Raw genomic sequence first — 57387 nt, 5'->3', positions numbered from 1 at the left:
TTTGCCATATCATTCAAAACCGCCGTTTTCACTGCGATCATGAATCTCCGAAAATCCTCCCCCTGTAAAAAATATAAAACTCTCTGTTGACATTATCCACACCTTATGCAACAATAGTTATGTAACATATGTTACCTTACAAACTTTACATAGAGAGGTTCGTACATGCCGCCCAAAGCCAAAATATCGAAAGAAATGATTTTGAATACGGTTCTGGATATCACAAGAGAATCCGGATTTGAAACGGTCAATGCCAGAAGCATTGCAAATAAACTGCAGTGTTCCACCCGGCCAATTTTTACCTGTTATGAAAACATGGAGGAATTAAAAAAAGAATTTCTTACATTCGCATATGAATATTACAAACAGTACGTGATACATTATCAAACTTCCGCCCATACCCCCTTCTGCTTATTACTTCCTCTTTCATATCTGGAATTTGCCGACAGGGAGCCGCATCTGTTTAAACTGCTGTTTGTAAATGATATGGATCTGATGATGACCGATGCAGAGGACTTTTACAGGGAAAGTGACAATGAAAGAAATGCAGAACGTTTCTCCGCGTCCATGGGATTGGAACCGGAAAACGGGAAAGTCATATTTCTGGATCTATTTCTCTATACCCACGGCATCGCCGTTCTGACCGTGACGAAAAAAACAGCTCTAAACAGAGAAACCGCTGAAAAAATGCTCAGAAATGTATTGTCTGCTTTTATAAAACAGGAAAAGCCGGATTGGGAATTTCCTGACGAAAGGGGTGCCGTATGAAAACAAATCCATACCTGACTGACTTTTACAAGCATTACGACGAGGACAGCCGGCTGATATCAAAACACGGCTCTGTTGAGTTTCTCACCACAATGCATTATATCGAAAAATATATAAAACCCTGCCACCGGGTACTGGAGATTGGTGCCGGAACCGGCCGGTACTCCCATGCATTGGCGCGTCAGGGATACACGGTAGATGCCGTGGAACTGGTTGCGCACAATATAGAGGTTTTCCGCAAAAACACCCGGGAGGAGGAACGCATATCCATCACCCATGGAAACGCCATGGATTTATCCGCCTTCCCCAACGATACCTATGACATTACGCTGCTTCTCGGCCCTCTGTACCACCTGTACAGCAGGGAGGATAAACTGCAGACACTGCGCGAAGCCATCCGTGTGACGAAAAAAGGAGGCGTGATCTTTGCCGCTTATGTGATATCTGACGGCTGTCTCCTGGATGAAGGATTCCACCGGGGCAATATCAATGTTGCGGAATATATAGAAGGGGGCCAGCTTGACCCCCATACATTTGCCGCCATATCCAAACCGAAAGATTTGTTTGAACTTGTAAGAAAGGAAAACATTGATGACCTGATGTGTGAACTTCCCGTAACCCGGCTGCATTACGTGGCAGCAGACGGTTTCGCCCTGTGTATGCGCGAAGCAGTGGACGCAATGGATGACCGTGCATTTGCGCTTTATCTGAAATACCACTTTGCCACCTGTGAACGGGAGGATCTGGCAGGTATCACAAGTCATGCGCTTGATATATTCCAAAAATAGACATCTATTCTGTCAAATCAGGTCCTTCTTCTCCGCCCCGCATACGGAAAGAAATGCAAACAGCAGGGAAATCAGTGTCAGAATTACCGGAAACACAGCATTGTCCGCCAGCGTAAAGTCGCCTACATTTGCCTGCGTCAGAAAGATCAGCAGAAATGAAGTGACGATCACTGCCTTGGAGGATTTCATAGCCAGGCCTGTGAACAGGGCGATAAAACTCATGCTGACAATAACGGCTGATTTCAGAAGCAGTTGGATATAAAACCCCAGACTCCCCATATGATAATCCAGTATAAACGATGACGCCATGAACCTGGAACCTATTAAAATAGTGCCGTAAAGCAGTAATTTTGTAAGCACCAGCGCTGTAAAATTAAAGATCCACACAGCCGCCATCTGCGAAGCAATAATCTTCTGGCGCTTAATGGGATAAGAAAACATAAGGTTCATGGTCTTATTCTTATAAGCACTGACAATAAAAGTGGACAGCATCACACTGGTAAATACAAGGAATACCATACTGGTAAACAGCTCCACCGACGCGGAGATCACTTCATTTCCGGGTGCCGCATCCGGCACCCCCGTGTCGGGATCATTGGCAATACCGAGAAAAGCCAGGGCAAACATAAAAATCCCCAACAGCACTGCTGCTGCCACAGCACCCCACAAATATTTCTTAATGTTATTTTTTCTATATTCCAGTTTTATTAATTTCCACATATCCATATTCCTCACTCCCCATCTGCCGTCAGCTTCAAAAAATAATCCTCCAGAGTCTCCATCTGTTTTCCAATAGAGATCACTTCCACTCCATTGTCATGCATGACCCTGGTGATCTCCTGTGTGGTGACACGGCTGTCATAAATACGGATTCTGTGTCCGTCCATGATCTTGAAGTTATCCAGTTCCAGTTTATCGGCCAGCACATAGGATGCCCGTTTGTTATCATTGACCTCCAGATAGATATAAGAAGTATTCATCTCCGCAACCTCTTTCATTGGCACTTCCTTCACCAGCTTACCATGGTCAATGACGCCAATAGTGTCTGCAATGCTTTCAATTTCTGATAGAATATGGGTGGATATCATAACCGTGATATGGTATTCTGCGCAGAGCATTTTAAGCAGATCGCGGATCTGTTTCATTCCTGCCGGGTCCAGGCCGTTGGTCGGCTCATCCAGAACCAGAAGTTCCGGTTTCGTGAGGATAGTCCTGGCGATTCCCAGACGCTGCTTCATGCCCAGAGAATAGCTTTTGACCGGCTTGCTCCCTGCTTCTGTTAAATGCAGCAGTTCAAGGGCATTTTCAATGCTCCCCGGATTGTGGTATCCCATGTATTCACAGTGCAGTACCAGGTTGTCATACCCGCTCATGGTTTCATAAAAAGTTGGAAATTCTATGATACTTCCCATCCGTTTCAGCACTCCATAGGATGTGGGTGTAAGTTTTTCCCCGAAGATTTCGATTTCTCCCTCTGTAGGCTTCCACAGATTAGTGATCATTTTCATAACCGTTGTCTTGCCTGCCCCATTCGGTCCCAGAAATCCGTAAATCTCTCCCTTTTTTATATGGATGTTCACATCCCGGACCAGTTCCTTCTTTCCTATAGATTTTGTCACGTGGTTCGTCTGAAGAATATATGTCATTTCTCTTCTCTCCTTCCCTTGATACTTCTTATTATAGAGAGCCCGATTTGCAAAACTCTTGCATAATTCTTACGAATTTCTTTCGCGGGATGCTAAAATGTCATTTTCCTCAGTTTTACGGTAAAGGTTGTGCTGACATCCGGTTCACTCACAAGTGTAATGTCCCCTCCCATCTTCACAGCCAGATTCCTGGCAATGGTCAGGCCCAGGCCGTTCCCCTGGATTTCCCGGTTTCTGGAGTCCTCCATGGTGAAAAGCCGCTCAAACACGGTACCGGCAAAGGCTTTCTCGATTCCCTTTCCTCTGTCCGTCACATGGATCAAGGCAAATACCCCTTCGGTACGAACAGCTATGCCCAGATACTTTCCGTCAGAACCATACCGCACGGCATTGGAAATCAGATTAAAAAGTATACGCTGAAGCGCCTCCTCATTGCCCTCAACAAACACCGGTTCCTCCGGGATCTCGATCTCCACCTGAAATTCCTTCTGGGTGAGCAGCTCATAAAAATCCAACACATTTTCCCTGCAGCACTCACTCAGATTCACACGTCCCATCTCTACTTGTGTGTCCCCGGATTCCAGCTTGGCAAGTGTGAAAAACTGGTTGATCAGCTCCATAACTTTCCGGGCCTTCTGTTCCACCTTCGCAACCATCTTGTCCTTCCCCTCCGCTTCCAGGCGCATGATTTCCAGATACCCCAGGATAACGGTCATAGGTGTCCTGATGTCATGGGAAATGTTGGAGAGCATATTTTTCGCAGAGATCTCGGACCGCCTGAAATCTGCCTGGATTCTCTGCCTGTCATCCAGAAGACGGTTGATCTGTGAGGACAGATGAATGAGAGCTTTATCATCCGTAAAGACCATAACCTTTTCGTCACTTTTTTCGTCCAGTATCTGCTCCAATGTATCTCCCATATCCCCGATTTTCTTCTGTATTCCCTTCCGAAATACGAACCGCTGGTACAGGACCACAAAAGACAGCACTGCAATAACTGCAGCCAGAAAAAATATGATCGTATCCTGACTCATTTGATCTCTCCTAACTTATAACCGATTCCCCAAACGGTTACGATATATTTCGGTGTACGGGGATTATCCTCAATTTTAGTCCTCAGTCTGCTCATGTGGACGTTTACTGCGTTCTCGTCCCCACAATAGGCATCATTCCAGATAAGGGAATAGATCTGGGCCTTAGTGTATACCTTTTTCGGATTCTGCAGAAGCAGCTTCAAAATGCCGAACTCTTTTGCGGTCAGTTCCACGCTCCTGCCGTTTTTCAGCACAGTGTAATCATCGGGATTCAGTACCAGCTCCCCATATGCGATGCTGCTGTTATTGTCTTCTGATCTGCCCAGGGCCGCTGCTGCATACTGGTTGGACCTGCGCAGATTGGCTTTAATGCGGGCCAGTGCCTCAGTCACGGAAAATGGCTTCGTGATATAATCATCCGCGCCAAGGCCCAGCCCAAGAGTTTTGTCAGAATCGCTGTCTTTTGCCGAGATAATAATAACCGGAACCACACTTTTTCTTCTGATTCGCTGCAATACCTCTATACCGCTGATTTTAGGTATCATCAGATCAAGCAGCACAAGATCATAAGACACAGATTCAAACATACTGCAGGCTTCTGCCCCGTCATGGGCTGTATCAGCCTCAAAATTTTCCGTTAATAAAAAATCCTTCAGCATTTCACTGATTTCCGGATCATCTTCTACGATCAACAGTTTCATATATCTTCTCCTTCTTCTGCGGATACCGGTACCGTATGAACTACCATAGAAAAAGAAACTGCTGATACATAGAATTTCCTGTATTCTATGAGTCAACAGCTTCTCCATTTTCATTTTCTGCCAGTGTTATATTCATCCGCCAATTTGTCCGGGAAACAAATGTTAAGCCTTATCAGCCTTTCCTCCTTCGCCAAGACGGCCGGAGAAATCTGCGCTTACCTTGTTGACAAGTATTCGGTTCTTTTATTTATTATAGCATGGCAGCAGATATTTGAACACCGTTTTCGGCCCCCCTTCTTTATAATTTTAAGATTCGTTTGCTGCCTGAATACGTTGTCATGAAATAAACCGCATATATAACAATCGAAAGTCCTGCTGCAAAAAAGATATTCTGAAATGCTTCTCCTTTTGTCAGATATGGAATATTTCTATATGCTCCTGCCATAGTAAATGCCGCGTTGAGGGCCGCCAGGCTAAAGGGCAGACCAAAGTACACTTTCATCTGGGTCATAAGGGATTTTCTCATCAGCTTCTCTCCTGCGCCCATTTTAAACAGAAGAGCATAACGCTTTTCATTTTCCGCTGACTGGGTAAGCTGCTGCAGCGCCAGCACGGCTCCGGCGGTCACCAGAAATATAATACCCAGATAAATTCCCACATAGGAAGAGGTCAACTGGTCTGACATGATCTCCACATTGATGTCTTTCTGACTTATATAGATAAAGTTCTTCGCCTTATTCAGATCCGCGGTTGCCTCCTCATATGCGATATTCGCATTTCCCTTAAACATGCCATTATTTACTTTCAAATACGGTGTACCTGTTTCAGCCGTCTTCTGCGGCACCACCAGAGTCCCTATATCGCCGAAGATATTACTGTTGTACAGTGTTGTTTCATATATGCCGCCTTCCTTCAGGGTAAGCTCTTTGCCTCCTATCTTAAGCGGCTCCTTCTGCTTCCCGGCATATTCTGACAGGAGGTCTTTCGCATCCGGTTCATTGTAGGTAAATGCATATTCATTTTCTCCTAAAGTGATCGGCTCCAGCTTAAGCAGTTCTCTTACCTTATTGTAATCATCAGCACCTAGCAGCAAAACAGGAGGATCCTCAAAATTTCTTCTTACTTTTGTATTCTCTGTACAGATGGCAAACAGGCTGCTTTCTGTCAGGTTTTCCTGTTCATACATGGTCAGATCCGCAGAACTTTCCAGATACTGCGGAAGTGCTGCCCCCTGCTGCTCCAGCTTCTCCAAAACAGACATCCCGTTCATCTCATCATCCGTGGAATCCCCAAAGTAATAGTACTCAACACTGATGTCATAAGGCGCTGTCTTATCCTTTTTGATGATGGCACTCTGCCCCAGCCCCATGCCTATCCCCATAACGGAAACAGACAAATACATAAGGATACTGACAACTGCAATGGATATCCCGGCTGTTTTTATACGGCTTCCAAGCTGGTTCACGTCAAAGATATGCAGCTTTCTGTAGTAAAACCCCTTTCTCTTCTTCATGATATCTGCGGCAATGCCGGCTGCTGATATAAAAAACAGGACTGTGCCGGCTGCCGCCAGGGCAGCACCTGCTGTCAGGGCTTCCAGAAATTTTGTTTCTGACAGGCAGAATATGAGCAGAAAGGCCGAGACAAAAAGCAGAATGGAGAGGATTCCCAAAAGCACATCTCTTTTCTTTGACTCCGGCACTTCCTCATTCTTTCTGTCCGCATAGAGCAGATCGATCAGCTCCATCTTCTTTAATTCCCGAACATTGAAAAAATGGACAAACGCAAAGGTCAGGCCAAAGAAAATGACAGCAGCCACAGCCGCACCGAAAGAAAATATAAAACTGTAACTGCCTAGCCCCGCCCCTGAGATTCTGGCAGTAATCATGGACAGCACCTGAGATGTGCCGATTCCCAGCAGAAGTCCGGATAGAAGAGCCGCACTGCCAATCTTCATGGTCTCTTTCATCAATAGCCTGCCCACATCTCTTCTGTCCATTCCCAAAGTAAAGTAGACACCAAACTCCTTTTTCCTTCGCTTCATCAAAAAACGGTTGGCATAGGAAACCAGAAATCCAATGATCATACAGGACACAACGGAAACCGCTGCGATCGCCCCCTGGGATGCTGCCAGATAATTGAAAGTGTCCGGGATTCCCAGAATCTCAAACTGATCTTTGATGGAGTTGAAGGTGTAAAAAAGACATACGGCAAAGGTAAGGGTAAAAAAATAGATAAAGTAATCCTTTGCACTTTTCTTCACATTTTTAGCTGCCAGCTCTTTAAATACTTTTTTTGATATTCTTTTCTTAGAACGCATGACCCTTGTCACCTCCCAGCAGGGAAACTACCTGCATAATCTTGTCAAAAAACGCTCTCCTGGAATCAGCCCCCCGGACCAGCTCATTGAATATCCTGCCGTCCTTCATAAAGAGAATGCGTTTGCAGTGGCTTGCTGTAAAAGCATCATGGGTGACCATCAGGATCGTGGCATGTCTTTCTTCATTTAAAAGTCCCAGGCTGTCCAGAAACATGCCTGCGGATCTTGAATCCAGTGCGCCTGTGGGTTCATCTGCCAGGATCAGGGAGGGGTTGGTAACAATGGCTCTGGCACAGGCAACTCTCTGCTGCTGCCCTCCCGACATCTCATAGGGATACTTCTCCAGAATCTCTCCGATCCCCAGTTCCTGGGCAATTTTGTTGATCTTACCGTCTATTTTCTTCGGATGTTCACCCAAGATTGCCAGGGCAAGCGCAATATTGTCACGGCCTGTCAGTGTGTCCAGCAGATTAAAGCTCTGGAAAATAAATCCCAGCTCCTCTCTGCGGAATCTGGCAAGGGCGGTTTCCTTCATATCCGTGACGTCCTTTCCATTTACATAAATATGGCCTGCTGTTGCATGGTCAACGGTTGATATACAGTTTAATAGAGTGGTTTTGCCGCTGCCGGAGGCACCCATGATTCCCAGGTATTCTCCTTCCTGTACCTCAAAGCTGATATGATTCACTGCCTTTGTAAGACTGCCTTTATTTTTATAAAATTTTTCAAGATTATCTACTTTTAAAATTGTTTTCATTTCTTCCTGTCTCCTTTCCTGTTCCCTTCTTTATGCACACAGTGTACCATTATTTTTCTGCCGGTAAAACGTGTTTTCATAACATTAAAATTACATTTTTGTAATATAAGAGCACAGTCAAAAAAGCTTCCCAATTCCCTTACTCAGGTATTGAGAAGCTTTTTTTTAATTGAAAGATCAGTTTTGTCCCTTCCCCCTGCTTTGACCGGATCGCCAGAGGAATGTCCATCTTGTCACAGAGTTTTTTACAGAGATACAGCCCCATTCCGGTGGACTTCTGGACCACCCTTCCATTTTCTCCGGTGAATCCTTTTTGAAATACACGGGACAGATCACATGCCGGGATACCGATTCCGTTGTCTTCCACGGTAAATTCCACCATATCCCCCGCTGTCTCTTCGGCTCTGAAAAAAATGCAGGATTTTTTGCTGCTGTCACTGTATTTTACCGCGTTTGTGACGATCTGGCCCAGAATGAAGACCATCCATTTTGTATCGGTGAGGATTTCGTGATCCAGATTCTCCAGTCTGGGGAGTATCCCTGCTGCCACCATCATTTTCGTGTTCTTTCGGATCACTTCCATCACCATATGTTTCAGACTGGCAGGCTGAATGATGTAATCAGACTCCAGACTGCCGCTTTTTGTATAGTATAGCATCTGCTCCACATAGGACTCTATTTTTTCCACCTCTTCCTCCAGGCTGGACGTCAGAGGCCCTCTGTGGTTGTCTATGATCAGGTGTTCCACCGCGATCGGCGTTTTTATTTCATGTGCCCAGGTCTGCACATAGTTTTTGTATTCCATCATCTCAAGCTGCTGGTCCGCGATCACATCGTTTAAGTATTTGCCGTTCCTCTTAATGATCCTGTATAAAAGTCTGCCGTCATAAAAATCAGGCTCCTCTATGATCTCAGACAGATAGGATTTCTCCTCCAGTTCCTGCCAGGTACTTTCCAGATGGTCATAATACTGCTTCTTTCTGAAACAGTCATAACAGGCTGTACAGAAAAGGCCAAGAAAATACAGAACCGCCACAACAGCAATCACCAATTTATCCGTACCCATGATCCAGAGAAACTGGGCCGCTAAAAAGCAGGTTAGAAATCCTGCGCTGATGGCAAACCATTTATCCCTGACATACTCTGAGAATTTCATACCATGTACCCCTGTCCCCGTTTTGTGACCAGGTAATGATCCAGGCCCAAATCAGCCAGTTTCTTTCTGAGGCGGTTGATATTCACATTGAGGGTGCTGTCCTCCACAAATTCTTCCATTGCCCACAGACTGCAGATCAAATCTGTGCGGGAAATAATACTCCCTGCATGTTCCATCAGCATTTTCAAAATGCCCATCTCATTTTTTGTCAGATCCGCCTCTCTGCCCTGGAAAGAGATTCTGCTTTTCATAAGGTCAAGGGACAGGCCGTTGTGGGTCAGGACCATGGATGGTTTCCTTCCGTAAGCCCTATGCAGCACGGTAGCGATATGGGCCAGAAGCACATGCATATTGTAGGGTTTGGTGACAAAATCATCAGCCCCCGCGTGGAGACTCATAAGCTCATCCATATCACTGTCTGAGCTGGTGACAACGATCACAGGCACATCTGTCTGTTTTCTTACCTCCTGGCAGATATAAAATCCGTCCTGTACCGGCAGATTCAAATCCAGCAGCACCAGGTCAGGTGCTTCCCGGAGTATCTGTCCTGCCACATCTTCGAACTGCTCAAGCAGAATACAAGCATACCCCTTTTTCTCCAGGGCACTGCAAAGCTCTTCCCTTATTTTCCTGTCATCCTCCACAATCAGTATTTTTTCCATTTTGTGCCTCCCATGCATGGCCTGCCGGTCTCCGGCTGCAGAATAGGACCTATGTTCTATCGCTTCTTATAAGCCATATTCCTTTAACAGTTCTTCCTGATACGCCGAGTCCTGAACTGCCCTCAGCATATCCTCTTTCCTGTCATCCAGAAGCAGCCGGCGGTTCAGTTCGTTGATACGGTTAATACCTTCACACCGTCCTTCTTCTCGACCTTCTTCCCGTCCTTCTTCTCGACCTTCTTCTCGACCTTCCTCCCGCAGGGTTCTGTTATGCTGTTTTCTATTATAGGTTGTCAGCAACACATTCATCACCTCCGCCCGATTCTGACTCAGGATATCTGCCAGAATATCCTGTTCGATACAAAACTGTACTGCCTGGTCAACGGCAATTTCCAAAGAGAATCCCTGATTCAGCTTATCACGCACTGCCTGAATAAAATATGCATAATCTGACAAACGTTTGCATTTATCCATAATTTCCTGATTATGCCCTTTATTGATATTCAGCACCACAGCCCTGCACTCCAGTGCGGGAGCCTCACCGGTCGTATCGTCAAAAGCATCAGACAGCAAAAGCTCTGATCTATCCGGCACATCCCGGGTTCCGTTATAAAAGATAATATACCTTGGAACAGGAAGGCTTATACGGGTGGAAGAATAGATATCCAGATCCTGCTTTTCAATATATCCCCGAAGCATATCCGCAAAGTATAACAACCCCCTCAAAGGCATATTCGGATTCCAGGTGCTCTGATGTTCATACAGGTTCAAATCACATCCGATCAAAAAAGCCACATCGTTTTTCATTCCCAGATAAATCACATCTTTCAGTGTCATAACAATCAACGCATTGGCGTCTGTATATTCCGTTCCATTCACCGCATTATACAGTGAAAGCAGCTCTTCCCTGTCATGAAAAATCATGCGGAAAAGCCGGTCCTTATATTGCCGGTAAACATGGATCCTGCGGAAAACCGTCTGTATCCCACGTACTAATTTTAATTTCATTTATCCTCCTTCATTGTAACATACACCTGCCAAATGGTACAAGAAAGATTTCAGCCCATAGGCATCACCTGCTTCTTTTCAATTATTTTTCAAGTGGAACTTTTGCAGAACTGCAAAGAACTTTCATTGGCATAGACTGCCATCAGAATAAAAACAGTATAACACAAAGCCTCTCTTATGTCTACACATAAAAACAGCAGCAGAACCATTTTCATGACTCCGCTGCTGCCGACTCAAACGAATCCCTTTTTATCACCGCATGATGATATAAGCCGTATATCCCCCATAGAGTACCAGAAGCAGTACTGCTTCTTTTCTGCTGATCTCTTCTCCCTTTTTTGCCAGGAAAAAAAGAAGGATGCTCATAACCAGCAGCACGGCTCCGTCATAGATGGACTCCATACTTATAGTCATCGGGGAGATTGCTGCTGACGCACCAAGGATCAGCAGAATATTAAATATATTGGACCCTATGACATTGCCCATAGCCAGATCATTCTCCCCCTTTGTGGAGGCAACCACAGAAGTTACAAGCTCCGGAAGGGAGGTACCGATCGCCACGATGGTCAGACCAATGAGTGTCTGGCTCATGCCGAAGGCTGCGGCAATCTCACTTGCGCTGTCAACCACCAGCTCTCCGCCTATGATAATCATGGCAATACCCAGAACCGCATATACAACACTCCTTACAGGACTGAGCTTTTTGCCGATATTCTCCTCCTCAGGCCGGATGGTGCGGGTCTTCAGTGCTGACTTGATCTGCATATACAGAAATCCCGCGAACAACAGAAGCAGAACCAGCCCCTCCAGGCGTCCGATCTGCAGAACTCCCTTTCCTCCGCCAATGGAAAACATGCAGAATAAAAGCAGCAGCCCTGTGACCAGAATAGAAAAGGGCATCTCCTTTTTCAGCAGGCCGCCCTGTATTTTCATGGGGAGGACCACACCGCACACGCCGATCACGGCCAGGCTGTTGAACAGGTTGGAACCAATGACATTACTGATGGCAATATCATTATTTCCTGACAGGGATGCCATGATACTGACCGATGCCTCCGGCGCGCTGGTGCCGAATGCTACAATCGTCAGACCGATGATAATGGACGGAACCCGCAGCGTCTTCGCTATGGAAGAACAGCCGTCCACAAATAAATCCGCTCCCTTTACCAGAAAGACAAAGCCGAGCAGCAGCCAAAGATACATCATATTATTTCCCTCTCTTTTTAAGTTGTAAAATTATGACACAAATTTCCATCATTTCCTATAATATGATGAATACCGCCTCCAGTCAAGTCTAAAGAAGGGGATGTTCCGCTCTGGCCTTCAGGCGTTCCCAGCGTCTGTCCACCTCTGTCTGGATTTCTTCTGCTACCCGGCTGTAGGATTCCTCCGCCAGATGACGTGTCCTGCCCATAAGCTGCAGCCAGTCTGTGACCGGAATCTTCTTCTTCCGTTTCTCCGGGTCGTAGTTCAGTGTGGTAATGCCGTTCTCTATCTCATAGAGGGGGAAATAACAGCAGTTCACAGCAGCTTCAATAACCCTTCTCTCCGTGTTCGGTTTATCTCCCCAGTTCAGAGGACAGGCGGACAGTGTCTTTATATATGCTGTGCCGAAACGGGACGCATACTCCCTGGCCTTTGCCGCTTTTTTGATAAAGTCTGCCGGATTGGATTCTGCTGCCGTAGCTGCGTAAGGCAGATTGGCGGCAGCCATGATCATGGGCATATCCTTGTGGAAAAATGTCTTTCCGTACTGCTCTTTTCCAATATGGGATGTGGAACTTTTGGCGCCTTTGGGTGTTGAATAGGACAACTGGTATCCGGTATTCATATACCCCCCGTTGTCATACTCGAAAATGATCAGATGATCATTTCTGAGAGCAGTTCCAAGTGCTGACCCCATGCCGATATCCATACCGCCGTCACCGCTGACCATAACAAAGGTGATCTCCTCATCCGGCAGTTCTCCCCGCTTCCGCCTCTGCCGGAAAGCCTCCACAACTCCTGCCAGCGTGGCGGCGCCGTTCTGGAACAGATTGTGGATATAGGGAACACGGAAAGCGGTCTTTGGATAAGAGGTTGTGACTACCATACCGCAGCCTGTCTGAAACAAAAGCACCACATTTCCCTCAATGCCCTTTAAGAGCAGATTTACATTGACCGGAATACCGCAGCCGGGGCAGGCTCCGTGTCCGGGAGCCAGACGTTTCGGCATGGCTGTGCTCTCGTTAACTCTTCCTCCCGTCACTTTTATGGTTCCATTCTCCTCCATCCGGCTGTATATATATCCCGGTGATGCATCCTCTTTGCTGATCGGGGCAAAATACTGCTGCACCTGCAGATCTTCCTCTCCGGGATAGACCCCCAGGTAATCAAAAGCTGCTGCCTGTCCGTCCAGACACTGCCGGAAGAGCTCCAGGGCGTCCTGCACATAGAAATCCCTTCCGCCCAGCCCGTAAACGCGGCTTAAAACCCTGGCTTTACTGTTGTGGTCCTTCAGAGCTGCCTTCAGCTCCAGTGTCATGTTGCCTCCTCCGGCACCGTAGCTGTCCTGCCGGTCTGCTACCAGCACAGTCACTGCGCTTCTGCACAGCTCATACAGTTCCTTCGCAGGGAAAGGCCGCAGGGCGTGAAGGGTCACAACACCCGCCCGTATGCCCTCTTCCCGCATTCGGTCAGCCGCTGTTTTTGCTGTATGATAAGAAGAACCCAGCAGAAATAAGATCACCTCCGCATCCTCATTCCTGTAGCCTTCCGCCAGCGGGTACTTTCTCCCTGACAGGGCTTCATAATCCTCCAGCACCTGGGGAATCACCCTGCGGGCCTGTTCCATAGCAAGGTGGAGCTGGTATTTATTGTTGAGCGTATCCGGTTCATTCATATAGGAGCCAATGGACACCGGATGTTCCAAATCCAGCACGGAGTATTCGGCATCGTAAGCACCGATAAAATCCCCCACGGTTTTGTCATCCTCAAACACGTAGCATTTTTTCTTCTGGTGGCTGGTAAAGAATCCGTCAAAGGCCACGATCACCGGCAGCCTGACTTTCTCGGCAATTTTAAGGGCACACAGATTCATGTCATAGACTGCCTGCGGAGTATCCGCAAATAAAATGATCCAGCCTGTGTTCAGCGTATACATAATATCACTGTGGTCCCCTTTGATGGACAAGGGGCCTGAGACAGTCCTGCAGGCCACATTGAGTACCATGGGAAAACGGGTACCCGACTGTACCGGAAGCTGTTCCAGCGCGTACAGCAGCCCATTGGCACTGGTGGCATTAAAAACCCTTGCCCCTGCTGCTGACGCGCCGTAGCAGATACCTGCTGCACTGTGCTCTCCCTCCGCTGCGATCAGGGAAATATCATGTTCTCCTTCTGCCTTCATCAAATCCAGGAATTCCGCAATCTGCGTGGACGGGGTGATGGGATAATAGCCCATTACATGGTAATTGATCTGTTTTGCCGCATAAGCCGCCAGTTCATTTCCGCTTTCAAATAATATTTTCTGTCTCTCCATCAAACCAGCCCTCCATCCATTCTCCGCTCTTCCAGATAAGAATCGCTTGTCACCCAGGAATTTGCCCCTGCATCCTCAAATTCCAGATGATCCACGATCAGATCCTTGTTTCTGACAAACCATTTTTTATCCGGGTGTTCTCTCTCACCCCCCTGTACCAGAGCGTTGACAGGGCATACATCCACACACCGCAGGCATCCCTTGCAGTGATGATAGTCAAGACCTTTGTTGACCATTGCCTCTCTGCCCTTGTATTCCCCCTTCACGAACTGAAAGACCATATCAGGGCATGTGGAATCGCACAGGCCGCAGTTGATACATCTGTCCTGGATGAACAGGGGAATGTATCCTTCCCTGGACGCGGAGAGATCATTGGATACCGTACTCCCATAGCGGGTGTTTACGCCTCCGTACGGAGCATTTTTATAGCCCCACCGGTTCTGTACCTCTGTGTAGGGAACCTTTTCATATCTGCCGTCAGGAGAAAAATGTACCTCCTCCGCCGACTCATATCCCCGTTTCACACCCTCCAGATTCCGCTCCAGAAGTGCGGGATACTTCTTTCCCACCGTGTCTCTTACCAGATCATACACCCGTTCCGGCGGTATGAATCCGGCGGCTTTTACAATGGCTCCAAGCATCACCATGTTTACCCGGCTTTTGCTCTCCATGGCGATTTTCAGGGCATCCACTGCATAGACACTGCCTGCGTAAAGCTTCAGATTATCCCTGAGCGTTTCCGGTGACTCCGGGGAATTGATTACAACTTTCGTCTCCTCCAGAACACCGGCTGTGACCGGCAGTTTCCCCGCGAGGGCTTCGTGAAAGAGGCCCAGGATATAGGGCTTTTCCACCGGACTGCTGATGCGGATTTCCCTGTCCGGCGCACACCAGCGGATGAATGCCTTTACCGGTGACCCTCTCTTCTCAGAACCATAGCTGGAAAAACTGGATGCATTGAGCCCCAGATACGATGCCCCCAATTCTCCCAAAAGCTTTCCGCACAGGTTTGCACCGAGGCCGCCTATACTCTCCAGGCGAATCTCATAGCATCCCTCTTCGTTGACAATGGGCAGATTTATTTTTTCATCCATTTGCATTCTCTCCTTCTTCTCAGTTACCACTTATTATCCATAAAATCACAAAAGTTATACCAAAAGAATGCACGGACCATGTCAAAGGAAACACATAAACATCACGTTCTGTGGGAATGACTATAAGGCATCCGGTCCATCGCGGAGCAATTTTTAATGGCCGGATGCGTAACAGTTCGGCTTGTCCGAACTATTACAGACAAGGAGGTAATAAATTATGAATGAACCGCATTTTTACAGCAGAGAAGGATGCAGCACACTGATCGAAGTCATCTGTGCAGATCCAAAAGCCAGCTTTTCCTGCTGCGGAGAAGAGCTGACGGAATTAACGGCCAACACATCCGAAGGAGCCTCAGAAAAGCATCTTCCGGTTGTGGAGCAGAACGGAAATACGGTCACCGTAAATGTCGGAAGTATTGCCCATCCCATGACAGAGGAACACAGCATCGGCTTTATCTGTCTGGAAACGGAAAAGGGCCTGCAGAGAGTCCGTTTAAAGTCAGACGGTGATCCCAAAGCCTGCTTTGCCCTCACAGAGGGGGACAAACCCGTGGCAGCCTACGCATACTGTAATCTGCACGGATTTTGGAAAACAGAGATCCATTAGAGCGCATCTTAAAAAAGCTCCGGTCCAAAGGGTGTAAAACCTTTTGAACCGGAGCTTTTTTGAAAAATGTTTTCAACAGGCCGTGCATCACTGTCTGCAGGAGTTGCGGCTTAAACCACTTCATCTAAAAACACACCCCGGATAGGACGGATAAACACGGCTTCTGCCGGAATCTTCCCGGGCACACGGTATCCGAAAAGCCAGGCCGTCAGATCCCGGATGTGGATTTTTATGATTCCGGAGGTGTCTTTTCCGTCTTCTGCCGCAGACATACGTTCAAGAAAAGATGCAGTCCGGTCAAGGGTCCAGCGAAACACTCCCTGATTCTCCGCTAACAGCTCATCCGTTATTTCCAGACAGAAGACCAGACGTTCTGCAGGCGCTTCCTCCGCCAGGCGGATCACCTTCACAAAATCAGGCAGGCTCACGATCCTTGCCATAACAGCGGGTCTGGCCCTGCCCTTTTCCCGTAACAGGGGAGGTTCTGCCAGCAGAAGGCGCTGCTCCTGCCCGTCAAGGCCCCATGTCCCCAAAAAACCGGCGGTTTTCCCCTTCTCCTGAATCTCCTCCAAAGTTCCGTTCTCACTTTCCATCTCTTTTACAAGACGCCTCATATATTCCGCATCACGTCTGGTGAAAACTTCATACCTCTTTCCAAGCCACCGTTCCATCCATCTGCCTGCGCTCTCCATAAGTTCCTCTGATGCACCACCGGTGATCTGCCGCACTGCCAGTGTGCTGTCCTGAATCCGCATTGCCGGCAGTTCCCATTCAGGCTGGTCAAAAATAAAAGTAAAACCAAAAGGAAGATAAATCTCTTTTGCCGCGGGCATGAGAAAGGAAAAGGGCATCCCCTCTGCTCTCATATCCGCCAGCGCCCGCTCCATAAGCCTGCGCATATATCCTCTTCGCCGCCCAGCCTCTGCTGTGGCAACGCCTACGATATAATCGCATTTCCACAGCCTGTCCCCTGCATAGACCTCATAGGGATTTCTGTGGAGCATGGAGAGGATTCTGCCGTTTTCCTCAAGAACCAGAATCCGGTTGTCCTTTGTCTTTTCTTCCATATAATAATCCACAAAAGATGCCGAATCCTCCGGGAATGCCTCCTCCCAGAGACTCCTGCACCTTTTTTTCTCAGAACTGTCCAGATACCGCACTTCCATGCCGCACCTCACACTTCTGCCTTGAAATCAATCTGTCTGACTTCATATTTTCTGGCAAATCCCACGGGATTGTAAGACATCTTCGCCTTTCTCAGCCCTTCGATGCCCAGGTCATCCTCGCGGTTTATAAGCTCTGCCTCCGGAAATTCAGCCAGAAGAAACTGCTGGTTAATGAACTGGTACAGTCCGCGTATCTCAGGGTTGGCCTTCTCTATATGAATCACTGCCATATTCTCCAGCGGATTATAGCTGCCAATGGTGAACGCTTCCAATTTGCCGTCAATATAGACACCACCCATGCGGACCTGGAGATTGGAGCAGTTCTTCAGGATCTCGTGTATACCTTCCACCTCGTAGTCCAGGTGCTCTTCCACTTCCTCACCCTTCTGCTCTCTCCAGTGGTCCAGGAATTTCCACACATCCCCTCTGTCGGAACAGCAGAGACGGCGGTATTCATACCTGCCCTCATATGCCCTCTTAAATCCGTTGAGATGATTTTTTTTCTTATGCAGCTTCTTTCCGGACAAGCTCCTCATAGCATCCCCATCATACAGATAATCCTTCAAATCCTCCTGCTCAGTCACAAGAAATCTGTCTTTCTGCTCCATAAGCCCAAGAGCCATCACTGCCTCCTCATCGGCAAGATGGATGTATAAAGGTTTCTTCAGCACTGTATTAAAATACTCCACGATCTCACCAAAGTAATGTTCCAGATCTTCCTGACTGCAGATCGGCATAGCTGTCCCTGTAATGCCGTCGTTCTCCATCAGCCACTGGATCGCCCTGCCGTCACTGACTGCAAAACGGACACCGTAAAGTTTGCTCCAGATGAAGCTGTCCAGAAACACGCTGTCACACGTTTTATTCGGCCGCCTGCAAAAAAGAGGGGTGAGTCTGTCTATATCTTCTGCTTCTACCGGTTTAAAATGTAAATCCATTCTGTCCTCCATATCTGAAAATCATAGTATCTGTCCAACAGGCCTGCGCACTTACTGCACTGACCATATATGTTTATCTATAACATTTTTTTCAGATTATATACTACATTCAGAAATATGAAAAGAGACTTCGTCACATTTTAATCGTAATGCACCTCCACCGGCATGCCTTTTTCTGCTGATTCCATAATAGCCAAAATGGCGATGGCGGTTCTTCTGGCATCCTCCATGGAGACACGGAACTCTCTGCCGTCCACCAGGCGATCAATAAAATCGCGGATACTTTCATAGGAAAGTCCCTTGCAGCGGTCAAAGACCCGGTTGGATACCAGGATATCCGGCGTGCTGGCTTTCTCCTCCGTCACCTCCTGGATCAGGTTATGACTGGACAAATCCATATTGATCATGCCTTTTGTGCAGAGAACGCTGAATTTGTAATCATTCACATTAGTATTTCCATTGGGGGTGATCCATCCGTTTTCCATATGGGCGATGCCGCCGTGCTCAAACTCTATGGTGGTCAGGTAGATATCATCGGTATCCACGCCCATTTCCTCCAGGATTCCTTTCCGCTTCACAGCGTAGACACGTTTTACCTCATCCTGAAAGATCCAGCGCAGAGTGTCAAGGCTGTGGCTGCCCAGAAACCAGAGGATTGAGGACCTGGAAGCCCAGGAAAGCATATCGGTCGCCACCCATTTTACATCGCTGTGGCGGATATAGCCTGTGTAAGGTGTTCCCAGTTTTCCCGACTCCACCTCCTGCTTGGCTGTGTTGAAGGGAGGATTCCACCGGTTGTGCAGGTCCACCATGCAGCGCACATGGTTCTCCCGCACGGCCTTGCAGATTCTCTCAATGTCCTCCCTGGTGGTTGCCAGTGGTTTTTCGATCAAAATATCCTTGCCCGCATTTGCCATTGCCACCGCAATGTCCGCATGGGCAAAGTCCGGCGTCACAATGGCTACCGCGTCCACATCCGGGTCTGCTGCCAGACTGTGATAGTCTGTGTACACCTTCCCGATCCCGTATTTATCCGCGATCTCTCTGGCGCGCTCCTCCCTGCTGTCACAGATAGCTACGGGATCAGCGCAGATATGCTCCGCATAGATAGATGCGTGTGTCTGTCCCCAGGTGCCTGCCCCCACAATACCCATTCTGATTTTCTTCAACTCCATAAAAATTCCCTCCTGTAAAAACGATTCTCTCTTACTGCCAGATTGTCTGCAGCTCCTCCAAAAGTGCCTTTACCTCCAGCGGCTTCACCAGATATCCCGTCATTCCCGCCTCATAGGCCTGCGCCTTGTCCTCATCAAACGCATTTGCCGTCATGGCCAGAATCGGGACCATTCCCCCTTTGTGTTTTTCCAGATCCCGTATTCTTCTGCAAGCCTCCAGACCGTTCATGACCGGCATACGGATATCCATCAGTACCGCTGAATAATACCCTTTCGGTGCCTTTTCAAATGCCGCTACAGCCTCAGCACCGTTTTCGGCTGTATCTGTCTGTATTCCGTGCATCTCCAGAAGAGACTGGGCGATCTCCCGGTTCAGGTCATTGTCTTCCACCAGAAGAACGCGGCGGTCCCCAAAATCCTGTTTTTCCATCTCTGCTTCCCTGCTCACCCCGCACGCTGTCCCCAGCCTGGAGAACGTATCAAAAATAGTGGAACGGAAAAGTGGCTTTGCGATAAAGAAATTGGCCCCTGCCTGTCTGGCCTCCTCCTCTATGCTGCTCCAGTCGTATGCAGATATGATGATGATCATGGTCTCTGTCCCGGTCAGTGCCCGGATGCGGCGTGTTGTCTCAACACCGTCCATATCCGGCATCCTCCAGTCAATCATGGCCACATCTATGGTCCTTCCCTCTGAAACGGCATCGCTGACCTGCTTTACAGCCTCACGGCCGGAAGTCACCCAGATGGAGTGGGCGCCTATCTCCTCCAGAATGGCGGATGTCTGCTCACACACCAGCTCATCGTCATCCACCACCAGAACCTCCACATCTTTCATAAGCTCTCTGGTCTTCCGTCTGTACTCTTCCTCCTCATCGTCCTCCACCAGACCGAGAGGAAGGCATACCGTAAATCTGCTTCCCTCGCCCTTACGGCTCTCCGCCCGGATACTGCCGCCCATAAGCTGAACCAGATTATAGACAATGGAAAGCCCAAGGCCGCTGCCCACATTGTTTCTGGCGCTCTCTGAACTCTCCTGCTCAAAGGGCTGGAAAATGCGCTTCATAAATTCCTCCGACATGCCAATGCCGTTATCCTCAACCATAAGGCATACATAGGCATGTCCATTGGTACGTTTTTCCTCCCGGGTACACACAAGGATCTTTCCCCCTGCCGGTGTGAACTTCAGGGCATTGGACAGCAGGTTCATAAGTATCTGTTTGATCCTCAGGGCATCCCCCACATAGTAATGTTCAATGGGTTCGATCTGCCGGGCCTCAAAATCTATCATTGCCTCCACAGCCTGGGGATAGATAATGGAGGAGATTTCTTCGTACAGCTCAGCGAAATTAAATTTTCTGCTGTTGATCTCCATTTTTCCGGTCTCTATCCTGGACATATCCAGAATATCGTTGATCAGGGACAGCAGATATCTGGATGAAGCGTCAATTTTCCGGAAACAATCCTGGACTCTGGGTGTTTCCTCAATTTTCATCTGTCCGATGGTGCTCATGCCGATAATGGCGTTCATGGGAGTTCTGATATCATGGCTCATTCTGGACAGGAAGTCCGATTTGGCGCTGTTTGCCGCTTTGGCTGCTGCCAGTGCATCACGTAAGAGCTGCTCCTGTCTGGCCTGCTCTGCTCTCTGGCTGTCAAGCACCTTCACCAGCTCTATGGCCAGTACATCTGTCCCTACAGGATTGTCCACGCAGATAAGCTGTATGGATATCCAGTGGTATTTTCCGTCGTGGCCCTTTTCCTGCATTTCCATGTAAAGCTCCCGCTCGCCGTTTTTAAACCGTTTCAGAACGGATTCCCTTCCGGAAAATTTCTCAAAATCTTCTCTGTAAGAGGGATAGATATCCTCCAGCGTCCGTTTCTGCATCTCTTCATAATTCCCGGTCCTGGCAAACGGGCAGTACTGTTCCTCAATAAAACAGTTGTAAGTATTCTTGGTCAGGTTAACACTCATGATCAGAGGATATGCCGTGCAGGTAGCTGCCCGCAGGGACTGGTTTTCAATTCTCTGCTCCAGCTCCTGCGCTGCCTGCAGAAGATGCATCCGCGTAATATCCGTAAAGATAGCCTGCACAACATCCACGCCGTCCGCATTGACCAGACGTTCCATGATCACACTGATCCACATAGGCGCCCCGTCTTTTCTTCTTGCCTGTCTTGTGTAGGTCACAGTACCGCCGCCCACACGCAGGCTGAGTATCTTCTTTTCTATTTTTTTCCTCTCGTCTTCCAGAACCATCAGAAGCGGACTATAGTATTTTTCTCTGTACTCCTCCTCAGATTCATAGCCGTAAGATTCCCAGACTCTCCGGTTGACATTGACGATGCGGTACGGCGGCTCCGGTTCAAACTGCAGAATACCGCAGGGTATGGAATCATAAAGCTGCATGAGAAAACGTGTCTGCCGGGCAGCTTCTCTTCCCGCCAGTTCAGCCTGGAGTTCTCTCTCCTTCTTCTCTGATATATCCGCGATGAAGCAGTAGATCACTTCCTCCCCGTCCTCATCCCACACACGTTTCCCCATGTCCGATGCCCAGAACCAGCTTCCGTCCTTTTTCATGACACGATATTCCACATAATAGAGATCACTCTTTGCCAGACTTTCTTCTGCCAGCCTCCTCATACCGCTGTAATCTTCCGGCAGTATAAAGCCCCTGCAGCAGTTTTTAGTACACTCGCTGAATTCCTCAGGCCCCACATAGCCCATGAGACTGCACAAATTATCACTGATCCACTTGGCAGAATACACCTCATCCCTGCGGCAGATCATCATTCCGCCGGGAAGCTGAGACAGCATGAGCTCTATCTGTCTGTCCTTATCCGCCAGCTTTTCTTCCAGCTTTCTGTAAGCATCCCTGCCCGCCTGAACCGGAAACAGCTCTCCCTCCTGGATATCTGAAAAATCCACGGAATTATGGATATGAACCGTCTTCAGCTCATCCCCCACTAACCGGAAGATAAATGTAATCCTCTGATGCGTCTTAAAATACAGCCCGGTATCCTCTCCCGGCTGAATCCAGCTGTCCCCCTCACAGAGAAAGCAATCCCCGGAAAGCGCCCTTGTCACATACCGCTCCCCGTACATATGACAGCGCGCCAGATCTTCCCTGCCCTCCAGAAAACAGGCTGCCACAGCCTCCTTCCCCTCTGCCCGCTGCTGCGGCCCGGCCCCCAGCCAGACAATATCGTCATCAAACGTAGATATCAGAAACTCCACATCCGACTCACAAAAATATCTTCTCAAAATCAGCGAGGCAAACCCCTCTACTCTCTCCTGCATCTCATCATACATACGATTATCTCCTTACAAACCGTCACCCCGGCCGTTCCAATTTCCCTAATGATACTATTGTATCATTTAATCCGGCAGGATTCCATAAAAAATCCCTCCCATCCTCCATATTTAAGAAACTCAAAAAAATCCCTCCTCTTCTCATCTCACTTACCGCCCTATAAAACCAGGTGAAAGGGGTACGGCAGAAGGCGGCTGGCAGAGGGGCCCAAAAAAGAGGCCCCTCCGGTCCCCCAGAGTAAGCCTCTTCCCTCTATTTTTCAAACAAAAATCTCTCCGGCAGCTCCACCTTAAAATCCACCGCCAAATCCCTGAAATTCTCCGCAGTGATCGTCTGCAGCTTATCCGGCCTCATAGACAGCATCTTCACCAGAATCTCCGCCGACTTTTCAACTGTATGCATCAGCCCAAAAGTCAGATCAAAATCCTCCCCTGAGCAAAACATCCCATGGTGCGCCCAAACAGCCACATCATACTTTTTCATCAGTTCGCTGGTAGCAACCGCAATCTCTCTTCCGCCCGGTACCATCCAGCCCACAACGCCGATTCCATCTGGGAATACCACAGGACACTCGGTTGCCATTTCCCACAGCTCCCTGGTAAACACTTCATCCTTCAACGGCAGAACAAATGTAAGTGCGATCACATTTGTAGTATGCGCATGGTAGATCACCCTGTGCTTCCCGCCGGTCGCCTGCATCTTTACCTCATGATTCATCAGATGGGACGGCAGTTCACTGGTAGGTCTTCCCCCGTTCACCAGCCCCCAGCAGATGCGGTAATTTTCACCCTTGTCATCCAGCTCGATCACGGCAATAGAATCCTCCGGGTCGCTCATAACATTGCGGAAGTACTTCCCGCTCCCTGTCACCAGAAAATACTCCCCGGCCAGTGCGGGAACCGCTGTCCCGATCTCCTTCCACTCTCCATCCTCTGACAGCTCTTCCCTTATGGACTCTGCTTCCTCTTTTTTCATACGGTAAGTCAGATTTCCGCCGTTTCTCTCATGCCATCCCTGATTCCAGCCGTCATCTGCCATTCTCATAAAGCCCTGTACAAATTTTGCTTCCAATACTCTCATTTTTCCTGTTCCTTTCTTTCTCCTCTGCGGATAACCATGCCCTTTGCCGGACATGTTTCCCTGCAGCCGCTGCGGTCTGCTATGCGCGTTTACTGAGCACCTCATTTTCATACTGCTGCACTTCTTTAAACCAGTCCTCTTTTTCCGGAACGCTGCACTGTCCGCAGAAATAATTCCAGACATCCCCAAACGGATACAGCTTCAGCTCTTCCTGGAGCATCATAAGCTCTGTGAATTCACCGTTATTCTGCAGTTCTTTCAGCTTATCATTGGGCTGGAGCAGTGCAAACAGAAACGCTTTCTGCATATTCCGCATTCCCACTACCCATGCACTGATACGGTTGATACTGGCGTCAAAGAAATCCAGTCCTAAAAATACGCGGTCAAGCGCATCATTCCTCACGATCTCTTTTGCGATCTCTTTTGTCTCATCGTCAAACAGCACTACATGGTCAGAATCCCAGCGCACCGGCCTTGTCACATGAAGTGCAAGCTTCTCATTAAATAAAAGCATGGCCGGAATCTTATCGGAAACCACTTCTGTGGGATGATAATGCCCGTTGTCCATCAGACTTAAGATCCCATTGTTGGCTGCATAATTGATGCAGAACTCACTGGACCCCACCGTATAGGATTCCATACCGATGCCGAACACCTTGGATTCCAGGCATACATAGACCTTTGACCTGTCATAGTCAATGGATAAGATCTGGTCCAGAGAATCCTTAAATCTGGCCCTGGGAGACAGACGGTCAGCCGGTACGTCCTTATAGCCGTCCGGAATCCAGATATTCATCACGCAGGGCTGGCCCAGTTCCTCTGCAAAATACTGGGAAATGCGGATGCAGGCCTGTCCGTGGCGGATCCAGAACTGGCGGATCTCCTCATCCGGGCTTGAAAGTGTAAAGCTCTCTGCCTTCTCATGGGAGAAAAATGTGGGATTGAAGTCAAGTCCCATGCCTCTTTCTTTTGCAAACTCCACCCATTTCCGAAAATGTTTTGGCTCCAGGGCATCCCTGTCCACGAACTCCCCATCCTCAAAGACAGCGTAATTGGCATGCAGATTCAGCTTGTGCTTTCCCGGGATCAGGCTCAGCGCCTTGTCAATGTCATCCATAAGTTCCTGGGGTGTAGCTGCCTTTCCCGGGTAGTTGCCTGTTGTCTGGATACCGCCGGATAATGGCCCTTCATGGTCAAATCCCTGCACATCATCCCCCTGCCAGCAATGCATGGAAATGTGGATGTTCTTCAGTGTCTCCACTGCCCTGTCTGTATCAACTCCTATATTTTTATAAATCTCTCTGGCGGATTCATATCTCTGTTCTGTCGTCATATTGTTTTCCTCCTGACTTTCCTGTTATTTTTAAAATACTGTTTTCACGGCTCATATATTTTCATCTCAAAAGAATCATAGACACACTGTCTGGCTGCTTTTAAATCTGCCAGAACTCCCTTTGCCATCATCTGCACCATCAGGTTGCCGATAGCAGTTGCCTCCGTAGGACCTGCCAGTACCGTTTTTCCGGTGCTGGCTGCAGTGAGCCGGTTCAGATACCCGGCATTGGCACCGCCGCCTACCACGTGGAGCTTCTTATAATGCACCCCTGTCATTTCCTCTATCTCCCTCACGGTTTTTCCGTAACACTGCGCAAGGCTTCTGTAAATGACACACGCAAGCTGTCCCGGTGTCTTCGGAATCTGCTGTCCCGTCTCCTCACAGTATTCCTGTACGGCCTTGATCATAGATTCCGGTGCCAGAAAACGGCTGTCGTTGCAGTCCACCAGGGAGGAAATCGTCTCCCCGGATGCCATTTCGCACAGCCCGGCAAAGGAATAGGCGTCCTGCAGTTCTTTTTTGAGAGACTGGATCATCCACAGCCCCATGATATTTTTCAGATAACGGAACCTGTAATCATAGCCGCCCTCATTGGTAAAATTCAGCCCTCGGCTTTTCTCCGAACAGTCCGCTTCCTTTCGCTCCACTCCCATCAAGGACCAGGTGCCTGAGCTTATGTACAAAGTTTTATCCTCATTGGAAGGCACAGCCAGAACTGCGGACCCCGTATCATGGGTAGCGGGCAGAATGACCTGACAGTCAAATCCCACTTCTCTTTGTATCTCCTCCGTAAAATTCCCCAGTACCGTGCCCGGCTTTACCACAGGCTGAAAAATCCGCCGGGGATATCCCAGCATTTCAATCAGCTCAAAATCCCAGTCCTTTGTCTTTGGACTCACAAGCTGGGTTGTGGTGGCATTGGTGTACTCAGACGCCTTTCTGCCTGTGAGCAGAAACTGGAAATAGTCGGGCACCAGGAGCATGGCAGATGCCTTTTCCAGACATTCCGGATGTTTTTTCTTCACAGCCATGAGCTGATAGATCGTGTTAAAGATCTGTTTCTGGATCCCTGTCCTTCCATACAGCTCCTGCTCCGGAAGTACCTCATAGACAAGCCTGTCCATGCCCTCTGTCCTTTTATCCCGGTATCCCACTGCGTTTCCCAGAACCTTGTCCGTATCATCTAAAAGCACAAAGTCCACAGCCCAGGTGTCGATTCCCATACTCACAGGTATCTTCCCGGCCTCCCTGCATTTTTTAAGTCCTGTCTTGATTTCCTCAAATAACTGATCCAGGTCCCAGCAGGCTTCCCCGTCCTTCACGGTGAGCCCGTTATAGAAACGGTGCATTTCCTCCATCACCATACGTCCCTGCTCCATATGGCCCAGAATGTGGCGTCCGCTGGACGCCCCGATGTCCACCGCCAGATAATATTCTGTCATCCTTTCCGACCTCCTTATGCTCCCATTTTATCGGAAATAACACAAAAGAAAAAGTACACGGTTTGCATAATTTTATAACCTTATTTGCAGTCTGCGGATTGCATTTTTTTCTCCTGCATATTACTATAGATACAGAAGGATTCCATAGGAGGGAGGAAGGCCATGAACCAGGAATTGTTAAAAGAACTGAAAAAGATAACACCGGAGGAGCAGGCACTGCTCAACGGGCAGAAGGGAATCAATCCCTCCCTCTACAATCTTGAGCATTCCATGACCATTGACAACAAAAAGCTGCTGGAGCACGGGAAACTGCTGCAGATCCGCCCTCATACCCGCTTTGTCCATTTCCCGAAACATAACCACAATTACGTGGAGATGATCTATATGTGTTCCGGCAGCACCCGCCACCTGATAAACGGCTCAGAGGTTCTTCTCGGCACCGGAGAACTGCTCTTTTTAAGTCAGACTGCCACCCAGGAAATATTTCCTGCAGGATATGACGACATTGCCGTCAATTTTATCATACTGCCTGAGTTCTTCGGCCAGCCCCTTGATATGATCGGTACGGAGGATAATATGCTGCGGACATTCATCATCGAATGCCTGAAAAACGGCAGCCAGAATGTCCATTATCTCCACTTTAAGGTGGCAGATATTCTGCCTATCCAGAACCTTGTGGAAAATCTTATCTGGACCCTGCACAACAAGCAGCCCAACAAAAGAAGCTCCAACCAGGTCACCATGGGTCTGCTCTTTCTGCAGCTCATGAACTATATCGACAAAGCGGAGATCGGACGGGAGAATTATGAACAGGAACTGCTGCTCACTGTCTTTCAGTATATCGAGGAACATTACAGCGATGGGGAATTGTCTGAGCTTGCACAGGAACTGGGCTATGACCTCTACTGGCTCAGCCGTATCATCAAGCGCCATACAGGAAAAAATTACAAGGACCTGCTCCAGGAAAAGCGGCTGAACCAGGCAGCCTATCTGCTCCAGAACACATCCCTGTCCGTGACGGATATCGGTCTGAATGTGGGATACCACAACTTCAGCTATTTCTATAAGATATTTAAGGCCCGCTTCGGCATGTCTCCCCGCTGCTACCGTCTTTCCAGGGAACCGGAATCCCGCTGAGTTTCCTGCACCGGGCAGAACAGTCAAAAAGGCGCATCTCCCGGCGTCCGTTCAAACGCCGGTGCAGATGCACCTTTCTACTTTACTCTCTTATAGAGCGCTTTCATCTTATCTTTGGCCCTGCTCAGTCCCTCCATCAGAAGGGGGCTGAAGCAGCCGCATTCCCCGTTGCGTATCATCTCATATGCAGTCTCATGGGAATATGCCTTTTTGTATACACGGTCGCTGACTAAAGCGTCATAGACATCCGCTACAGATACTACCTGCGCCTGGATGGATATCTCATTTTCTTTCAGCCCGTCCGGATATCCCCGTCCGTCCCACCTCTCATGGTGATGCCGGCAGATATCATACGCGTATTTGTACACAGGGTTCTCACGGAACCGTGGTACACTGTCCAGAAGCTCGCATCCCCGTATGGTATGCGTCTTCATAATCTCAAATTCTTCTGCTGTAAGCCTGCCCGGTTTATTGAGAATTCCGTCGGGAATGGCTATTTTGCCCACATCGTGCATGACTGCAGCATCTGCTATCATCGGCAGGTCATTCTCCTCAATACTGCAGGAGGGGTCCAGATCCTTGATAACATGCAGGAGAATCAGTGTCAGATCCCGGATTCTTGTAACATGCTCGCCGGATTCACAGTCCCGGAACTCAATCGCTGTGGAAAGTGTCTCGATGATAGAGCTGTTCAGTTCCCGAATCTCCTGGGCCTGTTCCCGGAGCAGGGCTTCCTGCTCATTCACAATGTTATTGAGCCGTATCACATTGCCGATCCTTCGGCGGATAAAGAAGGGAATGATTGGTTTTCCGATAATATCCACAACGCCCAGCTCATACCCTCTTTTCAATACTTCCTGAGAGTTCTCTGCAGTTATCAGAAAGACAGGGATCTTATGCGTAAGCTCCAGCTTCTGCATCTCTTCCAGCACTTCAAATCCATCCATAACAGGCATAATTACGTCAAGCAGTATGGCGGCAAGCCTGTCCTGCTGCTCCATGATAAGCTCCATGGCCTGCTTTCCGTTCTCAGCTTCTAAGATTCTGTAGTCTTCCGAAAAGGTGGCATCCAAAATCGCACGGTTCATTTCCACATCATCTACGATCAGAATTGTCTGTCTGCTGTTCATAAACGCCCCAATGCCTCCTCCCGAAAACCTTCAGAAGAACTCCCACATCTATTGTCCATCGTGCATTTATCCTTTCATACACTTTTTCCTTGGTAAATCCTTCACTTCTATCAGTTTAACTTCTCTTGCTGAAAACTGTCAAGCGCTATATCCTATAATATAAAAAATTCAGTATGTTATCCGATTACTGTGCAAACGCGAAATGTACTGCCGAATACAGCGGACAGCAGCCGTTATCTGTAATCACCAAGGAAAAACAGAGCTACGGTACCGGGGCCGGCATGGGCACCGATGGTAGCGCCTATGGGATTCATCATAACATGGGTTATGCCGAATTTCTCTTCCACAAGCTTTGCCACATACGCGGCATCTTCCTCACAGTCCCCGTGGCTGATCATGATCATCTCATTCTTGCTTCGGTAAGCGCCGACCCGCTCCTCCATCATGGAGACCAGCGTTGCCAGGGATTTCTTCCGTCCTCTCACCTTTCCCACAGGTATCAGCTTGCCCTCATTATCCACGTGGAGCATGGGCTTGATATTTGCCAGTGTCCCCAGAACTGCTGTGGCTTTGGAGACACGTCCGCCCCGATAGAGATGATTCAGGTCATCCACAGTGAAGACGTGGCAGGTATGAAGAATGTTCTCCCTGACCCACTGTACTACTTCCTCCATGGACCTGCCCTCTGCCTTCATCTTCGCGGCATACCATACAAGCAGACCTTCCCCCATGGACGCAGCCAGGGTGTCGATCACCTCTATCCTTCTGTCCGGGTAAGACTCCCTGAGCTCCTCCGCTGCAACACGACAGCTGTTGTATGTTCCGCTGAGGCCGGATGAGAACGCCAGATATAAAACATCCTTCCCCTCTTTGAGCACCGACTCAAAAATCTCCTCCGCCGCTGTGGGGTTTACCTGGGATGTGGTGGGCATGGAACCTGCTCTCATGCGCCTGTAAAATTCTTTATCGTCAATGACATGTTCCTTATCATATATTTCCCCATCCATGTTGCAGGACAGGCAGAGATAATCCACCTGGTTTTCCTGAAACCATGACAAGGGCATATCCACTGTATTATCTGTCATAATTACATATTCACTCATACGCTGTCTCCCTCTCTTTCCGTTTTAAACAGTTTACCACGGATTGCCCGTCTCTTCAACTGCATTTCCCCTACATTCCCCTGACCACCTCTATGGCTTTCTGAAGCTGGTTATCCTCAGACTTCTCTATGGTAACCTGCTGGCGGAGACTGTCATCCAGCTCTGCCTCCACATCCGGCTCAATCCCCGTTCCGTGGATGTTCCGCCCGTTTGGGGTGTAATATTTGGCGATGGTGAGTTTTACCGCGCTTCCGTCTGTAAGGGGAATGGGCATCTGTACGATTCCCTTTCCGTAAGTGGTGGTTCCCACCAGCTTGCCGATTCCATAATCCTGCACTGCACCTGAGAAAATTTCTGACGCGCTGGCACTGTTTTCATTCACGAGAACCGCCAGGGGAATCTGCAGTTCATTTTCCCCGTCGCAGGTGTATTCTTTTTTGTTCCCGTTCTTATCTTCCGTATACACGATCAGGCCCTTGGGCAGGATCTGCTCCAGAATATCACACACGGAGAGCAAAAGTCCGCCGGGATTATCGCGCAGATCCACGATCAGGCGTTCCATCCCCTGGCTCTGCAGGTCCTGAAAAGCAGACTCATACTGGGCAGTTGTCACCTCCGCAAATTCGTAGATCTGGATATATCCGATATGGTCCTCCAGCATCTCATGCTCCACCATGGGAACCTCCACATGCTCCAAGGGAATATCCAGGCTCAGATAATCACTCTCCCCCTCCCTGGCGATCTCCAGGTGGGCTGTTTTATCCTCTGACCCCTTGATGATCTTCACCACCTCTGTCAGTTCCTTGTCCATGACAGCCTCCCCGTTTACCTTATAGATCACATCCCCGGGCAGAAGCCCCGCCTTAGCTCCCGGCGCGCCCTCATAGCATCTGGTGATAGTTACGATTCCCGTTCTCGCATCCTGCTGCAGCACCACGCCCACACCCAGGTACTCACCGTCTGTGCTCTCATTCAGCTTAGCGTACTCCTCTGAGGTGTAATATCCGGAATAGGGGTCCCCGAGACCTGCCACCAGACCTTTGTACAGATAATCCTCCAGTTCCTCCTCGTCTATATCCTCCAGATAATATTCATCTATGATCCCCTCGATCACCTTTGCCTTCTTCACTGTGGAGGCATTCAGCACACCCTTCTGATCCTGCTGCCACAGGTATCCCAGTACACCGCCTCCCATCAAAGCCGTGCAGAGAACACCCAGCAGAAACCCTTTGATATATTTCTTTCTGTCCACTTTTCCAGTTCCTTTCCTGTAATCTATTATAAAATAAAAAAGAAGACACTGCCAAACAGCCCTCCCGCACGGCGGGAGGCAGCATCCATTTGGCAGCATCTCTTCTGTACTTTATCATTTATACCCTTAAATGTTTCCTTACGGATATCATACTTCCAATGAAACCGATACCGATACCAAGACCCACACCTACCGGAAGCAGAATGCGGAATACATGGGATACATCCAAAAACTGCAGGAATCCTGACAAAAGATGGAATTTTGTCATAACGAATTCGATCACCTTATTGTAGAGCACATAAAGGATTCCCATAGGAATGGCCGCGCCCACAATACCCAGCAGGATACCTTCGATGACGAACGGTGCCCTTACAAAGAAGTCCGTGGCTCCGATCAGCTTCATGATCCCAATCTCTTCCTGCCGCACGGAAATACCCATGGTGATGGTATTGCTGATCAGGAAGAACGCAACTGCCAGCAGTATGAATACAATGGCCAGGGACACGTATCCGATCAATTTATTAAATGTGGACAGTGTCTTCTCCGCTGACTGTGACTGACTGACACTGCGCACACCGTCCAGAGACTGGATATACTCTACAAGCTGGCTCTGTTCCTCAACGTTTTTCAGATACACCTGATAGTTCGCTGAGTTGGCAAGAGGATTATCCTGATTTCTGAATCCCTCTGCCAGCGCCTCGTCACCGCCCAGATAGTCATCACGGAACTCTTCCCACGCCTGGTCGGCAGAGATGTATTTTACTTCCGCAACCTCTTCCCGGGCCTGTATCTTCTGGCCGATCTCATCGATCTGCTCCTGTTTTGTTCCCTCGTTAAAATATACAACAACCGCTACGCCTTCCTCCGCTGTGTGGACGATATATCTGAAGTTCATAACCAGTGCAAGAAACAGTCCAAACAGGAATATACATGCGGACATGGTGGCAATAGAAGCAAGGGAGAATCTTAAATTTCTCCAGATGTTCTTCACACCCTGTTTTAATATGTATGCTATTGTACTAATTCTCATACTGATATCCACCTTCTTGTTCGTCGCTTACAATGACGCCTTTCTTCATGGTAATCACTCGCTTCTTGAATGCGTTTACGATTTCCCTGTTGTGTGTAACGACAAGAACGGTTGTACCGCGCTCGTTGATCTCTTCCAGCAGTTTCATGATCTCAAAAGAGTTCTTAGGGTCCAGGTTACCTGTCGGCTCATCCGCAAGCAGGATGCTTGGACGGTTTACCAATGCCCTTGCCAGGGCAACCCTCTGCTGCTCACCGCCGGATAACTGGTCCGGACGTGATTTGTATTTTTCAGCCAGGCCCACTAAGGTGAGGACCTCAGGCACGCGCTTTTTGATGACACGTGTGGGACGCTCAATGACCCGCTGTGCAAATGCTACATTTTCATAAACATTCCTGTCACGAAGCAGACGGAAATCCTGGAATACAACACCGACTCCCCTGCGGTATTTCGCCACTTTTCTCCGTCTTAACTTGTCCAGGCGCTGTCCGTTTACCGTAATGGTTCCGCTTGTGGGGTCCAGTTCCTTCAACAGCAGCTTTATCAGAGTGGATTTACCTGAACCGCTGTTGCCCACGATAAAAACAAATTCACCCTTCTCTACGTGAAGCGACACATTGTTAAGCGCCGGCTGGCCCTTACTGTATGCTTTACTCACGCCCTTTAAATCAATCATAAATATCCTCCTGTGTTCCTGATGCCCGCTTCCCCGGATATCAGTAATCAAGTGTCTCCATATACTTCATATATTTCACCACCATCAGGGCTATCTTAAATGTTATGGCATCTTCAAACACACGCAGGTCAAGGCCGGTACTCTTCTGGAGCTTATCCAGACGGTATACCAGGGTATTCCTGTGTATGTACAGCTGTCTTGATGTCTCTGAGACATTCAGGCTGTTTTCAAAGAATTTATTGATGGTGGTCAGTGTCTCCTCATCAAAATCATCCGGAGATTTCCCATCGAAAATTTCCCGGATAAACATTTTGCAGAGAGGAATCGGCAGCTGGTAGATCAATCGGCCGATGCCCAGGGAACTGTAAGCGATCACTTCTCTGTCTCCAAAGAAAATCTTACCAACGTCCAGAGCCATGCGGGCCTCCTTGTAGGAGCGCGATACTTCCTTTAACTCCTTCACAATGGTGCCGTACGCAATGTGCGTCCTGCCATCCTTCTCAATCCCCAGTGTGGTCAGAATCATATTTGCAATCTTATCCACCTGCGGATAATTATCCGTGACAGTCAGCTCTTTTACAATGATAATGCTCTTCTCATCCACAGCAGTGACAAAATCCCCTGTTTTGCCGCCCAATAGATTTTTAATATTTTCCAGAGAGCCGTAATCCTTATCCTGGTTGGTTTCCAGAATAAATACAACTCTGCGCACATCCACTTCGATGTGCAGCTTTTTGGCCCGGTTATGGATATCCACTAAAAGCAGATTGTCCAAAAGCAGGTTCTTAATAAAGTTGTCCTTATTAAACCGCTCTTTGTATGCGGTCAGCAGTCCCTGAATCTGGAAAACCACAAGCTTTCCCAGTGTATAGACATCGTCTCCGGCGCTATTGATAACCAGCACATACTCAAGCTGATGGTCATCGTAAATCTTAAAGAACTGATACCCTTTGATCACCTGACTGTCCGCCTGGGAATTTGCAAAAGCTAGGACTTCCTCCTGTGCACAGACGTTCTCAGAAAAAGTAGATGCCATCACTTTCCCTTCCATGTCCGTGATGTAGAAGTCTGTTCTGGATATGCTTTTCAGCCCGTCCAGAGTGTTTTGTAGTACCTGGTTTGATATCATTCTCTTTCCTTCTTTCATTATATAGTATACTTCCTTGTTTCCATCCCATAAAAACAAAAAACCCTACACTATATACTAATACATAATCGAAAAAAAATAAAGAGAAAATGTTAAATATTACATCTTTTTTTCAAAATGTAACATTTTGTTCACATTTTCCCTTTTCTTTTTACGATTCAGACAGAGGAAAAAATCACATTTCCTCGCCGCTGTGGAAACCTTCTCCAATGACCTCACGGGCATCTGTCACGATCACAAATGCCTTGGGATCGGTCCTGGTCACCAGCTCTTTTAACCGCACGATCTGCTTCTTTCCAACCACACAGAAGAGCATGGTCTTCTCCTCACCGGAATACATACCCCTGGCGGAGATCCCGGTCAGCCCTCTCTCCAGCTCCTCCATAAGACTCTTTGCCAGCTCGTCGTGCAGGTCTGTAATGATGAAGGCGATCTTGGCAAACTTCATACCTTCCAGGAACCCGTCCGTCACTTTTGTGGTGACAAAGATAGCGATCACCGCATAGAGCGCCCTCTGCAGCCCAAAGGTAAAGACACCTAAAATGACAATGGCCCCATCCACCACCTGCAGGATCTGGGCAATAGAATAATGGCGCATCTTATGCTGAATCAAGGCGGACACCATATCCGTTCCGCCTGTAGTTCCCTGTCCCATGAAGATAAAGCCAATGCCCACCCCCATGATCACACCGCCGAACAGGGCTGCCAGCAGCATATCGTCCGGTATGATGGGAAGCTCCGGTATGAGAAAGAGCCAGAGCGACAGGGCAAGGGCACCGAAGATAGACTTCTTGGTAAATCCCCATCCCTTGATGCTCACCCCGAGGAAGAACAGCGGAATATTTAAGACCGCATTGGTCAGCCACAGGGGGATTCCGCCGGGCATCAGATTCTCTGTCAGGGATTTGATAATGATGGCCAGACCGGAAAAACCTCCGGTCACCATCTGCATATGGTCGTAAATGGAAGTGATTGAGACGGCCATGACAGCCGTCCCGATCAGTATATACACATATGCCCGCCAATTTCCTTTTTTCTCAGCAAGCATGCTATTCTTCTCCTTTTCCCGTATCCTCATTCTCCTCATTATACTGTGATACCAGTTTTTTGAATGTACTCTTTTCCAGAAGTTTTCCCAGCCAGCCCTTTTTTAATCCTGTTTCCTGCTGAATTTCCTGACGCTCCCCCAGGCAGAACAGGATCTTTGTGTTCATCATTTTCCTGTTATCCGCCACAAAGCGCTCAATCCCCATATTCCTGGAGCATGTGAGCACTGCCTGGGGACTGAAAGAATTGATCTCATTGATGACCCTGTCGATCTGGTCAGCATGAGCCTCCTGCAGGCTGTCTTTTCCCACGATCACAATATCCGGATACTTTTCCTCCACAAAATGACAGAAGGCCTCCGTATCCTCCTCTGTCTCGCCGAGGAGAAACACCTGGTTCTTATAATGGGATAAAAACCAGAACAGCGTGGAAAAGAAACCGTGCCTTGAAGCCTCCTCCTCAAGTCTTTTGTCCTCCACCCCTGCCGCTTTTAGAACCTCCGGTTCATCCACCACGGCCTTGTCCAGAATGCTGATATATTTCTTGAGCTTCTCGTCCTCCTGGGCAGCCATCAGCAGTTTCATGTTGATCACTCCATAGGTGGACAGCACTTCTTTAAACCAGTTCTCATTGACGCACTCCATCACGTCCTCTACATAGCATTTCTCCACGGAAATGCCAAGTACCTCTATTTTTTCATGCATAATATTTCTCCAGTAATCCCGTACCGCACCCTGTTCAGCACCGCACATACGCTTTATCTTCCTACTATAGCAGACAGACAGAGATTTTTCAAGCCGCACATCCAAGGATTCTTTTCTGCTTTGTTCCTACACTTTGTATTTTCAGCCAAAAACGCCCATTCCATGCGTCTCCAAAAAAGAAAATACCGTATTGTAATACACTCCCGGCGCCTTGTCCGGTGCCTGTGCATGTCCGGCGCCCTCCACGATCAGAATTTCCTTTTCACAGTCTGCCGCATCATACAGCTCATAAGCCATCTCCACCGGCACAAACACATCTTCCTGCCCATGAATGATCAGAACAGGGCGTGTGCTTTTCTTCACTGCCTCCAGAGCAGAGGCTTTTTTCAGACTGTATCCCCCGCGCATCTGCAGCATCAGGCCTGCCCCGTCCACCAGGGGAAAGCCCGGAAGATGAAACCAGTCCCTGAGCTGTTTTTTGAAAATACTGTATGCATCCGTGTACGCGCTGTCCGATACCACTGCCTTAACACAGTTCGGAAGTTCTTCCCCTGTCATCATCAGGGCACAGGCGCCTCCCATGGACTGTCCGTGAATGACGATCTGTGCATCCGCGTCCTTTTCCAGTATGGTCTGCAGCCACAGCAGATTGTCCTTCCTGTCTGTCCAGCCCATGCCGATAAAGTCGCCTTGACTGTCCCCGCTGCAGCGCATATCCGGCACCAGGACCTGATATCCTCTTCTCGCATACTCATACGCAATCGGGTACATCTCCTCTTTCCATCCTGTATAGCCGTGCAGAAGCAGAACCCAGTTGTGACTCTCACTCTCCTGGTAAAAGGCCATTCCCTTCAGCAGATAACCATCCGCAGTTGTCACAGACAACGCTTCACTGTCAGCAGTCTCGGCCCACCTGTTTGTCTTCTCCAGACTGGACATTCTGTTCTGCTCAATATCATCTGTCTGGACCAAGGCTTCATAGCTGTCCTCCGTGATATCTTCAAACGCCTGGGTCTGTTCCATCTTCTCCGGGACCAGTGCCAGGTCCACCACGATATTGGATGCCAGTACGAACAGAATGAGGAGTACCACCAGTGCCGCAGCCAGTCTTTTTAACCATTTTTTCTTCCGCATAAATTTACTGTCACCTTGTAGTTTTTTGTCATATTTTATACATTATACCTGCTTTTCTTCCACTGCGCAATAATTGGCAGATAAAAGCCTTTTTGAACATTTACACTGCTGTCCTGCTTTGTTATTATAATACTATATGAAATAGTAAGGGGGGTCTTATATGCCTCAGTCGGAAACACTGAACATGATCATTGAAAATATGGAGTCCGTGATCGTAGGGAAACGAAAGGCCATCGAGCTGGCACTCATTACCCTGCTCTCTGACGGACACCTTCTCCTGGAGGACGTGCCGGGGGTCGGCAAGACAACGCTTGGGAAAGCCCTTGCCCAGTCTATCCAGTGCAGCTTTGCAAGAATCCAGTTTACCCCTGATACCCTTCCCGGGGATGTGATCGGCATGTCCATGTACCAGATGCAGACCGGAGAATTTTCCTACATTCCCGGCGCTGTGATGAATGATATTCTCCTGGCAGATGAGATCAACCGTACCTCACCCAAGACCCAGGCAAGCCTTCTGGAAGCCATGGAGGAACAGCAGGTCACGGTGGACGGCACCACCTATGCCCTTCCCGGGCTTTTCATGGTCATTGCCACCCAGAACCCTGTGGAGCAGCTGGGCACCTATCGTCTGCCGGAGGCACAGCTGGACCGTTTTCTGATGAAGATATCCATGGGATATCCCGAGACACCAGGGGACGAGGCAGACATTGTCCGCCGTATGGTCAACGGGGAACCCCTGAAAAAACTGGGTCCGGTCACCACCAGGGAGGACATCCTGAAGATAAAGGAAGAGATCAAAACCGTGGCTGTGCATGATGATGTGATGGCCTACGCAGTTGAGATCGCCAGAAATACCAGAAAAAGCAGATATTTATCCCTGGGCGCAAGCCCCAGAGCCGCCATTGCCCTGGTGCGCGCCGCCAAAAGCCGCGCCTATCTGGAGGGCCGCATGTACACCACACCGGAAGATATTGCCGCTCTGGCTCCTCCGGTGCTGCTGCACAGGCTTATTTTGTCCTCCGAAGCACGGCTGGAGGGAAAAAAGGAAAAGGAAATGCTGCAGGAAGCCATGCGGGCAGCTCATGTCCCTGTCTTATGAAAAAAGCCGTCTGTCTGCTCTTCCTCATAGGCAGCACTGTGCTGGTCAGCTTTCAGGGCAAGGCGGTTTCTTATCTGCTCTTCTACTTTGCCCTGCTGCTGCCCCTGCTGGCTCTGCTCTACTCCCTGTACGTTTATTTTCGTTTTAAGATTGTACAGAATGTCTCGCACCTTGTAGTAAAAGGGCAGAAAGTCCCCTATCAGCTCATTCTGGGCAATGAAGACTTTCTGCCCTTTACGGATATTACCCTGCACTTTTATACCGATATGGTCAGCATGCAGCATGACAGCGCAGACCGGGAACTGCAGCATCTCTGTCTCCTTCCCCATGCCCAGAAGCAGGTGGAGACAAAAATGTACTGCAGACACAGAGGCACTTACCCCGTCGGCGTGAAAAGCGTCACAGTCACAGACTTTCTTGGGCTTTTTACCATCACCTACCCCATGATGTCCCAGGTCCGCCTCACAGCCAAGCCCCGCATCCTTCCGCTGGAACGTCTCAGCCTGGCACTGCAGAAAAAGGACCCCAAAAACACACTGTTTCCCACTTCACGTCTCCAGAATCTGCCCGATTACGAAGTCCGGCGTTATCAGAGCGGAGACCCCAAGAAATATATTCACTGGAAAAATTCTGCCAGGACCGGGGAACTTCTCGTGCGCAGACAGATGCCGGAGGAGCTTTTTGAGACCATCCTCATGCTGGATCTAAGTCCTGTACAGGGAGATACGGAAAAACGGCTGCAGACAGAGGACAATATCCTGGAAGCAGCCCTCTCCTATCTGCAGGACTGTTATCTGAAAAAAATCCCTGTGCGGGTAGTCTATATGGATTCGGAAATCCGGGAGATCCTCATAGATGTATGTACCGGGTTTGAAGCTTTTTATGAAAAATGTGCAGATATCTCCTTTGAATCCGCGCTTCCTCTTGAGAAGGTATGGCGCCGGTACACCAGCCGTCTGGCAGGCACCAGAGCCTACATCCTCATTACCTCCTCCCAGACCCCTGCGCTTACAGAGACCATAGAGGAGAGCCGGCTTCTCGGAAATGAAGTGCTGTGCATCTATGCAGGAGAGTTGAATTTATGAAAAAATACCGGGAATTTATCGGCAAATATTATGAGAGCATCCACGGGGCCTGTCTCTGCACAGGCCTTCTTCTGCTGGCTGACTCTTTCTGGGTGCTGCACTGGCCTACCCTTCTTTTAAGTGCCGGTGCCGTGCTCTTTTCCCTGCTTCTCCACTATGCGGTCCAGAAAGACATTGTCATTCCCGCAGGCTGTATTCTGCTGATCCTGCATGTGATACTTCTCATTTTCTTTTTCATGACCGGCAGAGATCTGTATACTATCCTTCCCTACATACAGATGGAAGCTGCCTGTATCGGAGGGTCTGTGCTGTGCCTCTTTGCGGTCCGGCATCTGTTCCTGACCTTTCCCATCCTGCTTGCGGAGATCACCTGCCTTTTTTATTACGGGGCAGTGGGGGTTCCCCTGTCCAAATGGAATATCTGCCTGATATTCTTCTGCTGCCTGCTGTTTCTGGCCGAGGCTGCAGGAAAGAAAAGAGGCATCGGAAAACAGGAAGTCTTTTTTCTGTCCCCCCTGTTTCTCGCATGCCTTATTCTCATCTGTCTGCTCCCTGTCAAAAGCACGCCCATCCGCTGGGAAACCGTTCGGAAAGCCGCAGGGGCTGTACAGGAAAAAGCAAACGCACTGCTGGTAAATCTGGATTATCTCTTTTCCGGTGCTTCAAACATATACGCCCTGTCCGAAACGGGATACGGTTCAGAGGGCGTGCTGGGCGGAAGCCTGATCCGGTCAGATAAACCACAGATTTCCGTCACCGGCACCATGACCAAATCCCCTCTTTATCTGGCGGGGACTATCTACGACACCTATGACGGGACCTCCTGGAAACCGGAAGAACCCACCGGGCAGGAGCGGGGAAAAGAATATCAGGAGCAATACAGGACGATCAACGAAGCACTGTCCGTTTCCGGGCTGACGGACACGGAGATTCGTTCCCTGACACATGTGTGCTCCATAGAAATAAAATTTGAAGGCCTCAAAACACAAAGCCTGTTCCACGCCCCCAACACCTGGAAATTCCAGCTTCCTTCCTCTCTGAAGCCGGAGGCTCACGGCGGCAATCTTCTGCTTCCAAAACCAAAAGGCGTCGGCTTTGTCTACGGCCTGCAGTATGTGGAGCTTAACTATAAAAGTGAAAATTTCCAAAAACTTCTGGCTGTACGTGGTGATTTTGACAGGGACAATACCCGCCGCTCCCGCATTTTTGAGGACTGCACTTTACTGCCGGAGGATCTTCCCCCCAGGGTATATGAACTTGCCGATGAGATCACCCGGGACTGTGAGACGCCCTATGAGGAGCTGGAGGCGATTCGTACCTATCTGCTGGGTTACAGCTATTCCACCACAACTGAGGTTTTGGAGGAAGGACGTGATTTTGCCGACTGTTTCCTTTTTGACACCAAATCCGGATACTGTACCTCCTTTGCCACTGCCATGGCGGTGCTGGGGCGCTGCCGGGGCATCCCCACCCGCTATGTGGAGGGATTTGCCACAGATCAGACATGCAGCGTGGAGGATACGGAAATCCATCTGGGCGGTTCCAGTGCGCACGCATGGGCGGAAGCCTATCTGGAACCTGTGGGCTGGATTCCCTTTGACTCCACCCCCGGATACTCTGCAAACACGGCATCCCCCTGGGAGGATGAAACCTCCAAAGATTCTTCTCTCCCCGCACCTGCAGGCCCCGAAAACAGCAGTCCCCATATGGAGACAGAGGATAATGGAAACACTGCCTCTGTCCGGGATACCGAGACAGAAGAGCCTTTTTATAAAAGCTTTCTGCTGATACTGCTGAAGCTTCTTCCTCTCCTCCTCCTTCTTACGGCTGCCTGCATTGTGGCCGGCGCTGTGCTCCTGTTCCGGAAATTCATGCAGCGAAGAGCCTATGCTGCCATGGACAGCTACGGGAAAATGCTCTTCCTCATGGATAAACTCTTCCTGCTCGGCCGGTTGTCAGGTATCCCCTTTGAGGATGGGGAAACTCTGCTTCAATACGAAGAAAAGGCTGCCGGCACACTGGATGTGCCCGGAACAGCCTTAACTGAAATCTTCCGTATGTTCCGGGAAATCCGCTACGGCGGCAGGGAATCCGGACCGGAAACCATACTATATTTAAACAACTATATCCACGCCCTGGAGATTCAGTATCTCCAAGGCTGCTCCCGCACAAAACGCCTGCTGTACCGCCTTAAATAAACGGCGGTCTGTCCGGCGTCAGCGGATTGCGATTCGGCCCTCCCTGATATTTCTGACAAATACAGGAACCAGTTTTGGGTCAAACTGCCTGCCCGCATCCTCTTCCAGATTGTGAAGGGCTTCCTCCACCTCTATGCTGGGCTTGTAGCTGCGGGCAGTTACCATGGCATCAAAGGAATCCGCCACACACAGGATTCTGGCCATCAGCGGGATTTCCTCCCCCCGGATGCCTCTGGGATATCCTTTTCCGTCATATCTCTCATGATGGCCGATCACGGCCGGGATCACATAGTCCAGGGAGGGAAGATGCCGGATAATGCCGATGGACAGCTCCACATGGGATTTCACGATCTCGTATTCCTCATCTGTGAGCTTTCCCGGCTTGTTCAGAATGTTCTCCTCAATCCCGATCTTACCGATATCGTGGAGAAGCCCCGCCTCATATATGATCTTCAGCCCCTCCTCATTCATACCGTACGCTCTTGCCAGCTCCCTTGCATAGTAAGCCACATTCTCCGAATGACTGAAGGTATAGTGGTCTTTCGCGTCAATGGCTGCCGTCAGCGCATAAATAGTAGGCGCATAATCGGAATACACCCCCGGCTGGTAGGACAGCTCAGAAGGGCGTTCCCCGCCATTTCCTTCCTTATAGATGACCGTCCTGTTTTTCCCGGCTTTCTTGGCATAGTAGACAGCCGTATCCGCATGTTCGATCAGTTCATGAAAATCATGGATGGGGCAGACACCCAGGGCGATACCGCAGCTTACGGTCAGCACCTTCATGGCATTTTCCCCGGACGCTTTATTCATCTCCCGCACCAGATCCGATATACGACCCGTCAGTGCCTCCGCTTCACTCTCCGTGACCCCCGGAAGAAGGATTGTAAAGACCTTGCCGGAATATCTGGCTACAATTCCCTTCTCACCCACCTCTCCCCGGATCATCTCAGCGATCCGCTTCAGTGCACCGTCACCTGCTTCTGTGCCGTAGAGCTGATTATACAGCTTGAAATCATCCACGTCGATCATCACAAGGGAACCAAAATCATAAGCCTCACTGTCACAGCACTGTTCCAGCACTTCATAGAAATACCTGCGGTTGGCTACACCGGTCAGATAATCTCTCCTTGCCTCCTCACAGGCCTTCTCATACAGCCTGGAGTTCTGTATGGCAATAAAGGCCACAGAACTGAGAGATTCAAAGAAGCTCAGATCCCCGGGTGTATATCTCTCCCCGTTCTTCTTTCCGGCCAGAAAGATAAGTCCCTGATACTGCTCATCGTCCCTGATCCCGGCTATGCACTCAATCTTATATTTTGGCAGTTGTATGCGCATATCGGCAATGAATTTCTTATATACCGGCACGCTTTTGTATTCCCTCGTAAAAATACACCCGCCGGATTCCCTCAGCAGGTCAAAAACCTTCTCGTCCTTTGATATGACACAGGACAGTCCTTCTGTCTTCCCGCTTCCCAGAGTCAGTCTATAGTCCCCGCTCTCATCCTTGAGAAAAATAAGGACAGCCTCAGCCGGAACTGCTTCCTCTATGGTCTGCATCATCTGTTCCAGAATTCCATCCACATTCGTCAGGTAGGAAACCCCGCTGCTGAATTCTCCGATACTTCTGGACTGCATGATCTCATCTTTTTCAAATACCGTATCAAGGGCTGCCTTGATGATCAGATAGATCACCACTGCCGCAAGCACCATGCTGAAGGAAACCGCCATGGTAAGCTGTGTCTCCTCAAAACCGAAATGCTTTTCCAGAAGGGCGTTATAGTCAGGGATAAAACTGTAAAACAGCAGCATGGAGATCAAAAATGCCGCCACATAGCAGTTGGCCTTTGAAACCAGAAGATTCAGACGGAACAGACGCTTCCGGTACAATGCGTAATATACACACACAGACATGACAATACCGGAACAGATATCAATGGGAAATCCGCTGAAGGCCGGAAATGCGATGCATATCTGTCCCAATGCCAGGGCACCGATGCCATACCACACAGGCCTGAGGCTTTTTCCCGCAAATTTATTTTCCCTGCGGTTCTCATAGACCATACGCCCGCAGGCAGACAGGGCGCCGCCCTCCACCAGAAACGGTATCACTGCCTGCCAGTGCATATGATAAACATAGGCATTGCCGCCGTTCTCCAATCGGAGGACCTGGGGTGCCTGCACAAAGATCTCGTATTTGTAATTCACCAGCAGCATAAGGACAATGGCTGCAGTCCAGAAATAAATACGGTATGTCTTCTCAACACACAGAAATTTCTGCAGAAAATGAAAAAATATAAGCGGAATCATAAAAAGCCCGGTGAGTGACACATGAAACCAGAACCCCACAGAGGGCCAATAGGCAAGTCTCATAAAGAGGGAACCGCTGGCCCATATGACCATGGTCAGCAGAAGTTCCATAAAAGCATAGATCGCCGCATCCTTTTTTGCCGCCAAAAAGGATACCAGCAAAAATATGTAACAGATCAGTGCAATAATAGGCACAATTGTAAAGCTGCTCATCTTTCGTTATTTCCTGTCATTTTATTTACCTTTTTACAGATAGTACCTTTTTATAATAGTACAGATTTCCCTGTTGTTCAAGTTTTTACGGTAATCCATTCCTGTATGGGAGGAAGCTCCGGATCACACGCCGTTTTTGGGGCAGATATCCTGCAGGCAGCACTTGCCGCATCGGGGCTTTGTCCTGGCTGTGCACACATCCCTGCCATGAAATACCAGTCTGTGGCAGAAATCACTGCCCTCTTTGGGAGGAATCAGCTTCCACAGAGCCATCTCCACCTTTTTCGGTTCTTTTATACCGTCCACCAGACCTATGCGGTTGACCAGGCGGATGCAGTGCGTATCTGTCACAATGGCAGGTTCCCCGAACACATCTCCCATGATCAGGTTGGCGCTTTTTCTTCCCACGCCAGGAAGCTTCAGTAAGGCGTTAAAATCATCGGGTACTCTGCCGCCATACGCATCCCGCAGGATTTTCATACAGGCGCTGATATCCCTGGCCTTGCTCTTTCCAAGGCCGCATGGCCTGACGATCCGTTCTATATCCTCCACATCCGCGTCAGCCAAAGCGCTCACATCCGGATACTTTTCATACAGATCCTGTACCACAACATTGACTCTGGCATCCGTACACTGGGCCGCCAGCCGGACGCTTACAAGCAGCTTCCAGGCCTGGTCATAATCCAGGGTACAGCCCACATCCGGATATTCTTTTTTCAATCTGTCCACCACTTCCAGGGCCAGTTCTTCTTTTGTCATAATCTATTTCCTTTCGCAATTCTCTATTCAAAGGGAATCTTTATTTGACGCTGCCGCTTTCTGCAGGACCTGATACAGATATTCCGCATCCACCGGTTTTGTCACAAAACCATCCATGCCTGCCGCTGCCGCCGCATCCACATCCTCCTTAAAGGAGTTGGCTGTCATGGCGATAATGGGAATGGACACTGCATCCTCCCTTCCCAGTTTTCTTATGGCACGGGCCGCCTCAAGCCCGTTCATAACCGGCATCTGGATATCCATGAGAACTGCCCGAATCTCTTTTGGCCTGCTTTTTTCAAACATTTCCACTGCCTCTTTTCCGTTTCTGGCGCGCTGTATAACGGCGCCCTGCATCTTCAGCAGTTCCTGGGCTATCTCCGCATTCAGGTCATTGTCCTCAGCCAGAAGAATGTGATAATCCAAAAGGCACGGACCTTCTCTTTCTTCAGAGGTTTCTTCCTGTATATCCTCCGCATTTTCCACAGGCATTTCTATGGTAAAATAAAACTCACTGCCCTGTCCCGGCTCGCTTTTCAGCTTCAGTTCTCCCCCCATAAGCTTTACAATAGTCCTGCTGATAGCAAGCCCCAGCCCGGTTCCCTGACTCTTGGCAGAACTGGTCCCCGCCTGTTCAAAGGCTTCAAAAATGCGCTGCTGGTTCTCCTTTGATATCCCTGTTCCGTTATCAGCCACACGGAACTCATATACTGCCTTTCCATCCCTGTTTCCGGTCTGCTCTGCGTAGAGCTGTACAAGACCTCCGGCCGGAGTAAATTTAAAGGCATTGGAGATCAGATTCATGAGTACCTGCTTCAAACGCACGGCATCCCCTGCCAGGATATCGTCTTTGATCTTTTTGTGTATCTCAAATTCCAGATCGTATTTGCGGGCCTCTGATGCCATGATATTCTGTACTTCATCCACAAGCCGCACAGCAGAAAACGGTTCGGAAGTAATTGTCATCATTCCGCTGTCAATTCTGCTCATATCCAGTATATCACTGATCAGCCTCAGCAGATAATGGGAGGATTCCCTTATCTTTATCAGATTGCTGCTCACATCCTCCGGAACATCCTTCAGCATACAGGTCAGGTCACTCAGTCCCACAATAGCATTCATAGGCGTACGGATCTCATGGCTCATTCTGGAGAGAAATTCACCTTTTGCTTTGTTTTCCGCCTCCGCCTTCTCCAGGCTGGCCTGCATCTTTGCAGAGCGCACACGGGAACGGGCGGCCATAAGGACAAGAAATACGACCAGCAGAAATACACCCGCGATCACAGTGATAAACAGGATCGGATTGGCATACAGCAGATCCACTACGGTCAGTGAACTCATCCCCACAGATATCATATTCTGATTCACCAGGGTATCCTTCTCCTCACTGCTCATACTGTTGATGGCCTTATTCATAACCGTCAGCAGATCAGTCTCTGCAGGGCTCTTCATGGCAAACACGATATCATTTGCATTGTTGACCAGGGTGTTCGGCACCACCTTCGTATAATGATGCCTCTGGATCTCCTCCTCCATGTTGGCTGACAGGCCATAGAAAAAATCTGCCTCCCCGCGGTTTACAGCGGACAGAGCATCCGCCGCGTTGGGGTAATAAAGCACCTCTTCCGTCTTTATACCTGCGGGCATCTGCAGCCCCTCCACCACGGCGCCCACCAGTCCCTCAGAGGGAAAGCTGACGGATTTGTTCCTGGCTATAATATCATTCAGGGTACCGTAGGTCTGCGTCAGGGCCAGATTCATCTCTGCCCCCTGCTCCTCGTTTCCCAAAAAAGCCCCCATCATGTCGGCTTTTCCCTCCTGCACCAGCTTCAGGGCATCCGCATAGGACTCGGCATATACATAGGTAAATTCTAGACCGGTAAACTTCTTAACCTCCTCAAGTACATCCGGGATCAGACCGTTGTGCAGTCCCTCCGCATATTCAATGCAGAAAAGAGGATGCCAGTTCTCCACTACCGCGATGGAGACCGTTTTCTTCTGCTCAATATAGGCTCTCTCCTCATCATTGATATATATACTGGCTGTACCGCTGTCAGGAAAGTTTGCCTGGTAACACTCCTCCGCAAAATTCGGATTGGAGTCCGCTATTTTTTCCAGTGCCATATTCAATCCTTCCAGCACATCCTGATTGTCCGGTGTGGTCACAATGTAATGGGGCTGGGAGTCAAACGTGGCGACCGGACGGAAAACCTCCGTATCATCCGCAATATTGCCCAGCAGCATATCAATCTCCCCGCTCTCCAGATAGGGATACAGATTTCCGTTAAAGAGCTGGTCCTTGTTATAATATTTGATGGTACAGTCAATGGCATTGCTCTCTATGAACTGTTTCAGCCTGCGGATATTTTCCCTGGCATTTTCATATACGCCGATGGTCTTGCCGTTCATGCTCTTCCAGTCATATGTTCTGATGCTGCTGTCATTCCTGCGTGCCAGGATCAGAGACTTACCGTAACCGGCATTATAATCCGGATAGGAAAAGTACTCCTCCATCCCTTCCAGATAGTAGGTGCCCCCCATCAGATCATATTCACCGGCCATGAAATTATCTATCATTTCTTCGCCGGTCACATTGATATATTCATATTTCCATCCGGTATATTTTGCAATTTCATTCAGATAGTCTACCACAATTCCGTGGCGTGTTCCGTCCGTATCTGTCTCGGTGAATCCATCCACCTCCGGAAATGCCACCTTCAGAACCCTCTTCTCCGTATCTTCCCCCGCCCAAACCGTATCGCATGGCAGAAGAAACACCAAAAATAACAGAGCCAGCATTACCGGCACACTGACGCCTTTACCCGGCACCTGTGATCTTTCTCTCATATCAGAAACTCCTTTTACCCCGGCAGGCTTTATCTGAAAAGTATCTCCGCCTTTTTCATTTTTTCCGTAATGACTACACCAAAGGGACAGTTAGCTTCACAGCTTTTACATTCCACGCAGTCCCCGCCGTTTGCGGACAGCCCGTCATAGTGGGCTTTTAAAGATGCCGGTACCTCAGGCTGCATCACTGCCAGGTCATACAGTTTATTGACCATTGCAATGTCAATCCCTGAGGGACATGGCGCACAATGTCCGCAGTAGGTACACTGCCCGTAATAGGCATGGGCCGGGGCATTGGCGAGAACCGTGGCATAGTCTTTCTCCTCCTCGGAGGCAGTTTCATAGGCCACAGCCTGATCCACATGTTCCGGTGTGTCATATCCTGCCAGCACACTGGCAACTGCAGGACGCGTCAGGGCATAGTGCAGACACTGTACCGGCGTCAGCGCAGTTTTGAATGGGGAAGTCTCAGCAGAAAACAACCGCCCCCCGGCGTATCCCTTCATAACCGTGATCCCCACACCGTTTTTCTCACAGATTTTGTACAGCTCTGCCCGTTCAGGCGCAATGCCTCCCAGCTCTTCCTCATAGTCTTCCTTAAAATATTCCGTTATATCCTCACTGGCAGGAAGCATGTCAAAGGCAGGATTAATGCTGAACAGAATCATCTCGATCCTTCCGCTCTCAGCTGCCATCTTTGCAACCGCAGGATTGTGGGTGCTCATTCCGATGTGCCGGATTGTTCCCTTCTCCTTCAATTCCCCGGCATACGCATAGAATTCCCCCTTCATGATGCGGTGGAATTCCTCCTCCTCATCCACAAAATGAATCATGCCCAAATCTATGTAATCCGTTCCCAGACGCTTCAGCAGATCATCAAAGGCGGCGGCGGCCTGTTCTATGTCACGTGTTTTTACATACTGTCCGCCCTGCCAGGTGGACCCCAGATGTCCCTGGATGATCCAGCGCTCTCTTCTGCCTTTGATGGCTGCCCCGATATTTGACCTTACATTCGGCTCTGACATCCAGCAGTCCAGAATATTGATTCCCGCTTCCTCACAGTGTAAAATTACCTCACTAACCTCCCGGGCGCTGTGGCGCTCCAGCCACTCTGCCCCCAGTCCGATCTCGCTGACCTTCAGCCCTGTCTTTCCAAGCGCTCTGTATCTCATCTTTTCTTCACCTTTCCATATCTGTCGAAACCTTATATGTTCCTGTGATATTTTTCTTTATTTATTTTTTTGCATTCATACATTCTGGCATCTGCCATGGTGACAATCTCTTTTAGGCCAAGGCTGTTTTTCTTCCCCTCTATCTCCACCACACCGTAGCTGAAGCTCACGGGATATGGTCTGGTATTCGTCTTGACAAAATCCTTAAGCAGATCAGCCAGCCTTTTTTCCGCCGCCCTTTTCTCGCCTTCTGACATGACGATACAGAACTCATCCCCACCGATCCGTACAAAGACATCCATACTTCTGAAAGATTTCTGGACTGCTTCCACAAAACTGTGGATATAGGCGTCCCCCTCGCTGTGGCCAAATCTGTCATTGACATATTTCAGTCCGTCCAGATCCATATAGCACAGGACAATATCCCGCTTTTCCTCCAGCACCTTTTCCATATATTCCACAAAAAACAGCCGGTTCTGTATTCCCGTTCCCGGATCACAGTAGGCCTTGCTCGTCAGCTTGTCGGCTGCCTTCTTGTCATCCGTGATATCCACCACAATGTGGGCATAGGCATTTCTTCCCTGCCACTCTATGAGAAATGTAGTGATGCGGTAGAAACCCTGCTCCTCATCTCCCATCTCCCAGACCTTGTACTGACCGCTTTCCTGCCAGTTCAGGATCTTATTCCTGAAGGACAGCCTGTGCTGGCAGATATGGCAGAATTCCGGATCTATCTTCTTTTCATCTTTTCTCTTATTGCAGTATACAATATCCCTGCTGTTTGCGTCCACCACCAGTATCCACTCATTCCTTTTTGTGGTCAGTTCCACCAGCAGTTCATTGTACCCCTCTATGACTTCCGCGCGCTTCTGCACTCTGGCAGTCTCTTCCTTCAACAGCGCCTCCCGTTCCTTCAGCTGGGCAGTCATGGTATTGAAGGCTTCTGAGAACTCTCCCAGGTAGGAGACATGCTGGGAATAATCACCCGCCGCCACCTCCTTTGCCTGCCATGTCAGATGGTTAAGATTGGCATGCAGATTCTTCAGATTGGCACACAGAAAATTATCCCTGGCCGGGAATTCCCCTGACAGGTTTCCCTGGGACAGGTCTTTTGTATATGCCTGCATCTCCTCTACGGCCTTCTGCAGATACTGAAGCCCAAGTCCCAGTTTTCGGTACGGGGCATCCAGCTCCTCCACATGCAGAGGCCGGATGGGTGAATCGTAAAGTATGCTTTTCAAATATTCAAAAAGCATTTCACAGTTATCCTTTTCCATGCCCGCACCTCATCATTCTTTTGGACCGGCACTGAACCTGCACACTCTGTCCCCGGTAGCCCAGCAGTCAATCTCCACAGCCGAATACTCTTTTCCCATATAGGCAGACAGGATTCCTGAGATAAATCCCTCATCATAATTGCACACGGTCTCCCCCAGAAGCGGCAGCCCGGAGCAATCCGCGTCCTCTGAGACTGTGAGCACGATCTTTCCTGTCTCCTTATCCAGCTTCTCCACACGAAGCACCCCTATTTTCAATTCTTCCATGCGTCTTTGAAGCCCTGCTATAAACTCATTCAAAGACAGAGAAATGTCCAGCATATTTTCTGCAAAATACACCCCGGCACGGTACCCTGCTTTTCTGAATATCTGTATCTGCTCCTCCCTGCCAAGCTGCTCCATCAGCTGCTCGCGGAGTGAAAATTCCATCAGCCGGTATACAGCCAGCGGTATGTCATCGCCCAGATTCCCCCGGCCCTGTACATTAAAGCTCATATAATCGGATAACTCCGGTTTTTTACTGTTTTTCAGAAAAATATTATCTCCCATTTTCCATCCTCTTCCGGTATCAGTCATTATTCCTTTTATTATAACACAAAATAATGCAGTCATCCCATAATTCCGAAAAATCATGTAATGACTGCATTATTTATTTTTTCCTGACCGGTATCCAGATTGCGCTTTCATAATCCTGGGAACTGCAGTCCCCCATGGAATACCATTCCAGATTGATTCCCGCCGCGATCTCATAATCCGGGTTGCCGGGAAGCCATTCGTGGAATATTTTTGTATTGATCGTCTGCAGTGCTCCCGGGAGAGGACCGGTACAGCAGAACTTTGCCCACTCCATAGCAGGGATCTCCAGCACTTTCATCCCCTCCGGGATTTCCCCGCCGTCATATCTGCCGGCTATCAGATACTTAAATTCGCTGCCCTTGTCCTCTGTCTCCATGCAGATACCGAATTCCCCGATGCCGCATCGCTCTACTGTCCGGCTGGCTGCACTTTCTTCTCTGCCGGATGAGCAGTAATCCCTGCTGAATATATCCCACAGCTTCGGAATTTCCTGATAGGAACTGTCATAACGCACTGCGCACTCCAGGCCGATGACCTGCATGCGTTCCATCTTTTCAACCGTGTAATCCATGTTGTCTCCTCCTTGTATGGTCACTGTGATTTTCAGAGGAAGAAACACCTTCATTTTCCCGGCACTGCCCTTGAGCTGCATAGGCGGCACTCCGTGAAATCTGCTGAATGCTTTGGTAAAGCTCTCCGGCGTACTGTAGCCGTATTTGTATGCCAGATCTATCACCTTTTCCTGTCCGGCCAGCACATCCAGCGCTGCCAGATACAGGCGTCTCTGCCGGATATATTCACCGACTGAATAGCCTGTCATAATGCTGAACCCCTTCTGGAAATAAAAAGAGGACATATATACAGCAGCTGCCACGTCCTTAACCTCTATCTCCTCAAGCAGATGGGCTTCTATAAACTTTACTGCCCCTTTCAGACATTCCGTCCATTCCATGCTTCCACCTCCTGTCTATACTCTAATACATCCAGGAGATTCCGTCCTGTCATTTTATGCTTTCTGCTGTCCGGACCGCCGTGTCTTTCGTATACCTGTTGTTGAAAACCTTGTTTCCGGATCAATTGGTTTCCTCCGTATCTCCCCACTGATTCTTCTTTTTCCATATAAAACAGTTTGCCAGAGCTTTCTTTAACTGTTCCATGGAAATCGGTTTTGCCAGATGGCCATTCATGCCTGCCAGCCGTGCGCTTTTGATATCTTCCGCAAAGGCGTCCGCTGTCATGGCGAGAATGGGAAGCTCGTTAATCCGTTCCATGCCGGAATTCCGGATCTCCCGGGCAGCCTCATATCCGTTTTTCACCGGCATCTGTATATCCATGAAGACAATATCATAGTAAAGAGGTGGATGGCTGCAGACAGCTTCCACTGCCTGCTGTCCGTCCTTCGCAGCCTCCACCTGTACACCCAGAAGTTCCAGCATCTCCACAGCGATCTGTCGGTTCAGCTCATTGTCCTCCACAAGCAGCGCCCGCAGAGCAGAAAACACGGAGATATCCTCCATCTGTCCCTCCACAGGAACCGTGACGGTGCCGTAACATTTTGTCATACACAGTGTGACCAGGAATCTGGAACCTTTTCCATATACACTCTCCACATCAATGGTCCCATCCATCATGGAAACCAGGTTCTTCACGATCGTCATGCCCAGTCCGGTACCCGTAACCTTGCTGGTCCGGCTGTCCTCCGCTCTGCTGAAAGGCTCGAAGATATGTTCCAGATACTCAGGCTTCATACCGATGCCATTATCCTCGATCAGGAACTGGTATGTTCCGGCTCCCTGTTCCTCCTTCTGTGTCTCCCGGACAAGAAGAGAGATCTGTCCTCCTCGGTCCGTATATTTTGATGCATTTTCCAGAATATTCACCAGCACCTGTTTCAGCCTTCTGGCATCACCCAGCACCTGGGTATGTGTGCCTTCCTCCACCGAAGCTGAGTATATCTGCTTCTTCTTTTCAAGGGACATGCGCACCATCTCTGAAACCTCTTTTACCAGACTGTCCAGGTCAAATTCCCTCTCCTCGATCTCAACCGTGCCGCTCTCTATCTTGCTGACATCCAGGATCTCATTGATCAATCCGAGCAGATGGGCGCCGGAGCTTTGAATCTTCGTGAAATAATCCTTTAATTTTTCTGTTTCTTCCAAATGAAGCTGCGCCAGTTCTGTCATTCCCACAATAGCGTTCAGCGGCGTACGGATATCATGGCTCATTCTGGACAAAAAATCACTTTTTGCCTGGCTGGCTTTCTCCGCTTTTCGCAGTGCATCCTCCAAAAGCTGCTTTGCGCGCCTCTCCTTCTCCAGCGTTTCCTGCTGCGCCCTGCGCTCTCCATCAATATTTCGTGAAAGCGTGATCTCGATCAGATCATCGGAGTAGGGGCTGTCCACACGCACTACCTGTGTAAAATACCAGTGATACTTTCCGTCTTCCCCCTGATGTGGCACCTCCATGGAGACAATCCGCTCTCCTCTGGAAAACGCATGGACCAGGGAAAAATAGGAAAACTTCTCACGAAATTCCTCCCGGTGATCCGGGTGGACAGTGGCAAGCTCGGCTTCAATCAAGTCATCAAAATTCCCCTCCGTCCCGGGGCGGACAACAGGATAGCGCTCATATTCCAGCATGTGATAAGTCTTCTTCGTCAGGTTAATGGATATGAGCATCTGATATGCAAACCCTGCCGCTGTGGCAAGCTGTGTGATTTCCAGATTGCGCTGCTGTTTCTGCAGAAATTCGTCCTGTATATCACGGAATACCAGAATACACCAGCACTCCTTTTCCCCCAGTTCATCCACCCTGGCTGCCGTAAATTCCACCATATGATAAGTGCCGTCCGCGGTAAGACGGCGCATACGCCTGGAAATCTGCTTTTTCCCTTCACCGAACAGACGGAGCATGGCCTCCCTGGAAAAGTTCTCATTGAAAAGCTCCAGGTCATCCGGGTGCAGTACCTTTTGGGAATACTTCTGATTTTCCGCTTCGAAATTGCCCTGCTCCGGTATATCCGTCCACATGGCATCTTTCTGACAATTCATATAATAATCCCCGGTCAGATTCGCTATGATACATTCATCGAAAATGGTCACCAGGCTCTGGGCGTACATCTGCTCAATATTCTGGATCCACTGCTTTTCCTCAAAGCTCGGGCGGTGAGGGGAGGATGTGACCACCACAGCCGGAATACGGCCATCCCAGTTTATCCGGTCCGCCGTCACATCAACTGTGGTCTTCAGCAGCGGATCATAACACACCGTATGGCTGGAACCGCTGTCTCCCATAGCTTCCACAGGACAATTAGCACATAACTCAGGCCAGATCTCATGGCATTTTGCCCCCTGCACAGCCCTGCCGCGGCCTGTCTCCCTGAACCGCCGGTTAACATATAAAAGCCGGTGACTCTTCTCCTCTATGACATAAATGCTTGTTTCACGCAAAGAATCCAGCAGATTCATCAAATTATCCATGGACATGCATTTCCCTCCTCCTTCCGGTTATGTAACACATGATTAGCTGCCTACCTGCTGCAATAAGAAAAAAGAGAGGCATTTACGAACCTGGTAAGTATCGTAATGCCTCCCGGCTCCGTTTTTATTTATCTGTTTTTCAACCGAAATTTTCCAATCAGCTCTTTTAAAAGCTGTGCCTGTGCGGAAAGCTCCTCACTGGCAGCTGCGCTTTCCTCCGCTGTGCCGGAATTCACCTGAACCACACTGGAAATCTGCTCAATTCCCTGCGCCACCTGCTCTGCAGAGCGGGCCTGTTCATCCGATGCCTCGGAAATCCTGTTGATGGTCTCAGCCACCCCGCTGACCCCTTCCGTCACACGTCTTAATGTCTTCGCCGTTTCCTCCGCAAGCGCAGCGCCATTTTCCACTGCCCTGAGTGAGCTCTCGATCAGTGCTGTAGTGTTTCTGGATGCCTCCGCGCTCTTGGTTGCAAGGTTTCTCACCTCACCTGCGACCACGGCAAACCCTCTGCCGCTCTCTCCGGCCCTGGCTGCCTCCACGGCAGCGTTTAATGCCAGTATGTTCGTCTGGAACGCGATATCCTCAATGGTCTTCACTATATTGCCTATTTCGCGCGAACTCTCTCTGAGTTCCTGCATTGCGGCCAGCATTTCCTGCATACGGCTGTCACTCCTGGCCGCCTCCCTGCCCACTTCGGCTACTCTGCTGTTGGCATCAGCGGCGCTGTCCGCGTTTGCCGCCACCTGTCCGGATATCTCTCCAATACTCTCCGCCAGCTCCTCCACAGCTCCGGCCTGCTCCGATGCCCCCTGGGCAAGGGACTGCGCACCCTCTGATACCTGTTCGGAACCGCAGGATACCTGTTCCGCGGAAACATTGATCTGGCCCAGAGTCAAATTCAGTGACTCTATGATCTGTTCCAGTGCCTCCCGGATGAACCGGAAATCACCGATATAATTATCTTTCACCGTCAGGTCCAGATTCCCTTTTGAGATTTCACTCAAAATATGGGAAATATCATGTATCATCTCTTTCAAAGTGCTGACTGAAGAGCGAATACTGGCTCCCAGACGCCCGATCTCATCATTTCCATACTCCTTGATGTTCACTTCCAGATTGCCTCTGGAAAATTCCTGCATACCGCTGCTGATTTCCGCAAGTGGTTTCATTATCCTGCGGGTGATCACCATGACGATCGCAGTGAGAAGTCCAAGTACAACAACTGACAGAACAGCAAGTACCGCGATCAGATGATTGCGTGTGGCATTCACTTCTGACAGGGGCAGCGTGGCAATTGCCAGCCATCCGGTTGTCTCACAGTTTTTAAACATGGAGGTATAGGCAGTATCTCTGTAGTCAAAATTGAAGATACCACTGTAATTGTCTTCCACTTTTTCTTTATATTCATTTGTTATGTCCAGTTCCCTGACATTTTTCCCCATTGCCGTGGAATCATCACTGTATATGTAATCTGAGCTGTTGGACAACACCTCCAGATATCCGTGTTCACCCACTTTTATCTCTGAGAGAAGCTTTGACAGGCTGCTCACATAAAGGTCAAACCCGAAAAATCCCAAAACGTCTGTATTGTCCTCAGAAAAAACAGGGGACACCACGGAAACTATGGATTCTCCTGTGGCCGGGTCCAGGTAGGGCTCAGACACCACGGTCTTCTTCCCTTCAAGCAACGGCTGGCGCCAGACCACATCTGCCAGATTCGCATCCACCACATTCCCGTCAGCCAGCAGATAGCTGTCTGTCTTTTCATCTGCGATCCATACCTGCAGAACCATTTCCCCGGCCATCCGTTCCAACGCGCCGGACAGTTCTTTTAAGACCACATCCTTTTCCTTATAACTGTCAATATCCTCAGCTCTATGCACAGCTTTAAAATAAGACTGGAGGTCATCACTCTCCTCAAACATACTGACTGCTGTCACCTTACTGCTGAAAAAATCATCTACAATGGAAACTGCGTAATCCGTCTGTACCTCCAGAAGATCATCATTCAGATCTGAAATGGTACTTGCCGCCATGATACAGGAAATGCCGATCAATATGACCAGTGACGGAACCAGGACGATCAGCAGACTCCCGGTTATTCTTGTGGATATGGACTTTTTTCTTTCCCTGTTCAAAATCTTTGACATTCTTTACCCCCGCTGTCATGGCATTGGCCTGTCCAGACAGACAGCAGCCCAATTCCACTCAAATTTTTTATCTTACATAAAAAATATTATACCATATGCCGGAGAAAAGGAAAAGAAAATCATACCCCTGTTGTCTGCAGAACAGGGGGGTCCCCATGGTTTACCGGTATGCGGCGGCTGAAATTATCATTTGCTGCAAGCTCAAACAATTGCCTTCCGCTACCCTGTATCTGATGCACTGCATTTGCAAAAAATAATGCAATGTGGCTGTCAGTGCAGTTTTTAGATAGGTAGTTCATTTTTTTCCAGTATATATTTTTCCAGATATTTGGCTGCTCCGTCGTTATCGTTGCTGTCCGTTATGGCATCGGCGGCCTGTTTTACTTCCTCAATGGCATTGCCCATGGCAACTCCCCTGCCGCATATTTGAAGCATTCCCATATCTGCGTAGTCATCTCCAAAAGATATGATTTCATCCAGTGTGAGGTGCCGCATCCCGGAAACCTTACGCAGTGCATTCGCCTTGGTGGCGCTGGCCTTTGTGAACTTATACCAGTCACCGTCTGAAAATCTGGCGAAATCACAATCTCCGATACTCTCGGCAATTTTCTCGGCTATTTTTCGGTCAGTGGTTTCCACACAAATTTTAAGGGCCTCTCCGTGAAAATCTTTATAATCCGTGTAGATCACTTCCCCCCAGTCAGGATATATCTCGTGTGGGTCTGTTTTATAATTCCAGTAGTGGCCGGTTCTCGTATCAACGGTAATTTCACTCTGTCCGTTTGTAAGAATTCCGACAGTGTCTATGATCCTTTTTGTCTCCTCAGGAGAAAAGGCCGCCGCGTAAACGAACTTCCCTCTGCAGCTGATCAAAGCTCCGCCGCTGGAAATAATGATGTCGGGATTTACTCTTGAAATAAAATTCTTCGCGTTCGTCTCCCCACGGGCAGTAGCGATGCCGATCAGGATACCCCGGGCTTTGCATTTTCCAGGATATGAAGGGTGTATGGGGAGATGGATTTGTCCGTATGGAGAAGGGTGCCGTCCAAGTCCAGAATGATTAATTTGTACATAGTGTTTGCTCCTTAATAGATATTTGCTGCTACACAGAAAAATCCATATCCAACGCTGGTTTCAGGATCTGTTCATGTTTTTCGGTAATATACTGCTTATTAAAAATCCTATTCCATAATGCTTCACGGTGTAAATTTAAAATTGAAACACTGCTGCATTCACAGAATCTTCATTTTTCAATATTTGCTTCCTAGAAACCTCATCTATCTATGGATGTAGGCAGCCTCTATATTACTAAGCTTTTGGCGTGAGAAGGCAAACAGTTTCCACATGCTCCGT

At 49.0% G+C, this 57387-nt stretch carries 44 protein-coding genes and 1 pseudogene; 7 read left to right on the top strand and 38 right to left on the bottom strand.

The window, feature by feature from the left end:
- Nucleotides 1-165 precede the first annotated feature (165 nt).
- Nucleotides 166-768, top strand: a complete 603-nt coding sequence (locus V8Q34_RS25480; RefSeq protein ID WP_033142339.1) for a TetR/AcrR family transcriptional regulator — start codon at nucleotides 166-168, stop codon at nucleotides 766-768.
- Nucleotides 765-1556: a class I SAM-dependent methyltransferase gene (locus tag V8Q34_RS25475; RefSeq protein ID WP_244805955.1), complete on the top strand. Its 792-nt coding sequence runs from the start codon at nucleotides 765-767 to the stop codon at nucleotides 1554-1556. Before V8Q34_RS25480 ends, V8Q34_RS25475 begins: the two co-directional genes overlap by 4 nt.
- A 12-nt stretch (nucleotides 1557-1568) precedes the next feature.
- On the opposite strand, the gene V8Q34_RS25470 is transcribed toward V8Q34_RS25475, so the two are convergent.
- The 12 genes from V8Q34_RS25470 to V8Q34_RS25415 all read right to left on the bottom strand — a co-directional run bounded on the left by V8Q34_RS25470 (nucleotide 1569) and on the right by V8Q34_RS25415 (nucleotide 15454).
- Nucleotides 1569-2276, bottom strand: a complete 708-nt coding sequence (locus V8Q34_RS25470; RefSeq protein ID WP_033142393.1) for a hypothetical protein — start codon at nucleotides 2274-2276, stop codon at nucleotides 1569-1571.
- An 11-nt stretch (nucleotides 2277-2287) separates the two neighbouring features.
- Complete coding sequence (locus V8Q34_RS25465; protein ID WP_103732829.1) at nucleotides 2288-3202, bottom strand: ATP-binding cassette domain-containing protein; 915 nt, start codon at nucleotides 3200-3202, stop codon at nucleotides 2288-2290.
- A gap of 92 nt (nucleotides 3203-3294) precedes the next feature.
- Nucleotides 3295-4236: a sensor histidine kinase gene (locus V8Q34_RS25460; RefSeq protein WP_244805956.1), complete on the bottom strand. Its 942-nt coding sequence runs from the start codon at nucleotides 4234-4236 to the stop codon at nucleotides 3295-3297.
- Nucleotides 4233-4937 carry a response regulator transcription factor gene (locus V8Q34_RS25455; RefSeq protein WP_335836563.1) on the bottom strand — a complete coding sequence of 235 codons (705 nt, stop codon included), beginning with the start codon at nucleotides 4935-4937 and terminating at the stop codon, nucleotides 4233-4235. Before V8Q34_RS25455 ends, V8Q34_RS25460 begins: the two co-directional genes overlap by 4 nt.
- 298 nt (nucleotides 4938-5235) lie before the next feature.
- Nucleotides 5236-7257, bottom strand: coding sequence for an FtsX-like permease family protein (locus V8Q34_RS25450; RefSeq protein ID WP_335836562.1), 2022 nt, complete (start codon nucleotides 7255-7257; stop codon nucleotides 5236-5238).
- Nucleotides 7247-8014: an ABC transporter ATP-binding protein gene (locus V8Q34_RS25445; protein ID WP_244805958.1), complete on the bottom strand. Its 768-nt coding sequence runs from the start codon at nucleotides 8012-8014 to the stop codon at nucleotides 7247-7249. The genes V8Q34_RS25450 and V8Q34_RS25445 overlap by 11 nt, the downstream gene beginning before the upstream one ends.
- A 139-nt stretch (nucleotides 8015-8153) precedes the next feature.
- Entirely contained in the window at nucleotides 8154-9170 is a 1017-nt protein-coding gene (locus V8Q34_RS25440; protein ID WP_298078708.1) for a sensor histidine kinase, read from the bottom strand.
- Entirely contained in the window at nucleotides 9167-9832 is a 666-nt protein-coding gene (locus V8Q34_RS25435) for a response regulator transcription factor (protein WP_033142331.1), read from the bottom strand. The genes V8Q34_RS25440 and V8Q34_RS25435 overlap by 4 nt, the downstream gene beginning before the upstream one ends.
- A gap of 66 nt (nucleotides 9833-9898) precedes the next feature.
- Complete coding sequence (locus tag V8Q34_RS25430; RefSeq protein WP_227210810.1) at nucleotides 9899-10840, bottom strand: hypothetical protein; 942 nt, start codon at nucleotides 10838-10840, stop codon at nucleotides 9899-9901.
- Between the two features lie 252 nt (nucleotides 10841-11092).
- A complete protein-coding gene (locus V8Q34_RS25425; RefSeq protein ID WP_033142330.1) occupies nucleotides 11093-12046 on the bottom strand; it encodes a calcium/sodium antiporter in 954 nt (317 codons plus the stop codon).
- Between the two features lie 88 nt (nucleotides 12047-12134).
- Nucleotides 12135-14360 carry a thiamine pyrophosphate-dependent enzyme gene (locus tag V8Q34_RS25420; RefSeq protein WP_335836561.1) on the bottom strand — a complete coding sequence of 742 codons (2226 nt, stop codon included), beginning with the start codon at nucleotides 14358-14360 and terminating at the stop codon, nucleotides 12135-12137.
- Nucleotides 14360-15454 carry a 2-oxoacid:acceptor oxidoreductase family protein gene (locus tag V8Q34_RS25415; protein WP_335836560.1) on the bottom strand — a complete coding sequence of 365 codons (1095 nt, stop codon included), beginning with the start codon at nucleotides 15452-15454 and terminating at the stop codon, nucleotides 14360-14362. Before V8Q34_RS25415 ends, V8Q34_RS25420 begins: the two co-directional genes overlap by 1 nt.
- Before the next feature lie 217 nt (nucleotides 15455-15671).
- Here V8Q34_RS25415 and V8Q34_RS25410 point away from each other — a divergent pair, with 217 nt between their 5' ends.
- The gene (locus V8Q34_RS25410) at nucleotides 15672-16061 is read left to right on the top strand and encodes a desulfoferrodoxin family protein (protein ID WP_033142327.1); all 390 of its coding nucleotides are present in this window, start codon (nucleotides 15672-15674) and stop codon (nucleotides 16059-16061) included.
- A 110-nt stretch (nucleotides 16062-16171) separates the two neighbouring features.
- On the opposite strand, the gene V8Q34_RS25405 is transcribed toward V8Q34_RS25410, so the two are convergent.
- The 7 genes from V8Q34_RS25405 to rhaB form a co-directional block, all read right to left on the bottom strand.
- Nucleotides 16172-17227: a GNAT family N-acetyltransferase gene (locus V8Q34_RS25405; RefSeq protein WP_148392659.1), complete on the bottom strand. Its 1056-nt coding sequence runs from the start codon at nucleotides 17225-17227 to the stop codon at nucleotides 16172-16174.
- Nucleotides 17228-17235: 8 nt separating this feature from the next.
- The gene (locus tag V8Q34_RS25400; protein ID WP_118743287.1) at nucleotides 17236-18165 is read right to left on the bottom strand and encodes a DUF2156 domain-containing protein; all 930 of its coding nucleotides are present in this window, start codon (nucleotides 18163-18165) and stop codon (nucleotides 17236-17238) included.
- 140 nt (nucleotides 18166-18305) lie between these two features.
- Nucleotides 18306-19340 carry a Gfo/Idh/MocA family protein gene (locus V8Q34_RS25395; RefSeq protein WP_033142324.1) on the bottom strand — a complete coding sequence of 345 codons (1035 nt, stop codon included), beginning with the start codon at nucleotides 19338-19340 and terminating at the stop codon, nucleotides 18306-18308.
- A gap of 31 nt (nucleotides 19341-19371) precedes the next feature.
- Nucleotides 19372-22650, bottom strand: coding sequence for a response regulator (locus V8Q34_RS25390; RefSeq protein ID WP_335836559.1), 3279 nt, complete (start codon nucleotides 22648-22650; stop codon nucleotides 19372-19374).
- A gap of 253 nt (nucleotides 22651-22903) precedes the next feature.
- The gene (gene rhaD / locus V8Q34_RS25385; protein WP_033142391.1) at nucleotides 22904-23731 is read right to left on the bottom strand and encodes a rhamnulose-1-phosphate aldolase; all 828 of its coding nucleotides are present in this window, start codon (nucleotides 23729-23731) and stop codon (nucleotides 22904-22906) included.
- 79 nt (nucleotides 23732-23810) lie between these two features.
- A complete protein-coding gene (locus tag V8Q34_RS25380; protein WP_033142322.1) occupies nucleotides 23811-25064 on the bottom strand; it encodes an L-rhamnose isomerase in 1254 nt (417 codons plus the stop codon).
- A 44-nt stretch (nucleotides 25065-25108) separates the two neighbouring features.
- A complete protein-coding gene (gene rhaB / locus V8Q34_RS25375; protein ID WP_227242430.1) occupies nucleotides 25109-26509 on the bottom strand; it encodes a rhamnulokinase in 1401 nt (466 codons plus the stop codon).
- Between the two features lie 162 nt (nucleotides 26510-26671).
- On the opposite strand from rhaB, the gene V8Q34_RS25370 reads away from it, so the two are divergent.
- Nucleotides 26672-27646, top strand: coding sequence for an AraC family transcriptional regulator (locus V8Q34_RS25370; RefSeq protein WP_103732494.1), 975 nt, complete (start codon nucleotides 26672-26674; stop codon nucleotides 27644-27646).
- A 77-nt stretch (nucleotides 27647-27723) separates the two neighbouring features.
- Here V8Q34_RS25370 and V8Q34_RS25365 read toward each other — a convergent pair whose 3' ends face one another.
- From V8Q34_RS25365 to V8Q34_RS25325, 9 genes are all read right to left on the bottom strand, one after another.
- Nucleotides 27724-28776, bottom strand: coding sequence for an HD-GYP domain-containing protein (locus V8Q34_RS25365; RefSeq protein WP_033142319.1), 1053 nt, complete (start codon nucleotides 28774-28776; stop codon nucleotides 27724-27726).
- A gap of 233 nt (nucleotides 28777-29009) precedes the next feature.
- Nucleotides 29010-29879, bottom strand: a complete 870-nt coding sequence (locus V8Q34_RS25360; RefSeq protein WP_033142318.1) for a DegV family protein — start codon at nucleotides 29877-29879, stop codon at nucleotides 29010-29012.
- A 70-nt stretch (nucleotides 29880-29949) separates the two neighbouring features.
- The gene (locus V8Q34_RS25355; RefSeq protein ID WP_033142390.1) at nucleotides 29950-31131 is read right to left on the bottom strand and encodes a S41 family peptidase; all 1182 of its coding nucleotides are present in this window, start codon (nucleotides 31129-31131) and stop codon (nucleotides 29950-29952) included.
- Nucleotides 31132-31249: 118 nt separating this feature from the next.
- The gene (gene ftsX / locus V8Q34_RS25350; protein ID WP_033142317.1) at nucleotides 31250-32161 is read right to left on the bottom strand and encodes a permease-like cell division protein FtsX; all 912 of its coding nucleotides are present in this window, start codon (nucleotides 32159-32161) and stop codon (nucleotides 31250-31252) included.
- Nucleotides 32151-32837, bottom strand: coding sequence for a cell division ATP-binding protein FtsE (gene ftsE / locus V8Q34_RS25345; protein ID WP_033142316.1), 687 nt, complete (start codon nucleotides 32835-32837; stop codon nucleotides 32151-32153). The genes ftsX and ftsE overlap by 11 nt, the downstream gene beginning before the upstream one ends.
- A 40-nt stretch (nucleotides 32838-32877) precedes the next feature.
- Nucleotides 32878-33966 carry a PucR family transcriptional regulator gene (locus V8Q34_RS25340; protein ID WP_103732495.1) on the bottom strand — a complete coding sequence of 363 codons (1089 nt, stop codon included), beginning with the start codon at nucleotides 33964-33966 and terminating at the stop codon, nucleotides 32878-32880.
- 193 nt (nucleotides 33967-34159) lie between these two features.
- Nucleotides 34160-35032, bottom strand: a complete 873-nt coding sequence (locus V8Q34_RS25335; protein ID WP_103731770.1) for a YitT family protein — start codon at nucleotides 35030-35032, stop codon at nucleotides 34160-34162.
- Between the two features lies 1 nt (nucleotide 35033).
- A complete protein-coding gene (locus V8Q34_RS25330; RefSeq protein ID WP_335836558.1) occupies nucleotides 35034-35735 on the bottom strand; it encodes a WecB/TagA/CpsF family glycosyltransferase in 702 nt (233 codons plus the stop codon).
- 141 nt (nucleotides 35736-35876) lie between these two features.
- On the bottom strand, nucleotides 35877-36869 hold the full coding sequence (locus V8Q34_RS25325; RefSeq protein ID WP_335836557.1) for an alpha/beta hydrolase: 993 nt from the start codon (nucleotides 36867-36869) through the stop codon (nucleotides 35877-35879).
- A gap of 160 nt (nucleotides 36870-37029) precedes the next feature.
- Between V8Q34_RS25325 and V8Q34_RS25320 the strand changes: the two genes are divergently transcribed.
- From V8Q34_RS25320 to V8Q34_RS25310, 3 genes are read left to right on the top strand one after another with little or no spacing between them, the layout of a single operon-like run.
- The gene (locus V8Q34_RS25320) at nucleotides 37030-37968 is read left to right on the top strand and encodes an AAA family ATPase (protein ID WP_054351909.1); all 939 of its coding nucleotides are present in this window, start codon (nucleotides 37030-37032) and stop codon (nucleotides 37966-37968) included.
- Nucleotides 37965-39053, top strand: coding sequence for a DUF58 domain-containing protein (locus V8Q34_RS25315; RefSeq protein WP_033142313.1), 1089 nt, complete (start codon nucleotides 37965-37967; stop codon nucleotides 39051-39053). The genes V8Q34_RS25320 and V8Q34_RS25315 overlap by 4 nt, the downstream gene beginning before the upstream one ends.
- On the top strand, nucleotides 39050-41251 hold the full coding sequence (locus V8Q34_RS25310) for a DUF4129 domain-containing transglutaminase family protein (RefSeq protein ID WP_335836556.1): 2202 nt from the start codon (nucleotides 39050-39052) through the stop codon (nucleotides 41249-41251). Before V8Q34_RS25315 ends, V8Q34_RS25310 begins: the two co-directional genes overlap by 4 nt.
- Before the next feature lie 18 nt (nucleotides 41252-41269).
- Here the strand turns inward: V8Q34_RS25310 and V8Q34_RS25305 are convergent, their stop codons facing one another.
- The 10 genes and pseudogenes from V8Q34_RS25305 to V8Q34_RS25260 form a co-directional block, all read right to left on the bottom strand.
- Nucleotides 41270-43771 (bottom strand): HD domain-containing phosphohydrolase, encoded by a 2502-nt coding sequence (locus V8Q34_RS25305; RefSeq protein ID WP_148393943.1) that lies wholly within the window; start codon nucleotides 43769-43771, stop codon nucleotides 41270-41272.
- Nucleotides 43772-43894: 123 nt separating this feature from the next.
- Nucleotides 43895-44530, bottom strand: a complete 636-nt coding sequence (locus tag V8Q34_RS25300) for an endonuclease III domain-containing protein (protein WP_335836555.1) — start codon at nucleotides 44528-44530, stop codon at nucleotides 43895-43897.
- Between the two features lie 27 nt (nucleotides 44531-44557).
- A complete protein-coding gene (locus V8Q34_RS25295; protein WP_103731766.1) occupies nucleotides 44558-47377 on the bottom strand; it encodes an ATP-binding protein in 2820 nt (939 codons plus the stop codon).
- A gap of 29 nt (nucleotides 47378-47406) precedes the next feature.
- On the bottom strand, nucleotides 47407-48549 hold the full coding sequence (locus V8Q34_RS25290; protein WP_335836554.1) for an aldo/keto reductase: 1143 nt from the start codon (nucleotides 48547-48549) through the stop codon (nucleotides 47407-47409).
- Between the two features lie 32 nt (nucleotides 48550-48581).
- Nucleotides 48582-49826, bottom strand: a complete 1245-nt coding sequence (locus V8Q34_RS25285; protein WP_033142308.1) for a GGDEF domain-containing protein — start codon at nucleotides 49824-49826, stop codon at nucleotides 48582-48584.
- A 12-nt stretch (nucleotides 49827-49838) separates the two neighbouring features.
- Nucleotides 49839-50375, bottom strand: coding sequence for a V4R domain-containing protein (locus V8Q34_RS25280; RefSeq protein WP_335836553.1), 537 nt, complete (start codon nucleotides 50373-50375; stop codon nucleotides 49839-49841).
- A 100-nt stretch (nucleotides 50376-50475) separates the two neighbouring features.
- The gene (locus V8Q34_RS25275; RefSeq protein WP_335836552.1) at nucleotides 50476-51354 is read right to left on the bottom strand and encodes an AraC family transcriptional regulator; all 879 of its coding nucleotides are present in this window, start codon (nucleotides 51352-51354) and stop codon (nucleotides 50476-50478) included.
- 121 nt (nucleotides 51355-51475) lie between these two features.
- On the bottom strand, nucleotides 51476-53887 hold the full coding sequence (locus tag V8Q34_RS25270) for an ATP-binding protein (protein WP_335836551.1): 2412 nt from the start codon (nucleotides 53885-53887) through the stop codon (nucleotides 51476-51478).
- Between the two features lie 122 nt (nucleotides 53888-54009).
- On the bottom strand, nucleotides 54010-56034 hold the full coding sequence (locus V8Q34_RS25265; protein ID WP_335836550.1) for a methyl-accepting chemotaxis protein: 2025 nt from the start codon (nucleotides 56032-56034) through the stop codon (nucleotides 54010-54012).
- Nucleotides 56035-56316: 282 nt separating this feature from the next.
- Nucleotides 56317-57107: pseudogene (locus V8Q34_RS25260) on the bottom strand (HAD family hydrolase).
- Between the last annotated feature and the right edge of the window lie 280 nt (nucleotides 57108-57387).

It is taken from the genome of Blautia sp. JLR.GB0024 (genome assembly GCF_037000545.1).
GTDB lineage: Bacteria > Bacillota > Clostridia > Lachnospirales > Lachnospiraceae > Blautia > Blautia celeris.
Note: the sequence above shows the minus strand (reverse complement) of the source record. Positions and strands in the feature narration are given on the sequence as shown.

Bases quoted from the DNA above. Each gene is read 5' to 3' on its own strand.
- V8Q34_RS25480 (WP_033142339.1), top strand. From the start codon at position 166: ATGCCGCCCAAAGCCAAAATATCGAAAGAAATGATTTTGAATACGGTT.
- V8Q34_RS25475 (WP_244805955.1), top strand. From the start codon at position 765: ATGAAAACAAATCCATACCTGACTGACTTTTACAAGCATTACGACGAG.
- V8Q34_RS25470 (WP_033142393.1), bottom strand. From the start codon at position 2,276: ATGTGGAAATTAATAAAACTGGAATATAGAAAAAATAACATTAAGAAA.
- V8Q34_RS25465 (WP_103732829.1), bottom strand. From the start codon at position 3,202: ATGACATATATTCTTCAGACGAACCACGTGACAAAATCTATAGGAAAG.
- V8Q34_RS25460 (WP_244805956.1), bottom strand. From the start codon at position 4,236: ATGAGTCAGGATACGATCATATTTTTTCTGGCTGCAGTTATTGCAGTG.
- V8Q34_RS25455 (WP_335836563.1), bottom strand. From the start codon at position 4,937: ATGAAACTGTTGATCGTAGAAGATGATCCGGAAATCAGTGAAATGCTG.
- V8Q34_RS25450 (WP_335836562.1), bottom strand. From the start codon at position 7,257: ATGCGTTCTAAGAAAAGAATATCAAAAAAAGTATTTAAAGAGCTGGCA.
- V8Q34_RS25445 (WP_244805958.1), bottom strand. From the start codon at position 8,014: ATGAAAACAATTTTAAAAGTAGATAATCTTGAAAAATTTTATAAAAAT.
- V8Q34_RS25440 (WP_298078708.1), bottom strand. From the start codon at position 9,170: ATGAAATTCTCAGAGTATGTCAGGGATAAATGGTTTGCCATCAGCGCA.
- V8Q34_RS25435 (WP_033142331.1), bottom strand. From the start codon at position 9,832: ATGGAAAAAATACTGATTGTGGAGGATGACAGGAAAATAAGGGAAGAG.
- V8Q34_RS25430 (WP_227210810.1), bottom strand. From the start codon at position 10,840: ATGAAATTAAAATTAGTACGTGGGATACAGACGGTTTTCCGCAGGATC.
- V8Q34_RS25425 (WP_033142330.1), bottom strand. From the start codon at position 12,046: ATGATGTATCTTTGGCTGCTGCTCGGCTTTGTCTTTCTGGTAAAGGGA.
- V8Q34_RS25420 (WP_335836561.1), bottom strand. From the start codon at position 14,360: ATGGAGAGACAGAAAATATTATTTGAAAGCGGAAATGAACTGGCGGCT.
- V8Q34_RS25415 (WP_335836560.1), bottom strand. From the start codon at position 15,454: ATGGATGAAAAAATAAATCTGCCCATTGTCAACGAAGAGGGATGCTAT.
- V8Q34_RS25410 (WP_033142327.1), top strand. From the start codon at position 15,672: ATGAATGAACCGCATTTTTACAGCAGAGAAGGATGCAGCACACTGATC.
- V8Q34_RS25405 (WP_148392659.1), bottom strand. From the start codon at position 17,227: ATGGAAGTGCGGTATCTGGACAGTTCTGAGAAAAAAAGGTGCAGGAGT.
- V8Q34_RS25400 (WP_118743287.1), bottom strand. From the start codon at position 18,165: ATGGATTTACATTTTAAACCGGTAGAAGCAGAAGATATAGACAGACTC.
- V8Q34_RS25395 (WP_033142324.1), bottom strand. From the start codon at position 19,340: ATGGAGTTGAAGAAAATCAGAATGGGTATTGTGGGGGCAGGCACCTGG.
- V8Q34_RS25390 (WP_335836559.1), bottom strand. From the start codon at position 22,650: ATGTATGATGAGATGCAGGAGAGAGTAGAGGGGTTTGCCTCGCTGATT.
- rhaD (WP_033142391.1), bottom strand. From the start codon at position 23,731: ATGAGAGTATTGGAAGCAAAATTTGTACAGGGCTTTATGAGAATGGCA.
- V8Q34_RS25380 (WP_033142322.1), bottom strand. From the start codon at position 25,064: ATGACGACAGAACAGAGATATGAATCCGCCAGAGAGATTTATAAAAAT.
- rhaB (WP_227242430.1), bottom strand. From the start codon at position 26,509: ATGACAGAATATTATCTGGCGGTGGACATCGGGGCGTCCAGCGGACGC.
- V8Q34_RS25370 (WP_103732494.1), top strand. From the start codon at position 26,672: ATGAACCAGGAATTGTTAAAAGAACTGAAAAAGATAACACCGGAGGAG.
- V8Q34_RS25365 (WP_033142319.1), bottom strand. From the start codon at position 28,776: ATGAACAGCAGACAGACAATTCTGATCGTAGATGATGTGGAAATGAAC.
- V8Q34_RS25360 (WP_033142318.1), bottom strand. From the start codon at position 29,879: ATGAGTGAATATGTAATTATGACAGATAATACAGTGGATATGCCCTTG.
- ftsX (WP_033142317.1), bottom strand. From the start codon at position 32,161: ATGAGAATTAGTACAATAGCATACATATTAAAACAGGGTGTGAAGAAC.
- ftsE (WP_033142316.1), bottom strand. From the start codon at position 32,837: ATGATTGATTTAAAGGGCGTGAGTAAAGCATACAGTAAGGGCCAGCCG.
- V8Q34_RS25340 (WP_103732495.1), bottom strand. From the start codon at position 33,966: ATGATATCAAACCAGGTACTACAAAACACTCTGGACGGGCTGAAAAGC.
- V8Q34_RS25335 (WP_103731770.1), bottom strand. From the start codon at position 35,032: ATGCTTGCTGAGAAAAAAGGAAATTGGCGGGCATATGTGTATATACTG.
- V8Q34_RS25330 (WP_335836558.1), bottom strand. From the start codon at position 35,735: ATGCATGAAAAAATAGAGGTACTTGGCATTTCCGTGGAGAAATGCTAT.
- V8Q34_RS25325 (WP_335836557.1), bottom strand. From the start codon at position 36,869: ATGCGGAAGAAAAAATGGTTAAAAAGACTGGCTGCGGCACTGGTGGTA.
- V8Q34_RS25320 (WP_054351909.1), top strand. From the start codon at position 37,030: ATGCCTCAGTCGGAAACACTGAACATGATCATTGAAAATATGGAGTCC.
- V8Q34_RS25315 (WP_033142313.1), top strand. From the start codon at position 37,965: ATGAAAAAAGCCGTCTGTCTGCTCTTCCTCATAGGCAGCACTGTGCTG.
- V8Q34_RS25310 (WP_335836556.1), top strand. From the start codon at position 39,050: ATGAAAAAATACCGGGAATTTATCGGCAAATATTATGAGAGCATCCAC.
- V8Q34_RS25305 (WP_148393943.1), bottom strand. From the start codon at position 43,771: ATGAGCAGCTTTACAATTGTGCCTATTATTGCACTGATCTGTTACATA.
- V8Q34_RS25300 (WP_335836555.1), bottom strand. From the start codon at position 44,530: ATGACAAAAGAAGAACTGGCCCTGGAAGTGGTGGACAGATTGAAAAAA.
- V8Q34_RS25295 (WP_103731766.1), bottom strand. From the start codon at position 47,377: ATGAGAGAAAGATCACAGGTGCCGGGTAAAGGCGTCAGTGTGCCGGTA.
- V8Q34_RS25290 (WP_335836554.1), bottom strand. From the start codon at position 48,549: ATGAGATACAGAGCGCTTGGAAAGACAGGGCTGAAGGTCAGCGAGATC.
- V8Q34_RS25285 (WP_033142308.1), bottom strand. From the start codon at position 49,826: ATGGAAAAGGATAACTGTGAAATGCTTTTTGAATATTTGAAAAGCATA.
- V8Q34_RS25280 (WP_335836553.1), bottom strand. From the start codon at position 50,375: ATGGGAGATAATATTTTTCTGAAAAACAGTAAAAAACCGGAGTTATCC.
- V8Q34_RS25275 (WP_335836552.1), bottom strand. From the start codon at position 51,354: ATGGAATGGACGGAATGTCTGAAAGGGGCAGTAAAGTTTATAGAAGCC.
- V8Q34_RS25270 (WP_335836551.1), bottom strand. From the start codon at position 53,887: ATGTCCATGGATAATTTGATGAATCTGCTGGATTCTTTGCGTGAAACA.
- V8Q34_RS25265 (WP_335836550.1), bottom strand. From the start codon at position 56,034: ATGTCAAAGATTTTGAACAGGGAAAGAAAAAAGTCCATATCCACAAGA.